Source organism: Salmonella sp. SA14318 (genome assembly GCF_029866905.1).
In the GTDB taxonomy this organism is placed as follows: Bacteria; Pseudomonadota; Gammaproteobacteria; order Enterobacterales; family Enterobacteriaceae; genus Salmonella; species Salmonella enterica.
The window spans coordinates 2184684-2242354 of the sequence record NZ_CP123282.1 but is presented as its reverse complement, the minus strand read 5'-3'; the positions used below and the strand labels follow the sequence as shown (position 1 = coordinate 2242354).

The 57671-nt window shown below is 47.9% G+C and carries 55 protein-coding genes and 1 pseudogene (2 of these 56 cut by a window edge); 25 read left to right on the top strand and 31 right to left on the bottom strand.

Features of this window, described 5'->3' with window-relative positions; all coding sequences use genetic code 11:
- Positions 1–1653, top strand: partial view of a pyruvate:ferredoxin (flavodoxin) oxidoreductase gene (gene nifJ / locus QEN32_RS10735; RefSeq protein ID WP_265322095.1) — the end only. Its footprint begins 1872 nt before the window's first position; only the last 1653 of its 3525 coding nucleotides appear in the window; its start codon lies off the left edge, out of view; it ends in the stop codon at positions 1651–1653.
- A gap of 481 nt (positions 1654–2134) precedes the next feature.
- Positions 2135–2569 (top strand): universal stress protein UspF, encoded by a 435-nt coding sequence (gene uspF / locus QEN32_RS10730; RefSeq protein WP_001082296.1) that lies wholly within the window; start codon positions 2135–2137, stop codon positions 2567–2569.
- 52 nt (positions 2570–2621) lie between these two features.
- Here the strand turns inward: uspF and QEN32_RS10725 are convergent, their stop codons facing one another.
- Together QEN32_RS10725 and QEN32_RS10720 are read right to left on the bottom strand one after the other, a co-directional pair.
- Positions 2622–2960, bottom strand: coding sequence for an SMR family transporter (locus QEN32_RS10725; RefSeq protein ID WP_000159242.1), 339 nt, complete (start codon positions 2958–2960; stop codon positions 2622–2624).
- A 274-nt stretch (positions 2961–3234) separates the two neighbouring features.
- Positions 3235–6657 carry a DUF4765 family protein gene (locus QEN32_RS10720; RefSeq protein WP_265322094.1) on the bottom strand — a complete coding sequence of 1141 codons (3423 nt, stop codon included), beginning with the start codon at positions 6655–6657 and terminating at the stop codon, positions 3235–3237.
- A gap of 429 nt (positions 6658–7086) precedes the next feature.
- Here QEN32_RS10720 and QEN32_RS10715 point away from each other — a divergent pair.
- Both QEN32_RS10715 and ttcA read left to right on the top strand, forming a co-directional pair.
- A pseudogene (locus QEN32_RS10715) lies at positions 7087–7239 on the top strand (tyrosine-type recombinase/integrase); the annotation flags it as partial.
- A gap of 94 nt (positions 7240–7333) precedes the next feature.
- A complete protein-coding gene (ttcA, locus tag QEN32_RS10710) occupies positions 7334–8269 on the top strand; it encodes a tRNA 2-thiocytidine(32) synthetase TtcA (RefSeq protein ID WP_001156208.1) in 936 nt (311 codons plus the stop codon).
- 46 nt (positions 8270–8315) lie between these two features.
- Here ttcA and dbpA read toward each other — a convergent pair whose 3' ends face one another.
- The 4 genes from dbpA to smrA form a co-directional block, all read right to left on the bottom strand.
- Positions 8316–9686: an ATP-dependent RNA helicase DbpA gene (gene dbpA / locus QEN32_RS10705; RefSeq protein ID WP_265322093.1), complete on the bottom strand. Its 1371-nt coding sequence runs from the start codon at positions 9684–9686 to the stop codon at positions 8316–8318.
- A 486-nt stretch (positions 9687–10172) separates the two neighbouring features.
- The gene (gene zntB / locus QEN32_RS10695; RefSeq protein ID WP_000387373.1) at positions 10173–11156 is read right to left on the bottom strand and encodes a zinc transporter ZntB; all 984 of its coding nucleotides are present in this window, start codon (positions 11154–11156) and stop codon (positions 10173–10175) included.
- Between the two features lie 145 nt (positions 11157–11301).
- Positions 11302–12456, bottom strand: a complete 1155-nt coding sequence (locus QEN32_RS10690) for a methyl-accepting chemotaxis protein (RefSeq protein WP_265322092.1) — start codon at positions 12454–12456, stop codon at positions 11302–11304.
- A 392-nt stretch (positions 12457–12848) separates the two neighbouring features.
- Positions 12849–13412: a DNA endonuclease SmrA gene (gene smrA, locus QEN32_RS10685; protein ID WP_001046799.1), complete on the bottom strand. Its 564-nt coding sequence runs from the start codon at positions 13410–13412 to the stop codon at positions 12849–12851.
- A 257-nt stretch (positions 13413–13669) separates the two neighbouring features.
- Here smrA and ogt point away from each other — a divergent pair, with 257 nt between their 5' ends.
- From ogt to uspE, 3 genes are all read left to right on the top strand, one after another.
- Positions 13670–14185 carry a methylated-DNA--[protein]-cysteine S-methyltransferase gene (gene ogt / locus QEN32_RS10680; RefSeq protein WP_064043948.1) on the top strand — a complete coding sequence of 172 codons (516 nt, stop codon included), beginning with the start codon at positions 13670–13672 and terminating at the stop codon, positions 14183–14185.
- Between the two features lie 195 nt (positions 14186–14380).
- The gene (fnr, locus tag QEN32_RS10675) at positions 14381–15133 is read left to right on the top strand and encodes a fumarate/nitrate reduction transcriptional regulator Fnr (RefSeq protein WP_000611914.1); all 753 of its coding nucleotides are present in this window, start codon (positions 14381–14383) and stop codon (positions 15131–15133) included.
- Positions 15134–15283: 150 nt separating this feature from the next.
- On the top strand, positions 15284–16231 hold the full coding sequence (gene uspE / locus QEN32_RS10670; protein ID WP_001262138.1) for a universal stress protein UspE: 948 nt from the start codon (positions 15284–15286) through the stop codon (positions 16229–16231).
- Positions 16232–16285: 54 nt separating this feature from the next.
- Here uspE and QEN32_RS10665 read toward each other — a convergent pair whose 3' ends face one another.
- Positions 16286–16540: a DUF2534 family protein gene (locus QEN32_RS10665; protein WP_000605645.1), complete on the bottom strand. Its 255-nt coding sequence runs from the start codon at positions 16538–16540 to the stop codon at positions 16286–16288.
- Positions 16541–16778: 238 nt separating this feature from the next.
- On the opposite strand from QEN32_RS10665, the gene QEN32_RS10660 reads away from it, so the two are divergent.
- On the top strand, positions 16779–17810 hold the full coding sequence (locus QEN32_RS10660; protein ID WP_000493672.1) for a mechanosensitive ion channel family protein: 1032 nt from the start codon (positions 16779–16781) through the stop codon (positions 17808–17810).
- Positions 17811–17891: 81 nt separating this feature from the next.
- Here QEN32_RS10660 and QEN32_RS10655 read toward each other — a convergent pair whose 3' ends face one another.
- Complete coding sequence (locus QEN32_RS10655; protein ID WP_000163371.1) at positions 17892–18494, bottom strand: helix-turn-helix domain-containing protein; 603 nt, start codon at positions 18492–18494, stop codon at positions 17892–17894.
- A gap of 43 nt (positions 18495–18537) precedes the next feature.
- Here QEN32_RS10655 and QEN32_RS10650 point away from each other — a divergent pair, with 43 nt between their 5' ends.
- Both QEN32_RS10650 and QEN32_RS10645 read left to right on the top strand, forming a co-directional pair.
- Positions 18538–19224 (top strand): B3/4 domain-containing protein, encoded by a 687-nt coding sequence (locus QEN32_RS10650; RefSeq protein WP_023224872.1) that lies wholly within the window; start codon positions 18538–18540, stop codon positions 19222–19224.
- A 27-nt stretch (positions 19225–19251) separates the two neighbouring features.
- A complete protein-coding gene (locus tag QEN32_RS10645; protein ID WP_000051816.1) occupies positions 19252–19590 on the top strand; it encodes a hypothetical protein in 339 nt (112 codons plus the stop codon).
- Positions 19591–19696: 106 nt separating this feature from the next.
- On the opposite strand, the gene QEN32_RS10640 is transcribed toward QEN32_RS10645, so the two are convergent.
- The 4 genes from QEN32_RS10640 to zirU form a co-directional block, all read right to left on the bottom strand.
- A complete protein-coding gene (locus tag QEN32_RS10640) occupies positions 19697–20254 on the bottom strand; it encodes a peroxiredoxin (RefSeq protein WP_023206472.1) in 558 nt (185 codons plus the stop codon).
- A 98-nt stretch (positions 20255–20352) separates the two neighbouring features.
- Positions 20353–21183, bottom strand: a complete 831-nt coding sequence (zirS, locus tag QEN32_RS10635) for a two-partner-like secretion system exoprotein ZirS (protein ID WP_077911525.1) — start codon at positions 21181–21183, stop codon at positions 20353–20355.
- A 20-nt stretch (positions 21184–21203) separates the two neighbouring features.
- Positions 21204–23186 (bottom strand): two-partner secretion translocator ZirT, encoded by a 1983-nt coding sequence (zirT, locus tag QEN32_RS10630; protein ID WP_197398887.1) that lies wholly within the window; start codon positions 23184–23186, stop codon positions 21204–21206.
- A 74-nt stretch (positions 23187–23260) separates the two neighbouring features.
- On the bottom strand, positions 23261–24106 hold the full coding sequence (gene zirU, locus QEN32_RS10625; protein WP_131041366.1) for a two-partner-like secretion system exoprotein ZirU: 846 nt from the start codon (positions 24104–24106) through the stop codon (positions 23261–23263).
- Between the two features lie 293 nt (positions 24107–24399).
- Here zirU and QEN32_RS10620 point away from each other — a divergent pair, with 293 nt between their 5' ends.
- Complete coding sequence (locus QEN32_RS10620; protein WP_010989022.1) at positions 24400–25257, top strand: GyrI-like domain-containing protein; 858 nt, start codon at positions 24400–24402, stop codon at positions 25255–25257.
- Between the two features lie 389 nt (positions 25258–25646).
- Positions 25647–26756: a hypothetical protein gene (locus QEN32_RS10615; RefSeq protein ID WP_131041387.1), complete on the top strand. Its 1110-nt coding sequence runs from the start codon at positions 25647–25649 to the stop codon at positions 26754–26756.
- Positions 26757–26969: 213 nt separating this feature from the next.
- On the opposite strand, the gene QEN32_RS10610 is transcribed toward QEN32_RS10615, so the two are convergent.
- Both QEN32_RS10610 and QEN32_RS10605 read right to left on the bottom strand, forming a co-directional pair.
- Positions 26970–27206 carry a YgdI/YgdR family lipoprotein gene (locus QEN32_RS10610; RefSeq protein ID WP_001168016.1) on the bottom strand — a complete coding sequence of 79 codons (237 nt, stop codon included), beginning with the start codon at positions 27204–27206 and terminating at the stop codon, positions 26970–26972.
- Positions 27207–27334: 128 nt separating this feature from the next.
- Complete coding sequence (locus tag QEN32_RS10605) at positions 27335–27925, bottom strand: TetR/AcrR family transcriptional regulator (protein ID WP_000208474.1); 591 nt, start codon at positions 27923–27925, stop codon at positions 27335–27337.
- A gap of 77 nt (positions 27926–28002) precedes the next feature.
- On the opposite strand from QEN32_RS10605, the gene bdcA reads away from it, so the two are divergent.
- Positions 28003–28716, top strand: coding sequence for an SDR family oxidoreductase (bdcA, locus tag QEN32_RS10600; RefSeq protein WP_020839314.1), 714 nt, complete (start codon positions 28003–28005; stop codon positions 28714–28716).
- Positions 28717–28806: 90 nt separating this feature from the next.
- On the opposite strand, the gene QEN32_RS10595 is transcribed toward bdcA, so the two are convergent.
- Both QEN32_RS10595 and QEN32_RS10590 read right to left on the bottom strand, forming a co-directional pair.
- On the bottom strand, positions 28807–29676 hold the full coding sequence (locus QEN32_RS10595; RefSeq protein ID WP_000456775.1) for an aldo/keto reductase: 870 nt from the start codon (positions 29674–29676) through the stop codon (positions 28807–28809).
- 276 nt (positions 29677–29952) lie between these two features.
- The gene (locus QEN32_RS10590; RefSeq protein ID WP_023203169.1) at positions 29953–30858 is read right to left on the bottom strand and encodes a LysR family transcriptional regulator; all 906 of its coding nucleotides are present in this window, start codon (positions 30856–30858) and stop codon (positions 29953–29955) included.
- 117 nt (positions 30859–30975) lie between these two features.
- On the opposite strand from QEN32_RS10590, the gene QEN32_RS10585 reads away from it, so the two are divergent.
- Complete coding sequence (locus QEN32_RS10585; protein ID WP_265322090.1) at positions 30976–31905, top strand: aromatic alcohol reductase; 930 nt, start codon at positions 30976–30978, stop codon at positions 31903–31905.
- Between the two features lie 457 nt (positions 31906–32362).
- On the opposite strand, the gene QEN32_RS10580 is transcribed toward QEN32_RS10585, so the two are convergent.
- From QEN32_RS10580 to QEN32_RS10560, 5 genes are all read right to left on the bottom strand, one after another.
- Positions 32363–33565 carry an MFS transporter gene (locus QEN32_RS10580; RefSeq protein WP_023203171.1) on the bottom strand — a complete coding sequence of 401 codons (1203 nt, stop codon included), beginning with the start codon at positions 33563–33565 and terminating at the stop codon, positions 32363–32365.
- Between the two features lie 379 nt (positions 33566–33944).
- The gene (locus QEN32_RS10575; RefSeq protein ID WP_001727416.1) at positions 33945–34721 is read right to left on the bottom strand and encodes an SDR family oxidoreductase; all 777 of its coding nucleotides are present in this window, start codon (positions 34719–34721) and stop codon (positions 33945–33947) included.
- Positions 34722–34900: 179 nt separating this feature from the next.
- A complete protein-coding gene (locus QEN32_RS10570; RefSeq protein WP_052318441.1) occupies positions 34901–36205 on the bottom strand; it encodes an aromatic amino acid transport family protein in 1305 nt (434 codons plus the stop codon).
- 144 nt (positions 36206–36349) lie between these two features.
- Positions 36350–37537, bottom strand: a complete 1188-nt coding sequence (locus QEN32_RS10565) for a mandelate racemase/muconate lactonizing enzyme family protein (RefSeq protein ID WP_000704980.1) — start codon at positions 37535–37537, stop codon at positions 36350–36352.
- A gap of 245 nt (positions 37538–37782) precedes the next feature.
- Positions 37783–38562 (bottom strand): helix-turn-helix transcriptional regulator, encoded by a 780-nt coding sequence (locus QEN32_RS10560; protein WP_001649234.1) that lies wholly within the window; start codon positions 38560–38562, stop codon positions 37783–37785.
- Between the two features lie 324 nt (positions 38563–38886).
- Here QEN32_RS10560 and QEN32_RS10555 point away from each other — a divergent pair, with 324 nt between their 5' ends.
- From QEN32_RS10555 to QEN32_RS10525, 7 genes are all read left to right on the top strand, one after another.
- Positions 38887–39810 (top strand): LysR substrate-binding domain-containing protein, encoded by a 924-nt coding sequence (locus tag QEN32_RS10555; protein WP_001257182.1) that lies wholly within the window; start codon positions 38887–38889, stop codon positions 39808–39810.
- A gap of 359 nt (positions 39811–40169) precedes the next feature.
- Positions 40170–42599 carry a DMSO/selenate family reductase complex A subunit gene (locus QEN32_RS10550; RefSeq protein ID WP_265322089.1) on the top strand — a complete coding sequence of 810 codons (2430 nt, stop codon included), beginning with the start codon at positions 40170–40172 and terminating at the stop codon, positions 42597–42599.
- 10 nt (positions 42600–42609) lie between these two features.
- On the top strand, positions 42610–43227 hold the full coding sequence (locus QEN32_RS10545) for a DMSO/selenate family reductase complex B subunit (RefSeq protein WP_023182218.1): 618 nt from the start codon (positions 42610–42612) through the stop codon (positions 43225–43227).
- Between the two features lies 1 nt (position 43228).
- Positions 43229–44086 carry a dimethyl sulfoxide reductase anchor subunit family protein gene (locus QEN32_RS10540; protein ID WP_023182219.1) on the top strand — a complete coding sequence of 286 codons (858 nt, stop codon included), beginning with the start codon at positions 43229–43231 and terminating at the stop codon, positions 44084–44086.
- A gap of 41 nt (positions 44087–44127) precedes the next feature.
- A complete protein-coding gene (gene dmsD, locus QEN32_RS10535) occupies positions 44128–44742 on the top strand; it encodes a Tat proofreading chaperone DmsD (RefSeq protein WP_000129294.1) in 615 nt (204 codons plus the stop codon).
- Positions 44743–44980: 238 nt separating this feature from the next.
- A complete protein-coding gene (locus QEN32_RS10530; RefSeq protein ID WP_000323820.1) occupies positions 44981–45262 on the top strand; it encodes a hypothetical protein in 282 nt (93 codons plus the stop codon).
- 34 nt (positions 45263–45296) lie between these two features.
- A complete protein-coding gene (locus tag QEN32_RS10525) occupies positions 45297–45641 on the top strand; it encodes a carboxymuconolactone decarboxylase family protein (RefSeq protein ID WP_000950636.1) in 345 nt (114 codons plus the stop codon).
- A 219-nt stretch (positions 45642–45860) separates the two neighbouring features.
- On the opposite strand, the gene QEN32_RS10520 is transcribed toward QEN32_RS10525, so the two are convergent.
- Positions 45861–47474, bottom strand: coding sequence for a peptide ABC transporter substrate-binding protein (locus QEN32_RS10520; protein ID WP_265322088.1), 1614 nt, complete (start codon positions 47472–47474; stop codon positions 45861–45863).
- A 189-nt stretch (positions 47475–47663) separates the two neighbouring features.
- On the opposite strand from QEN32_RS10520, the gene mpaA reads away from it, so the two are divergent.
- Positions 47664–48392, top strand: coding sequence for a murein tripeptide amidase MpaA (gene mpaA, locus QEN32_RS10515; protein WP_000219107.1), 729 nt, complete (start codon positions 47664–47666; stop codon positions 48390–48392).
- Here mpaA and ycjG read toward each other — a convergent pair.
- Positions 48367–49332: an L-Ala-D/L-Glu epimerase gene (gene ycjG, locus QEN32_RS10510; protein ID WP_265322087.1), complete on the bottom strand. Its 966-nt coding sequence runs from the start codon at positions 49330–49332 to the stop codon at positions 48367–48369. The two genes, mpaA and ycjG, sit on opposite strands and share 26 nt — an antisense overlap.
- 115 nt (positions 49333–49447) lie before the next feature.
- On the opposite strand from ycjG, the gene tpx reads away from it, so the two are divergent.
- Positions 49448–49954, top strand: a complete 507-nt coding sequence (gene tpx / locus QEN32_RS10505; protein WP_000084401.1) for a thiol peroxidase — start codon at positions 49448–49450, stop codon at positions 49952–49954.
- Between the two features lie 89 nt (positions 49955–50043).
- Here tpx and tyrR read toward each other — a convergent pair whose 3' ends face one another.
- The 8 genes from tyrR to pspA form a co-directional block, all read right to left on the bottom strand.
- A complete protein-coding gene (gene tyrR, locus QEN32_RS10500) occupies positions 50044–51585 on the bottom strand; it encodes a transcriptional regulator TyrR (RefSeq protein WP_001235493.1) in 1542 nt (513 codons plus the stop codon).
- 147 nt (positions 51586–51732) lie between these two features.
- Positions 51733–52794: a TIGR01620 family protein gene (locus QEN32_RS10495; RefSeq protein ID WP_001294472.1), complete on the bottom strand. Its 1062-nt coding sequence runs from the start codon at positions 52792–52794 to the stop codon at positions 51733–51735.
- Positions 52791–54188, bottom strand: a complete 1398-nt coding sequence (locus tag QEN32_RS10490; protein WP_000825860.1) for a YcjX family protein — start codon at positions 54186–54188, stop codon at positions 52791–52793. Before QEN32_RS10490 ends, QEN32_RS10495 begins: the two co-directional genes overlap by 4 nt.
- A 148-nt stretch (positions 54189–54336) precedes the next feature.
- Positions 54337–54651: a thiosulfate sulfurtransferase PspE gene (pspE, locus tag QEN32_RS10485; protein ID WP_080190044.1), complete on the bottom strand. Its 315-nt coding sequence runs from the start codon at positions 54649–54651 to the stop codon at positions 54337–54339.
- A gap of 75 nt (positions 54652–54726) precedes the next feature.
- Entirely contained in the window at positions 54727–54945 is a 219-nt protein-coding gene (gene pspD / locus QEN32_RS10480; protein ID WP_001097607.1) for a phage shock protein PspD, read from the bottom strand.
- Positions 54946–54967: 22 nt separating this feature from the next.
- Complete coding sequence (gene pspC, locus QEN32_RS10475; RefSeq protein WP_000508938.1) at positions 54968–55327, bottom strand: envelope stress response membrane protein PspC; 360 nt, start codon at positions 55325–55327, stop codon at positions 54968–54970.
- A complete protein-coding gene (gene pspB / locus QEN32_RS10470; RefSeq protein WP_001274953.1) occupies positions 55327–55551 on the bottom strand; it encodes an envelope stress response membrane protein PspB in 225 nt (74 codons plus the stop codon). The genes pspC and pspB overlap by 1 nt, the downstream gene beginning before the upstream one ends.
- 59 nt (positions 55552–55610) lie before the next feature.
- Entirely contained in the window at positions 55611–56279 is a 669-nt protein-coding gene (gene pspA / locus QEN32_RS10465) for a phage shock protein PspA (RefSeq protein ID WP_000511010.1), read from the bottom strand.
- 170 nt (positions 56280–56449) lie between these two features.
- Here pspA and pspF point away from each other — a divergent pair, with 170 nt between their 5' ends.
- Both pspF and sapA read left to right on the top strand, forming a co-directional pair.
- Positions 56450–57430: a phage shock protein operon transcriptional activator gene (gene pspF / locus QEN32_RS10460; RefSeq protein WP_265322086.1), complete on the top strand. Its 981-nt coding sequence runs from the start codon at positions 56450–56452 to the stop codon at positions 57428–57430.
- A 111-nt stretch (positions 57431–57541) separates the two neighbouring features.
- Positions 57542–57671 carry the 5' end (the start) of a peptide ABC transporter substrate-binding protein SapA gene (gene sapA / locus QEN32_RS10455; RefSeq protein ID WP_001522791.1) on the top strand. The gene runs 1520 nt beyond the window's last position, so only the first 130 of its 1650 coding nucleotides appear in the window; the start codon lies at positions 57542–57544; the stop codon falls past the right edge of the window.

Genomic DNA, 57671 nt, shown 5'->3' with positions numbered 1-57671 from the left:
GCGCATCGCCCGCCGGTCGTCTCCGACGCCGCGCCGGATTTCGTGAAAACCGTTACCGCCGCCATGTTGGCGGGCCTCGGCGACGCACTGCCTGTTTCCGCCCTGCCGCCGGACGGAACATGGCCAATGGGCACCACCCGCTGGGAAAAACGCAATATCGCCGAAGAGATTCCTGTCTGGAAAGAGGAACTGTGTACACAATGTAATCACTGCGTCGCTGCCTGCCCTCACTCGGCAATTCGTGCGAAAGTCGTTTCCCCGCAGGCGATGGAGAACGCGCCAGCCAGTCTGCATTCGCTGGACGTGAAGTCCCGCGATATGCGCGGCCAGAAATATGTGCTGCAGGTCGCGCCGGAAGACTGTACTGGCTGTAATTTATGCGTAGAGGTCTGCCCGGCTAAAGATCGGCAAGATCCACAGATTAAGGCGATTAACATGATGTCACGCCTTGAGCATGTGGAAGAAGAGAAAGTGAATTATGACTTCTTCCTCGACTTACCGGAAATCGAACGCAGCAAACTGGAACGAATTGATATCCGCACATCGCAGCTCATTACGCCGCTGTTTGAATATTCCGGCGCCTGTTCCGGCTGCGGCGAAACGCCGTATATTAAACTGCTGACTCAGTTATATGGCGACAGAATGTTAATCGCTAACGCCACGGGGTGTTCCTCTATTTACGGCGGTAACTTACCCTCAACGCCTTATACCACCGATGCCAACGGACGCGGCCCGGCATGGGCGAATTCGTTATTTGAAGATAACGCGGAATTTGGTCTCGGTTTCCGTCTGAGCGTGGATCAGCACCGGGCGCGCGTCATGCGTTTACTGGCGCAATTCGCCGATCGCATCCCGGCGGAATTAAACGATGCGCTGCATGCCGAAGCAACGCCTGACGTTCGGCGTGAGCAGGTCGCCGCATTACGCCAACATCTGAAATCGGTTGCGGGCGCAGAGGAACTGTTAAAGGATGCTGATGCGCTGGTAGAAAAATCAATCTGGCTGATTGGCGGCGATGGTTGGGCATACGACATCGGCTTTGGCGGTTTAGACCATGTGTTAAGCCTGACGGAGAATGTCAATATTCTGGTTCTGGATACGCAGTGTTACTCCAATACTGGCGGCCAGGCGTCGAAGGCGACGCCGCTTGGCGCCGTCACTAAGTTTGGCGAACATGGCAAGCGTAAAGCCCGTAAAGATCTTGGTGTCAGCATGATGATGTATGGTCATGTTTATGTCGCGCAAATCTCGCTGGGCGCGCAGTTAAACCAGACGGTGAAAGCCATCCAGGAGGCCGAAGCCTGGCCAGGACCGTCGCTGATCATTGCCTATAGCCCCTGTGAAGAACATGGCTACGATCTGGCGCTAAGCCATGACCAGATGCGCCAGTTAACGGCGACCGGTTTCTGGCCGTTATACCGCTTTGATCCCCGCCGTGCGGATGAAGGCAAGCCGCCGCTGGCTCTGGACTCTCGGCCACCGTCTGATGCCCTGGCGGAAACGTTGCTTAATGAACAGCGTTTCCGTCGCCTGAATGCGCAACAGCCTGAAGTAGCTGAACAATTATGGCGAGATGCCGCATTGGATTTGCAAAAACGCTATGACTTTCTTGCCTTGCTGGCAGGAAAAGCGGAAAAACCCGGCGCAGATTAAAAAATATTCTAAGGATTAACCTGGAAACAAAAAAAGCCCGAACATCCGTTCGGGCTTGTCAATTTATACGCTGGAAAGCAAAGGTTAACGCAATGGCCCAGCGACAAAATGAATATGTGACAATAAAGGCATATAACAGGCGTAGAATATCGTAACCGAATGATATTGTATAATTTTTATTTTGTATAATACCCCCAAAAGCATTCGTATAAATTATATCTATTTCACTGCGAATTATTTCATTAATTATTGAATTAAACGGTAACATCTCTTTTTAGGTCTTTCCTGACAAGGCAGAAATAACGTTTTAACGTCAACTCGCTGATTATTTACGTGGAATACGTGTAATATTACGTCGCCCTCCCCTGTAGGTAGTCCCCGCAGAGTATCGTGGAGCAGCACCTAAAATGTGACGTATGTCATTGTACATAAAGTGCCTTTAGGGAGTAGAATTTCAGTGGATACTTAAACAGGAGGTTTTATGAACAGAACGATTCTTGTACCCATCGATATTTCAGATTCAGAATTAACTCAACGCGTGATTTCGCATGTTGAAGCTGAAGCAAAGATTGACGACGCTAAAGTGCACTTTTTGACTGTAATCCCGTCTTTGCCCTATTACGCTTCACTGGGACTGGCTTATTCAGCAGAGCTTCCCGCAATGGACGATTTGAAAGCCGAAGCCAAATCTCAACTGGAAGCGATTATCAAGAAATTCAACCTTCCCGCGGACCGCGTGCAGGCGCACGTTGCAGAAGGCTCTCCTAAAGATAAGATTCTGGAAATGGCAAAAAAATTACCGGCCGATATGGTGATTATCGCCTCGCATCGTCCGGATATTACTACCTATCTGTTGGGTTCCAACGCCGCAGCCGTTGTGCGTCATGCGGAATGCTCCGTACTGGTGGTGCGCTAAATACCCGAGCCCGCATAAGAGAGTGCGGGCTCAAATCAACCATCATCATCGCCTAGTGACTGACGCTTTTTGAAAACAGATTGATTACGATTACGCCGCAGATGATAAGCAACATGCCAATAATAGCCGGCACATCCAGTTTTTGGCCAAGAAACAACCATCCTATCAATCCAATAAGAACAATCCCTACCCCAGACCAAATGGCATAAATGATACCCGCAGGGATGGTTCGCATTGGGATGGTAAGGCACCAGAACGCGATACAATATCCGATGATGGTAACGAGGCTCGGTACCAGACGCGTAAAACTATCCGATAATTTTAATGAGATCGTGGCGATAACTTCTACCACGATGGCGATAAATAGAAAGATTACAGCTTCTTTAGTCATACATATCTTCGTTCCGATATTTTTCTGGTCGTGGTGACATCTTAATTAATACGGATGACAGAATAAAGACGCTTTTGACCCGTTGCGTATCTCGCCATAACATACTTCAGGTTGCATGTGCTGCGGCTGCGTTCCCTTATCCCAGTCACTTACTTGAGTAAGCTCCTGGGGATCCGCTCGCTTGCCGCCTTCCTGCAACTCGAATTATTTAAAGTATAAAAGCAATCTTTCATACACGAGAGATAACAACAATAAACTTGTTCAGGATTTATGATTACTTAGAAGCGTTTGCCTGCCCCATATTTTCTGCATTACCATATGTCCTGTCAATTATACCAACAGGGTCCACTGGTGTGTTTTTTGGCATAACCCAGCCGCTTTCGCTGACGCTACCTCGTGTAAGATATCTGACTTTTACCTTAACGATAATAAGATAATGCTCCCTGCTGAACCTGTCGGCAACACTAAGATCGGTGGTATATTCAGGTACGATTCTTCCACTTCGAACCTGCTCTTTGGCTATTTCAGCAGAGACAGGCAATACTTCTACATCGCCCCCCTCAATACCGCCTGCTGTTTTAAAACTAACAATATTTTCAGCCTGCGGACCTATTGTACCTCGGCATAATACAACTTCGGTCTCCCCTGCTGCTACATCCCCACTCCGGTATTTCTTATAAATACTTTGTACATTTTCTTCTGATGTAGGGTATAAATCTTCTGACAGGGAGGCCAGTATATCTTCCAGTAAGGGGGAATCATCCGTTATATCCAGCAGTTCTTCATCATAACCCGCGTCTCCTTCTCTTAACTCTGAATAAGGCTTATCAATATGGCGAATAAGCCCCCCACCTTTCAGCCCTGACGCTTGATAAAATCTTCCATCAGAAGATCGGTAAAATGTCATGGCTGAATTTTTTCCGCTATCCGAATAGGTTGCCTGATACGTTTCTGAATTTGGTTCTTTAGTTAAAACGAGCTCTCTGTCGCCATATTTTATCGTATTAGGCGCTTCCGATGACAGCGGTGGATATGAGGCCTGTTTTCTGTAAAAGCCTTCTCCTGACGGTTTGTAATAACCATACGTTTCTTTATCAAAACCGGTAGCGCGATAGAGCCCATCGTTTCCCGCTGGACCTAACTCAAGAACTTTCTGATTAGTTTTTTGATAAATAAAATCTGTATTTTCTATTGACTCTATAGTTTTATAATTACTCCCCTTTTGAATCGGCGCTCGTACTACACCTCTTTGTATTTTATTTTCAACAAATCGGAGGCCCGTATACTTTGCATTTGCCGCTCTTTCTGTGAACTTCGCTCCAGCAACAGGAACAGCCTCCATACCGATACGAATAATATCCTGTACGTAACCGCATACATCCGCAGAGTTTTCCACAACAGCCCGATTAAGAATACTGCTGGTACCAGCCAGAGCGTTAAAACCAGGGATAAGCCCCATTACAATATTCCAGACCGTTCCTAAGAGGTGAAGTCCTGCTCTTGCAGCCGGACTTAATGAGGAAGTTGTGCGATGATGTATAGTATCATCAAGATCAAAACTCAGCTCAATTAATCCTCCCAACCCCTCCTGAATAATCTTATTAAATGCATAAACGAATTCTTGCCCGCCATTCATGGAGGAAAGCTTCTCCTTGAACGATTCGAGAGCCTGAGCCTGTCTCTCATGTTGTTCTTCTAATGTCAGCCAACTGCTTTGCGCAATATCACTGATCTCGTGAATAAGCCCAACAACGGCCTCTTGCACCATTTTGTTGATATCCATTAGTCCTAAGATATCACACTCCTGCATATGTTCCTTCATATGAGTCTCTGCTCGATAATATTTCTCCGCCCAGTCTAGCTGCTTATTGATCGCGGCTTTCATTAACAATTTTAAAGGCTCGTTACTTTTGGGAAGTGTTGATCTAACACCTTTGGTAAATTTATTATTAACCACAATTTTTCTTGCTATTGTGTCTATTTTTTTATCATTAACTGGCCCCGTTATCTTTGCACACCAAAAAATAATATTACGCATAATAATAAAATTATTTTTTATGCCTTCAGGGCTAAGCAATACTCTATCACCACCATTGCTGGATAAATGGTGTATCACTAATTGGACCAGCTTAAAAAGATGATTCATCCTTTTTTTATTAAAAGCGCTCTTTCCTCTTTCTTGTCTATTGAAAGATACTATTTCTAATGCTGTAATAATAGCATCCTTACCATAGAAAACGTCAAAGCTTGAACCAGAAATAGCAGGAAACTTTTCATACAGGACTTTCGCATAATGGCTTTCCCTTGTCCATAAAGGCCTGTCTATCATGGGTGGTTCAGGCTCAGTACTGAAATGCATAGGATGAACCAGCATATCACGCGCCATTAGTTCATATATTTTATATTGATGTTGAATATTTTCTCTTACAAAAGATAGAAAAGAAACGAAACTTCCCTCACCGAGAACGATGAGACGATCACTTAAATGAACTAAAAGACCTTTGAGCATATATTCAGCAGCAATAACTCTTCCATCATGCGTCCACTGCCCAGTTTGAGAAAACGCAAGTAATTCATGATAGCCTCTTTTATAACTATTTGCCTCTTGTTCTTTTACCAGTAGTTTGAGTATTGAGATAAGGCGTCCTCCCGCCATAGATGTAAAGTGTTCAAATAGGCCATCTAACACCTTACCTGCCAGGTTAGGCTCCGTAGTTGGGGCAGGATGATCCTCCGGGAGAGCCCTTTCATATCTCTGTAATTCTTTAACGGGTAAAAAATTATTCTCACCTTCTGAATTACCATTTTTTATCCTATAATCACCAGATGTTACTGCTAATCTTGATGATAATAACAAACCAGTTACTGCAATGTTTTTAATACTCCTGTCCATTTTATGAATGGTTACTGGCTGAAGATGATTGCTGCTATGGGAAGATAAGAAAATTTGCCTTTGAATTTCCTTTCCCTCAGATATAATTTGCTCAGTACTTTTAGGTGGAACAGTTACGCTATCTACATTAAATAGCTCATGTTCACCACTCATCGTTACCTGAGAAAAACACGACGATGTATGTGCAATTGCAGCAGGATCAATCTCTTTATAAATAACATTGGCGTAAACGTTTGTAACTTCACCGTTTGCATTTAAATGATCGTGCAAAATATGTTTTAGAAATAGATCTAACAACAATTTTTCTGATGTGATTCCATTCACACAGTTGTGAAAGTCAGGGGGAATTGGATAGCCGTTCTTATCAAATGGAAGCGATAAATATCCTCGCCCCCCATCAATATTTTCGTAACTGTAATTTAGAGATATCTTGACCTCGCATTTATTGGTATCTATATCGTCATTGATACTGCGCTCTACTTTATAATTAACCAGCCTACGGAAAGTTGTGCTATTTGAATAATAAAAATCCAATGTTGACTTAATATCTTCATATATAATTTCATGTGTTGGCTCAAAGAAGAAGTCGTAAATATTTAATCTGTTCTTTTCTTCATCTTTGGCCATCTCATCCAACTTAATATATTCTTCTGGTAAATTAGACACTTGCTCATGAAAGATATCGTCCTGATAAAGTCCATCCAACATTGAAAGGTACGGTATGGTATCCCAACTTCTGATAGCTTGTATCTGTACCGTCTGCTGTGATTCTCTGGTTGATATATCACTTACTGTTATACGCATTACGCTCTCCAGCCAGAATTATGGTATGCTTCATAAGGTGTAGATATCAGGTAGCAATTCTCATCGCAAATAATTTGTCTGAACTGTACATATGATACAGGCTATTTTTAATTCAATACGACCACCAGAATAAACAAGAAAATTTTAAATAGTATACGGTAAAATGATCTTACCCAACAATAATTAAACACTCTGCACTATCTTATTAGATAATAAAATACTGATACGTTATTTTATATCACCAATAAAAGAGCAAAAAGGGTGTGCCGAATATCATTTTACACCAGTCCCGGTTCACTCCACGAAACCACTTGAAACGTACCATCATCAGGACGCAGCAGCGCCTGAATTTCAGTTGAGCCCGTCACTTCTTAACGGACCTGGCTGCATGATGTATACAGTTGACAATATCCGAAGGTACCATCTCTATTAAAACGTGCTGGCATTCGTCGCCGTAATCCGTACCATACGCGACATACTTTTGCCTGCTGGCTGTTGACGGCAGGAGCGAACCCGGCATTTATCGCCAGCCAAATGGGGCATGAAACTGCGCAGATGGTGTATGAAATTTACGGTATGTAGATTGATGACATGAACGACGAACAAGTAGCGATGTTGAATGCGCGGTTATCGTAGTTGCAAAGTTCGCCCCATTTAGTACCAGAGAACTGAAATAATGCAAGAAATTCAAAAGAATACAAAGAAAGAGCAATACAACCTCAACAAGTTGCAAAAGCGCCTGCGCCGTAACGTTGGCGAAGCGATTGCCGATTTTAATATGATTGAAGAAGGCGATCGCATTATGGTTTGCCTTTCTGGCGGCAAAGATAGCTATACGATGCTGGAAATTTTACGTAATTTGCAGCAAAGCGCCCCGATCAATTTTTCACTGGTCGCCGTCAACCTCGATCAAAAGCAGCCAGGTTTCCCGGAGCATATCCTGCCAGCCTACCTTGAGCAGCTGGGCGTAGAATATAAAATCGTCGAAGAAAACACCTACGGCATTGTGAAAGAGAAGATTCCGGAAGGAAAAACCACCTGCTCGCTGTGCTCGCGTTTGCGCCGGGGTATCCTGTATCGTACGGCGACTGAACTGGGCGCGACCAAAATAGCCCTGGGCCACCATCGCGACGATATTCTGCAAACCCTGTTTCTGAATATGTTCTATGGCGGAAAAATGAAAGGGATGCCGCCGAAGCTGATGAGCGATGACGGCAAACATATCGTGATCCGCCCGCTGGCTTACTGCCGCGAGAAAGATATTATCCGTTTTGCTGAGGCCAAAGCCTTTCCTATCATTCCTTGTAATCTGTGCGGTTCGCAACCCAACCTGCAACGCCAGGTGATTGCCGACATGCTACGCGACTGGGATAAACGCTATCCTGGACGGATCGAGACGATGTTTAGCGCCATGCAGAATGTCGTGCCGTCTCACCTTTGTGACACTAACCTGTTCGATTTCAAAGGAATCACTCACGGTTCCGAGGTCGTCGACGGCGGCGATTTAGCGTTCGATCGTGAAGAGATTCCCTTGCAGCCCGCTGGCTGGCAGCCGGAAGAAGATGACACCGCCTTAGAGGCGTTGCGGCTTGATGTTATCGAAGTGAAATAATCTGCAGGCGTCTCAGCACTCCGCTGAGACGCCATGCTATCGATCATTATAATAGCCGTACCCGGCATGACTTGCCTTTGATCTTCCCGTTTTGCAACTGCTTCCAGGCTTTTTGCGCTACTGCTTGACGTACGGCGACGTAAACGTGCATTGGATGCACGTTAATTTTGCCAATATCCGCCCCGTCTAATCCAATATCGCCGGTCAGCGCGCCCAAAATATCTCCCGGACGCATTTTCGCTTTTTTGCCGCCGTCAATGCATAGGGTAGCCATCTCTGCGGCCAGAGGGAGTAACGGCTGCCGGGCGGGCGCATTCAGCCAGTTCAGCTTGAGTTGCAGCATTTCTGAAAGAATATTCGCCCGCTGCGCCTCTTCCGGCGCGCAGAAACTGATCGCCAGGCCGCTGCTTCCCGCGCGCGCCGTACGGCCAATACGATGGACATGCACCTCCGGGTCCCAGGCCAGTTCATAGTTAACCACCAGTTCGAGCGATTTAATGTCTAATCCTCGCGCGGCAACGTCGGTGGCAACCAGAATGCGCGCGCTACCGTTTGCAAAACGCACCAACGTCTGGTCGCGGTCGCGTTGTTCCAGATCGCCGTGGAGCGCCAACGCGCTTTGTCCTACCGCATTAAGCGCATCACAAACGGCCTGACAATCTTTTTTGGTATTGCAAAATACCACGCAGGACGCTGGCTGATGCTGGCTAAGCAACGTTTGTAGCAGCGAAATTTTTTCATGCGCAGACGTTTCGAAGAACTGTTGTTCGATAGCCGGTAGCGCATCTACCGTATCGATTTCAATACGTATTGGCTGCTGCTGTACACGACCGCTAATCGCCGCAATGGCCTCAGGCCAGGTTGCTGAAAACAACAACGTCTGGCGCGTCGCAGGCGCAAAGCGGATCACCTCATCAATGGCGTCACTGAATCCCATGTCCAGCATTCGGTCTGCTTCATCCATTACCAGAATGTGCAGCGCATCCAGCGATACGGTTTCTTTTTGTAAATGATCCAGCAGGCGCCCCGGCGTCGCGACAATGATATGCGGAGCGTGCTGAAGCGAGTCGCGCTGTGCGCCAAAGGGCTGCCCGCCACACAAGGTCAGAATTTTGGTATTTGGCAGAAAACGGGCCAGGCGACGTAACTCCCCGGCTACCTGATCCGCCAGCTCCCGCGTCGGGCACAGCACTAATGCCTGTGTCTGGAACAGAGTGACATCAATTCGATGCAAGAGCCCAAGACCAAACGCCGCCGTTTTACCGCTACCGGTCCTGGCCTGCACACGCACATCATTTCCCGCCAGAATGACGGGTAATGCTGCGGCCTGAACAGGCGTCATCTCAAGATAGCCCAGCTCAGTAAGGTTATTGAGCTGGGCGGCGGGCAAAACATTCAGGGTTGAAAAAGCGGTCACAATTTACTCTCGCGGTAACGACTCATAGTCAGCAGGCGCGTATCCTCGCAGATCCGGGCGTTTGATGCGACATTTTAATCGGTTCTTCGTCCGGCGGCGGGTCGGGCATCGGCTGAGGACGGGGAAGCGGCTCAGGAATGGGAACAGGGTCAGTGGGAATCGGGTCCGACAAGGACGAGTGTAGATATAATAAGGTCAAAAGACAGCTCATATTACCCTCCAGAATGTCATTCAGACTCTTAAAGGGTAGACGCAGATAGTCTACAGGCAAAAAAAAGCCGACTAATCTAAGTCGGCGTCGTACGAATCAATTGTGCTATGCAGTAATTCAAAAAAGGAAGTAAGACAATATGGAGCGCAACGCCCATCGCTTGACGTTGCATTCACCTGCGAGAGAGATATTGCCCCGAATAGGTAGATGGTTTATTGACTTCGCTCAAATTTCTCGGCGTTTTTTCACCCGAAATGGTCTGAAAAGCGCTTTTGTTACAACCATTTACTGCGATGCAACCATAAAGTAACACCACCGATCAGGACAACTAACAGAATACAAAACAGAGAAAAGCCGAACCGCCATCCGCCGCCGGGAATACCGCCCAGGTTAACGCCAAATAACCCTGTTAAAAAAGTGCTGGGCAGAAAAACCATCGCCATAAGCGACATGGTATAAGTTCTGCGCGCCAGAGACTCCTGCATCACCTGGGCAATTTCATCCGCCATGATGCCAGTACGCGCGATACAAGCGTCAATTTCATCCAACCCCCTTCCCAGCCTGTCGGCGATATCCTGCATTCTGCGCCGGTGATCGTCGCTCATCCACGGCAACCGTTCGCTCGCAAGCCGGGCATAGACGTCGCGCTGCGGCGCCATATAGCGACGCATAACAATTAGCTGTTTACGTAGCAATGCGAGGAAACCGCGCGGTGGGATTTGCTGGTCGAGAAGATTATCTTCCAGATCGATAATTTTATCGTGTAGCTCTTCAATAAATTCACTGGCGTGATCGGTTAACGCATCGCACACATCCACTAACCAGCCGCCGCAATCTACGGGCCCGGTGCCCTCCTGCAAATCACTGACCACATCGTCCAGCGCCAGAACCTTTCGCTGACGGGTAGACACAATGAATCGCTCGTCCATATATAAACGCATTGCCACTAATTGATCCGGGCGTTCGTCAGTACTGCCATTAATACAGCGCAGCGTAATGAGCGTCCCTTCCCCCATACGACTTACGCGCGGGCGCGAGCTTTCACCAGCCAGCGCATCACGCACGTTATTGGGGAGTAAAGGCGTTGAAGCTAACCAGCGGGCGCTGTCCGGGTGGGTATAATTAAGATGTAGCCAACAGGGATGCTGACTATCGATCACATCATTATCTTCGAGCGGTTTTACTCCACCACGACCATCCAGTAGCCATGCGAAAACGGCATCTGGCACGTTCACATCCGATCCCTTAATGGCTTCCACAGCGCCTCCACGTTACAACTCTCATGCCGTTAGTCTAGCTTTCGGGAAAGGTTAAGCAATCTCTCATTTTCTCATTGCTCAAAAAGAATGACGGGAACGTGCGAAAAAAGCGCCTTAGCAACAGGCGCTTACCAAACATGTATTATCAGGCCTGGCCGCGCCTGGTGATGGTCGAAAGAGGTGATACATGAGAGCGCGACAGCGCATGTTCACTGTAACCCGGCTGGCTTAAACGAAATTTGTCGGTTTTAGTCTGTAACTCGATCACCTGCGCCTTTAAAACATCCGAAGAAGCAGATAGCGCTTCAACCATTAAGACATTGCTATGGGTTGCGCTTTCCAGATCGCTCAACGCCAGTGTTATCTGGTTAATGCCTTTTTCCTGCTCCCGCGTGGTGGTGGAAATTTCACTCATCAGCACGTTTAATTGCCCGGAGCCGCCAACAATCTCCTGCATATTTTTTTCAGCCTCCTGCACTATGGCGGCCCCCTGCCGCACATTGTCATGCGTAACGTCGATCAGCGCCTTGATATTTTTTGCCGCCTCGGCGCTACGATGCGCCAGGTTACGCACTTCCCCTGCCACCACGGAGAAACCTTTTCCATGATCGCCCGCCCGCGCAGCCTCTACCGCCGCGTTAAGCGCCAGAATATTAGTCTGGAATGCGATACCGTCAATCAATGAAATAATCTCCGTCATCTGCGAGGCACAGTCGGTAATAGAACGCATATTTTCTGTAACCCGCACCATTAATTCACCGCCTTTACGGGCGCATTGGGTTGCACAATCCGCCTGTATGCTCGCCATTCGGGTATTATCCGCATTGTTTTTGGTACTCGCCGCCATTTCATCCATACTGGCGGCAGTTTGAATTAACGAGGCCGACTGCTGTTCCGTCTTTACGGATAGCGACAGACTGCGCGCCGCCAGTTGTTCGGAAAGGGTCATTGCCGTTTGCGAAGAGGATCTGATTTCACGTACCAGCGCGGAAATATTCTCCGACAGGCTATTAATCCCGGGGATGAGTCGCCCGGCGCAATTATTGCCAAATTCGGAGATATGAATAGACAAGTTTCCTGCTGCGACCTCTTCAATACTTTTCTTCACGGTATTAATTGGCACTACCAGATAGCAGGTCATATACCACCAAAGCAGTAATGTCGAGATCAGATAAATGATATTACACGTAATTAAAATAGGGAGATCGTGCAGAAAAGCTATTTGTAAAGTATCCACCAAAAGAAACGTACATACCATGAATAGAATAATGCATGTCCTGACGCTGATATTTCTCAACATTTTTGACGGCCTACAACCAGGATAGGAGACAGGTTTTATTTTTATAGCATTTCAGATACCTATTGCCATTCGTTTCTTTGACATTCTCCATATTCAATACCAGACCATCGCCATTTCCCTTAGTGCAACAGATAAAATCACCTATATTCGCTATGCCAAGATATTCATCCATCCATATTGACAAGTGATGTACTTATCACCATTTTCTGCTTAATAGTTAAGTCGAAAGCCAGTATATTTTAATAGACGCTTAAATAAGCGAATGACTGTTTCTCCGTGTTATTACCGCGGACAGCGTTATCGCCCGTTCTCTTGCAGAATCCTGAGCATCAGGCATAAAATCGGGTTCGCGCGAGCTTGCGCTGGCGGTCCTGTCCGCCAGCGACAACGATTTACCGACTACGCTTCGCATGGCGCTCCCAGTTATCCTGTTTAGCCTGCACCGTTTTACGTAACGCGACATAACATGCCCCGCCGCCGCCATGGTGCGGCAGCGCCGAACAATAAGCCTGTACATCTTCAAACTCTGTCAACCAGCGGGCCACATAGCTTCGGACGATATTGGCATGCGACTTCGCCTCTCGCCCTTTACCATGAATGATCAGGACATTACGCAACCCCTCTTTCTGCGCCTCCAGGATAAAACGAAACAGCATTTTTCGGCACGTTTCGACCGGCTGGCGTAACAAATTGAGGCTGGCCTGCTGAGGGTATTTCCCACTGCGTAACTTGTCGATGACACCCTGCTGCAATCCTTCCCGACGAAATTCCAGCGGTTCATTCAGCGGCAGAATATCCAGAAAGCCCGTCGTCAGGAAATTATCAAGCTGAAGCGTGTCGATACGCTGGGGCGTTTTAAGATTACGCGTTGGCTGCCAGTGTACATCAGTATGGCGTTTCAGCGGCTGGACATCCTCCATGGCGTCAAGAAACAGCGCTTTATCGTCAAGGTTCATGGTTCATCCTCCAGCGTTTTTGCGACTGCCGTTATCATAACCGTGCCCTGTTATACCGACAACGGTTTACAGTTATTTCCAATAACAGCGACAATGTCAGGCAATTAACCGCCTCGCCCGGCTCTCTTTTTCTCCGCCAACGATATTACTGGCGCTAAATGTGTTATCCCTGACTATCTTTTAAGGAGTATGGTTGCGGGTATTCCTGGCATGATATCTTGTCTCTTACGTTAGATTAAGACGATGTGAGAGAACGGATGCTGAGATTACTTGAAGAGAAGATAGCCACGCCATTAGGTCCGTTATGGGTGGTTTGCGATGAGCAGTTCCGACTGCGGGCCATTGAGTGGGAACAGTACCGCGGTCGTATGGAGCAACTGCTAAATATCCACTACCGTCACGAAGGCTATGAACGCGTTTCTGCGACTAACCCCGGTGGACTCAGCGATAAGCTTGCAGATTATTTTGCAGGCAATCTCGCCGTAATTGATACTCTGGAAACCGCCACGGGGGGCACACCTTTTCAACGGGAAGTATGGCAGGCGTTGCGTGCTATCCCCTGCGGGCAGGTGATGCACTATGGTCAACTGGCGGCGCAACTGGGACGACCGGGCGCCGCACGCGCAGTCGGTGCTGCGAATGGCGCTAACCCCATCAGTATTGTTGTTCCCTGCCATCGCGTCATCGGGCGTAACGGCACTCTGACCGGATACGCAGGCGGCGTGCAGCGAAAAGAGTGGCTATTACGCCATGAAGGCTATCTTTTATTATGAAAATACAGGCAAAAAGTGCCTTATCGGTCACACTTTTATGTAAAGCAACAACAAATAAATTACGTGTTTTCAAATAGATAAAAGTATTCATCAAACTTATACTTGAATTATTCCTTCTCCGGGATAGCTCAGACTTACGCGCTCACCAAAAAGATGTTAAAATTGACAAATATCAATTACGGCTTGAGCAGACCTATGATCCCGGAAAAGCGAATTATACGGCGCATTCAGTCTGGCGGTTGTGCTATCCATTGCCAGGATTGCAGTATCAGCCAGCTTTGCATCCCGTTCACACTTAACGAGCATGAGCTTGATCAGCTTGATAATATCATCGAGCGCAAAAAGCCCATTCAGAAAGGGCAAACTCTGTTTAAAGCAGGTGATGAATTGAAATCGCTCTATGCTATCCGCTCCGGAACGATTAAGAGCTACACCATTACCGAGCAAGGCGATGAGCAGATTACTGGATTCCATTTAGCAGGCGACCTGGTGGGTTTTGACGCCATTGGCAGCGGTCATCATCCGAGCTTTGCACAGGCGCTGGAAACCTCAATGGTATGTGAAATACCCTTTGAGACACTGGATGACCTGTCCGGCAAAATGCCTAACCTGCGTCAGCAAATGATGCGTCTGATGAGCGGTGAAATTAAAGGCGATCAGGATATGATCCTGTTATTGTCGAAGAAAAACGCCGAAGAACGTCTGGCTGCGTTTATTTACAACCTGTCCCGCCGCTTTGCGCAGCGTGGTTTTTCACCGCGTGAATTCCGCCTGACGATGACCCGTGGCGATATCGGCAACTATCTGGGCTTAACAGTCGAAACCATTAGCCGTCTGCTGGGGCGTTTCCAGAAAAGCGGTATGCTGGCGGTGAAAGGTAAGTATATTACTATTGAAAACAGCGATGCGCTGGCGGCCCTCGCCGGTCATACCCGCAACGTCGCTTAAACGTCAGCTAAACCATTGATGTTATCTTCTGCCATATCGTTAAATTTTTCTCATTTATTGATCTGGCAGAAGCGCTTCCTCTGTTTCATTCACCATATTTGAGTTACTCTTTAGTTACAAACTGCGATGACAGTTGTAAGGAGACCCTGTATGGCTATGTATCAAAATATGCTGGTGGTCATCGATCCCAATCAGGACGACCAACCCGCATTACGGCGAGCAGTTTATTTGCATCAACGGATTGGCGGCAAAATTAAAGCTTTCCTGCCTATTTACGATTTCTCGTATGAGATGACCACCCTGCTTTCTCCTGACGAACGCACCGCAATGCGTCAGGGCGTAATAAGTCAACGCACAGCCTGGATACGTGAGCAGGCGAAATATTATCTTGAAGCCGGTGTCCCCATTGAAATTAAAGTGGTCTGGCACAATCGTCCCTTTGAGGCCATCATCCAGGAGGTTATCGCCGGCAGTCACGATCTGGTGTTGAAAATGGCGCATCAGCACGATCGACTGGAAGCGGTCATTTTTACCCCTACCGACTGGCATTTGCTGCGTAAATGCCCAAGCCCCGTGTGGATGGTCAAAGATCAGCCGTGGCCAGAGGGCGGCAAAGCCCTGGTCGCCGTGAACCTGGCAAGCGAAGAGCCCTATCATAATGCTCTCAACGAAAAGCTGGTAAAAGAGACCTTACAATTGGCGGAGCAGGTTAATCATACCGAAGTGCACCTGGTCGGCGCCTACCCCGTTACGCCAATCAATATCGCCATTGAGCTGCCGGAATTTGATCCCAGCGTGTATAACGACGCCATCAGAGGCCAGCATTTACTGGCGATGAAAGCGCTGCGCCAGAAATTCAGCATCGATGAAAAAGTTACGCATGTAGAAAAAGGCTTGCCTGAAGAAGTTATCCCGGATCTTGCCGAACATCTCCAGGCGGGGATCGTTGTGCTTGGCACCGTTGGACGTACCGGACTCTCGGCCGCGTTTCTGGGGAACACGGCCGAACAGGTCATTGACCATCTGCGCTGCGACCTGTTAGTCATTAAGCCTGATGAGTATCAAACACCGGTTGAACTGGACGACGAGGACGATTAATCCCTCTTCCGTCCTGCCGGATGGCGCTGCCATCCGGCCAATACCCTATTCCTGTTACTCATCTCCGCCGAGGAAATAGATCCCCAAAGGAATCGCCAGCAGAATAGTGAACACCAGACTGTAAACGAAAATCATTGCCGACTGAATGGCATACATAGAGCTTGTCCACTCGGACAGTGGAATATGATACTGCTCAATCACACCGCCGATAGTCGCGCGCGTTACCACCGATGCCGCAACGATAAACACTGCCAGCAGGCATAACAGAAATTTTTTCCCCTTCGCCGATTTCAGCTTCATCATGATCATAGTATTGTCCTTTACAGATGACTTTGTTACCTGATGGCAACAATACCATGACAATCACGCGATGTCTGCTCTATAAAACGTGACAATGTATTTACATAAAAAGTAAACCGCTGAGATTAAAGCTGATAGCACTATTTCTTCTTTTTACTTATCGATGATCTACGCGTTTATCCTGGGTAAAATACCTGTTAATCAGGTCATTCTGAGCTGTTATCGTAGGAAGGAGCGGAAAACAATAATGTTCACTGAATTTTTTCTCAAAAACGCATTTAATCTGGCGATACTTTTCAGTTGCGGTATGGCGTTGCTGGTCGTGAGATTTTGGCTCAGCCGTAACGTACAGTGGAAGAAAGGATTCACGTTCCATGCGGCACAGTTTTTTATTTACGCGATTATTATTGGGACCATCGGGAGCATCCTGAATAATGCTATTGAAGATTATAATTTGCGTTTTATCTCTTCCGGGGTCATTGATTTTATCTGCACCTCGCTCATTGCGCTTATTCTGACGATAAAACTTTTCCTGATTATTAACCAATTTGAAAAAGCACAGGTCAATAAAGGTAGAGATGTGACCAGTACCCGTATTCTGGCACGGGTCATAAAAATAACCATTATTGTCGCGATTGTCTTACTGTATGGCGAACATTTTGGCATGAGTCTGTCCGGTCTGCTGACCTTTGGCGGTATCGGCGGTATCGCTGTTGGTATGGCGGGCAAAGATGTCCTGAGCAATTTTTTCTCCGGTATTATGCTCTATTTCGATCGCCCCTTCAGTATCGGAGACTGGATTCGTTCTCCTGACAGAAATATCGAAGGTACGGTCGCCGAAATCGGCTGGCGAATTACACGAATTAACACATTCGACCACCGCCCGTTGTACGTGCCTAATTCCGTCTTTTCATCCATTAGCGTTGAGAATCCGGGACGGATGACCAACCGTCGAATAAAAACGGTTATTGGATTACGTTACGAAGATGCCGACAAAATTGGCCTCATTGTTGACGCTATCAGAAACATGCTGCAGGCGCACAGCGATATCGATCAGAAACAGACGCTGTTGGTCTATTTTAATGAATTCGCCGACTCTTCGCTGAATATTATGGTGTATTGCTTTACCAAAACAACAGTATGGCAGGAATGGCTTGCCGTACAGCAGGATGTTTACCTGAAAATTATTGCGATTGTCCAGGAAAACGGCGCTGACTTCGCCTTCCCAAGCCAGACGCTCTATATCGATAATCCGGAGGCCGCGCCTGCGATAAAATAAAAGATAGCCGGTGCCCGAAAATGCTTATCGGGCACCGAGGCTTCCCTGTCCGGATGACGGGTTGTTAGCGCCTTACGGTGATCAACGGCTCTTTTCATTCACCGTCATGGTAAATTCAAGCACCTCATTAGTGTCGTTAACGTAGGCATGAGGCATGTCGGTTCTGGCTACAGCGGAGCAGCCCTCCCGAATAATAAAGCGTCTACCGTCGACTGTTAATGTCAGTGTTCCCTGATTAACAAACAGTAATTCACAGGTGTCAGCCGGATGCCCTGCCGATTCAAACTGTTCACCAGGATGCATTATCCATTGCCAGAGTTCCAGCATATCCGGCCCGCTGGTTCCCGCCATCAGTTTTGCGCTGCCGCCTTTCTCGCCGCGCCACAACACCGGAATAGCATCCCGGTCGATAAGATGGACCATCGGCTCGCTGGCGACGTTAACAACATCCGCCACGGACACTCCCATTGCCGCCGCGATCTTACATAACAGCGCAATGCTTGGATTGGCTTTACAGCCTTCAATTTCCACCAGCATTCCTTTACTGACGCCGGAACGCCGCGCAAGCTCATCCAGCGACATCTTTTTTTGGCTACGAAATTGTTTGATACGTTGGGAAACAGCTTCATTTATCGTGCTGACGTCGGCGCCCGCCGTGGTCGATAAGTTGACTTTTTTGGTCATTGGTCGATATCATAGAAGAAAATAGTCATTACAGGATTATGCGATGTCTTCTATGTTACCGTCAATCAGCCCGGAACTGGCCCGTATCGCTCCCGGCTTTCGTGCATTAAGTATTAATGTTATTGCCGCTCCGATTCGCGATGCGCAGGTCGGAGAAATCGCGTTAAAAGAGGCCTGTCAGGCCGTAATTAACGGCCAACCGACGTGGGCACAGGCGCATATAGACGCCTGGAATGCGGTGTTTAAAGCATTCGGCGCAAAACCAAAGCGCACCCCCTGCTCGGCTGAAGCGCTACGAAAACGCGTGTTGAAGGATGGAACAATGGCGGCGCTGGACCCGGTCGTTGATCTTTATAACGCCGTGAGCCTGCGCTATGCCGTACCGGTAGGCGGCGAAAATAGCGCGGCTTATTGTGGATCGCCGCGGCTGGTTTTCGCAGACGGTAGTGAAACATTTGATACCCTGAAAGAAGGACAACCCGCCACCGAGTCGCCAGAACCGGGCGAAGTTATCTGGCGCGATGACAGAGGCGTCACCTGTCGGCGCTGGAACTGGCGTCAGGGAGTACGTACCCGACTAAGCGCTTCAGATAAAGCGATGTGGTTTATCCTTGAAAGCTTGCCGGAAATGCCGGTTGATGAATTGTACGCGGCAGGAAACATGCTGACTGACGGCCTTGAAAAAATGATGCCGGGTTTACGTTTTGAATCCACGTTGATGGGTGTTTGATTGATATTGCGTAACAGGAGAAATACCATGTCGCTGTTTCTGACAAGTTTTATTTTCGAAAAAAAAGAGTACGACGAAGAATTTTATCAACTGGATGGCTGGATTGAGCGCTATACACAGACTATTGATGGCTATATTGGGATGGAAAGCTATACCGATGCCGCCAGCGGAAGAATGGTTAATAATTATTACTGGCAGACCCGCGAATCAATGGAGCTATTGATAAATAATTTACAGCACCAGCAGGCCAAATCACAAAGTCATAAGTGGCTTTCCGGTTACCAGACGATTATTGCAGAAATTCAGGGGTGCCATAACGTTAACCTGCCCCATCCGCTGGCATCATTTTCAGTTCCTTATGCGTGATGCAATAGTATATGTGTTAAATGTGGGGGCACTACAGGAGGATGCCTGCGCCCCTGCATTGCCGGTTATTCGGTTCTCTGTGCAGGGACGGTGCTGATATAAGTGATTAGTAAACAGGAAGATGAGTGATATCTCGTGGTACAATAACACGCGTAACCACATTATTTTCATCGCACTCTATCAACGCTCTGGCAAAAATACTGAGCTCATTAATTTTCAGCCCGGAATTATCCAAAAACTGGCGGCAAGCGTAGTCAGAAACAAAGGTTATGCCGGGATGAATATCATGTTCCCGAATAAAACGGGCCTGAGCAAATGGCGTATCCATACTCAGCACATATACCGCCCGGTTTGAGTGGCTACCCGCTGATTTAAGGCGGTCACTATAGTCTTTTACCTGCCATTCACAAACCGGCGTATCCAGTGACGGGACGACAATAATCCGCTTTTTTATCCCCGGGATACAGTAACCCGGTAATAAATTATGGCTCACCAGCCCCTTTGTACAGGGTAATGGTTCCCCTTTAGCCAGTATACCGGGTTTGAGGGTCAGTTGCGTTTTGCCAAAGGTGACAGCGTGTTCCTGACCCAATGAGATATAATCTTGTGTTGTTGCTGGCGTCATAAAAACCTCTCCTTTTAATGTTTGTATTATTTTAGCCATAATAATTATTTAGCAATCCGCTAAAAAACCAGGTAAACATCCATAATAAGATGATGGTGATAAAAAGAATTACATTACCCATAATGATTAATATAGTTTTATGGTCTTCCTCTGATGGAAATTGTTTTCGTAAAAGCCTCTGAATATATAAAAGATATGTCAATACGCTCATTACTATGCCCACGATAGGTTATAACTTGTGTATATTTACCTGGAGCATTTTCTTTCTTAAGAGGACCATAATCCCATAAGCACTCTAAAATTTCACACGCTACAGACTTTTTAATGTAAACTTCATTTATAGGATTCCCGTCGATATCCTTAACAATAGTTGTGATGGTGGCACTTTCACCCGGCGATAATACAGACTTATCTATACTCATAACTGTTAAATCTCGACTTGGCGTATTAGATATAGTTTCTGTTTCAATATACTGAAATTCAGATACCGATGGCACAGGCGTGTATCCTGACGCTGAAGCCATATCCGTTTCATTATAAATTTCTAGTTTAATCTTTGAACCCCGATGTTCCTTTTGGATATTAAATTTATGCTCACATGGCTTTTCACGTTTAAGTATATGCTGAGAGTTATCTTTATTGATCTGATAATACGTACATACTGTAGTAAAAGTTTCCGCAGACTGATAGTTATTATCCGGATCTCTGATGCCTACATTTCTGGCATACCTCTCAATAGTCATTCCCGGAAAAGGTGTATACTTTTCAATAGAAAAGTCAAGTCCATTAAACTTCAATTCGTAGCCATCGCGAGGTGTTCCAGGCCTGTGCCCAACGCTCGGCGCCGTAGGAGGAGAAAATATCCCGACGGTTGCCGCGGACGTTGTCGACGAATCTGCCAAGACGCTTATCGGCGCAGCCGCCAGAAGCAGGCTATAGATAATAAGATTATGTTTCGACATACGCACTGTTGATCCTTTTTAAAACATTAATTCGCATCAGAGGTTGCGGTAGAACTCTTGGCATTTTCTTTATCAGAAATAATTCTGACGCGGATATATTTATTCTGAAGCGATTCCCCGTTAAGGCTATAAGGGATAAGCCAGGTGGCCTTTGTCGCCCCCGGTACGGATTGCCAGGATTTCATTTCATCCGAGATTTCCCACTGATAATTAAACGCATCAGTACAGTCCGTGTTATTTACACAAAGCGTTCTGGCTCGCATTTCTGTTCCGACGACTGGCGCAGTAACGCTTCCGTTGGTTTCTTCAGTACCCGGCGTAAAAAGCACCTCCACAGAAGTGACCTTCTGCGCAATACTGTCTGACTGCGCTTGTAGTAGTACGGTACCCTTCACCGGATGTTTATCGTCTGGTCCGCTTGCTTCAATATGTAATTTGAGCGAGCGGGCATCATCGCCGATATGGGTCACCAGAACCCGTTCAACCCAATGGCCATCACGCTCTGTACCACCGAGCGCTTTAAATGCCAGACCCGGCATATCTGATTGATACTTAATATGACGTGGTTTGAGCGACGCCCACTCCTCTTCAGAACGCTCGCGCACGTAGTGCCACTCAATAACCTTCCCCTCTTCTCCGGCAGGAAGCGGCGTACTGATAACAAAGTTGCCGTCCTCAACCTGAACATCGTCATTGATAACATTTATCCAGGAACGGAAACTGGTCTCATCCTGTGTCACCCTTACCGGGATACGCTCGGAGGTCACGCGAGTACCCCGGCTGTCAGTCACCGTTAAATAAAGGCTATACTCCTGACCGTCGGTCGCCGTCAGCGGAAGTTGTGGAAGGATAAGGCCGCTGCCCAGACTCCCCTGAAGCTGGAGTCCGGCGAGAAGCTCCGCATCACCCGACCACTCAACTTTCTCAATCGAGTAACGGCTATCTACCGTCGCCATTAATGTCACCAGCGTCCCGGACAGGCCTGACACCGGCATTGCCGTAATGCGGATTTTACTGGCCTGCTCCCGATACGCCATGACGATATCGTAATTACGATCGACAAAGGCATGCCGGTTAGTCGTATTCGACGGCGCCCCAACGTTGCGGTAATCAAGCTGTTCATGTAACGGCGTACCGAAGGAATAGTTGACTCTCAGACCGCCCTCTGCCTGCGAGCCGCCGTTACCGGCGTCCCGATATCCTGCTCTGACCTCAAGCAAGGGGACAGGATTCCAGACCAGAGCCGCACCTGCGGCGCGGGGATTCCGGCTTAATGTACCGTTACCCAATAGATCAACTTTATCCCCGTAATACTGTTCATATGTCAGCTCGCCACTGAACCAGGGAAAATCGGGAAGCGTGCCTTTTGTTCGCAGATCAAAGCCATATGCCGGACGCTCATCATGTAACTCATGCGCTGCTGACGTTTTCCAGCCGGTGAGAGGGAAATAATAGTTGCCGGAAAAGGCCAGACTGTCTTTATAAACTTCCCCGCCAATGCCGCCACGTAAGTGGGAATAACGGATGTCGGCATCCAGAAACGTATTGACGCCGAGCAGCCATCCATTGACCTCCTGGCGGTAACCCATACCAACGTTAACATAGGTGCGGCCATCGAAACTGCTGCTGTCGTGGTCGCGAAAGCCAAGCTGGCCAAAGAGTAAAGACGATGTCGTTTCCTCGACGGGAATAAACATATCGAACTCTGATGAGCGATATTTCGCGCCATCTTCAAGATTGACGCCACCACGGAAAATAATCTCCGGAAAAGCGCTCTTCATCCCCTCGTTCACCAGATGATTAGCGGCTTGCCCTGGTAACGCCTTTATTTTTCCTTTGGCATAATCCTCCAGCGTCCCCTCCTGCAGATGCGGAGAAATAGACGATGCCGTCCCTGCAATCCATGACTGAATTTCATTATCGCTATCAGCGATGACCGGCAGTGGAATCTGACTGGTAACAATGGCCCAGGTTATATATTTAGTAATGGGTTTTTTAGAAAAAACCACTTTATTGTCTCCTGCTATATCCCCCTGCCTGGCAGAGGGAGTATTTAAATAAGATGTTTATTTGGCGATAACCATCAGCGACGGATAGCGCGTTTATTCTCCGGCGTGGCTTTCGTCGTTTTAGGCGTAACGTGGACACGGAACAGTTTATTCTGTTCAGTTCCCTTAATAATATATTTATGCTTTTCAGCGTTGGTATTATTCAGATCGGTGAACTTATCTGGTGTCCCGGCATCCGCCATCTGCCAGGTAAAGTTATAATTACTGACCTCACACTCAGCCGCCGCTGTGGCGGCACATTCCAGTACCGCTTCAAGGGTGCCGCCTACCACTGGAGTGTTGGCGTCATTGGTACCGTTGAGTTTATCAGTCGGTTTACCACTTTCATTCACCACATTGATAGTGACAGAACGTAGCTTATTAGAAATTGTACCGTCTGCGGCGGAGTCGCCGCTCACCCCAGAAGATGCAGCAGTTAATAAGACAGTGGCAGGCAAGAATGCACTATCCGGCGTCCCCGTTGCCGTCTTAATCCGGTAAACGATTTTAATTTTTTTACCGCCTGCATCAGCAGGAATGGTAAAAGCCGTCCCGGTTGCCGCCGGGGTTCCAGAAGGATCGGCGGCCTCATTATCCACCAGATACCATTTAATATCGTCGGCATTATTCATTTTATCCAGCGATAAGGGATCCCCATCCTCATCCCTAATAAAAACATCCGCTATCTGGAGGGTTGAACCGGTCGTCAGTTCCCCAGACACTTCTATCTTTTTTGTATCCTTGGTTACCACAGGACGGTGACCAACAGAAGCAGGCGTAGCAGAAGAAGCCATATCATTGGCTCTGGTATTCGCCACCGCCTCTACTGAGACCACGGATGCACAAATCGCTAACGTTAATAAAGATCTTTTGAAGTACAAAACAATTCCCTTTTATTAAATCATTAGAAATAATTACGAGATTTATAATCTCACGGGCTAAAAATTCAGGGTTATTCAATCATTTTAACCGCCTGTAAAATTATGCCCTTCGCCATGCTAATTACTTAGCTTTACTGGCAAAAGCCGATCTTCAAGTGTAAAGTTTATTCAGAAACGTCAAGCAATTTAAATCTTTCTTGTTTTGCCAGAAAAGCTAACAACCACCCACCAGTTTAATTACACAGTATGTCAAACACCTTAAATGTTTATATTTTCGGCTTCAATAAAGAGGAATGATGATGAAAAAAGCCATAATAATCTCAGTATTAGAGCAAATAGAAAAAAATCTTGAAGAGAGGATTGATATTGAAAAGCTGGTTGTTATAACAGGTTATTCGCGAAGGAGTTTGCAGGATTTTTTTAAAGAAAAGTGTGGCGTCTCTATCGGAAAATATATCAGACAACGCAAGTTGAGCAGAAGCGCCACTCTGCTAAAGCTGACCTCTCAGTCTGTCACAGATATCGCGTTCAGAATGGGGTTTGATTCAGTGCAGTCCTATAGTCGAGAGTTCAAAAAAACATTTGGCGTCAATCCCAATAACTATCGCAAGGCTGATTTCTGGGATCTCAGAAACCTACGGCCTCCCTACTGGCTTGACTGTGATGAACATTATCAGTTCGAAATTTGTCAGCTTACGTCAAAAGAAATTTTCGGATTTCAAACATCTCATCAGATCGCAACAAATGACCTTCCTAAAAAAGCGTCACCTATAAAATGGAAAATCATTCATGAGACGCTCAGAACGTGGGGCGAAAATGTGTATTGTCTCTCGTCTTTTAAGCCGGATAATACCAAAGACCAGGTCATCGCCGTAAGCAGTTTTTTTGGTATGGAACATAATTCCGTCGATGGAGGCAAAATACCCATGTCGAGGGTAATAAAATGTGGTAAATATGCAAAATTCCATTTCGTTGGTCATAAGGAACAATATCAACAATTTTCCAATACAATATATATGTGTATATTGCCAAAACTGAATCTTATCAGGAGAGAAGGAGAAGATATTGAATACTTCCATTTGGCATCTGTCCAAAAGCAACAGAATAATGAATCCATTGTCGATCTTTATTATTACATCCCTGTACTGTAATGACTTCGTACCATCCACGTATTTCATCTGAAAAGCCTTCTCTTTTCAGAGCGGTAATAAAACTCTCAGTATTGATTCTGATAAAATAAGTGACTATTAAATAAATTAACGTTTTGAAAGGATTGAGAAAATAACTTGCGTGCACGCGACGCCGTGGACAGATTTCTGACAGTACTGTACGGTGTAGTGATCAGGTAATATTGGCTACAGTTTACGGTAAAAGCAAAGTCCATACTTTAACTATTAATGGGAGTATGCTGGCCGGGCGGCTTGCAGGGCCTTCATGCTCCCACATCTATAATGTTGGTATGATTACATTCTCTCTATACTTTACTGTGCTAACCTTTTATCTCGTTGAGATAACGTTTAATTAAAATGCTCTCTTTTTGATGTACATTATAAGAGGAGACATTATTCATATTTTCGAAATCAGGGCAGACGATATGTATACAACCATCAGAAACACAGCGCTAGCAATGGTAGCTTGTTTTTCGTATATCGCACATGCCAGTACCCACCCTCCTCTTATTATCACCAGGGGAGCCGGAGGAGACGCCTCCGGAGCCACAGTCATTCATGATAATTGGCGGCATGGCACTCCTGACCTGGTCAATCTTACCGATATCCCCATAGATAAAATCAGACCAGAAAAATACAGTTGCGTATTGATTATTGGGCAAGGAGCTATAAAAGAGATGCTTCTTGCGAACAATGCCTCAGCAATACTTTCCGGAAAAACTGTTGGTCTGTATAGTCATCTGATCGATCAGAACACGCTCAGATTACTTCGGCAATTGCAGAACAAAGTGAGATTCAATCTCTTTTTTACCCGCTCACAGATAACTCTACTAAAACTAAGGAACATTTCAGAATATAATTTTTTGAGTTCTAAAGTAAATAATGTCTGGGGACAAGACTCACTAGCAATTGAAACAGTGGCACCTGACAGGGGTAATATACCGGAAAAAGCCCTTCCCCTCAAAACAACAGATTATGTGATATGGCTGGGTGGAAACTATACTACCTCCTCTGGTACGCAGCGTATCTTCACAAACGATCAGATTGTTGTAGCCCTGAAACCACTACATAATGTTATTTCACCAAATGCATCGATTGCTATTATGCTTTCACCACGTTTCTTTGATAATAGCATGAGTAAAGAAGTAAAAGTTAAACGATTGAAGGCAGTACTTAACACCTTTTCGCGAAACAGGGTCACATTTTATATGAGTAAGGAGATGCTTGCTAATCTGAAAGAATTTGATTTACCTGTTCAACTATCCCCTTCTTACGCAGAGCTGATGCGAATGTCCTGGGCCAGCGCTACCCGGCATTTTGCCTCTGTGGATCAATATAACCTGTTTGCTGATCTCATACCTAAAGTCACGCCGTTTCTTCTTGAACCGAATGATGCCGATCAAGCTCTCTATGCGACGGATTATCTTAATACCCGGCGTGTAAGTCTGACCCAAAATATTCTTAACCACGGTTGTGACTAAATAAAACGCGCAGAATCCGGGATAGTTAGCAATCCAAAACAGACCGTTAGCCATGAGTACTGTTTATCTTCACTATACAGGGAACAACCAAATAACTGACAACACAAATCAAGCCGATACCCGGAATTCGGCTATACAGGCGCTCTATTCAATTCAGGCCCAGAAACCGTCCGGTACCCATACTGGACACGGCCTCCCAACTGCTTTAGCGCATTACCAGTCCAGCTTCGATGCGCCTTCTGTCGTCTGCACTATTTCACTGGTTTTAATGACGCGATGATAACCATAAGCATCAGCGTATTTCGTCATTCCGGTTGCGGTGTCAACCTCCGGCTTACCCTGCGTTTCAATAATCTCTCCCGTCCGGGTCGTCATGGTATAGGTCGTTGTACATCCGGCTAGCATCAACACTGATAAGCTAAGTACCGTAATAAGACTACATTTTTGCATTTCTCGTTTCCCTGACACCTCTATTTTTGATGTACTTTACCGAATACCGCAACGGCAAGATGGATGATTAGGGCTATTGCTCTCTGTTTGCCCGTATCTGATTGGCTCAGGTTTTTTGATGCGCTGCGTTAATCCGGCAGTAATCGCTCCAGCACATCCCCAGCCAGAAGCACGCTCTCCTGAAGACGCTCCAGGCTATACCCCGCTCGCGCCTTGGCGGAAAGTCCCGCCATTAGCGTCCCCATAAAGTCCGTCGTCCGGTCAGCCTCTTGCGGATACCGCATGGCGACATAAGTGCGAATCAGGTTTTCAGCAGCGATGTAAAACTCGCAGGCGGCCTCTCGTGCCGGTTTATCGTTACAATGAGCGCCCTCCAGAACCAGACACCCAGTGGCATCAGGATCGGCAGCGTAACGTCTTGCCGCTTCCATCAGCACATCGATAAGGCACTTCGCGGTCGGGCGATCGTGACGCAGAAGCGCCCCGAGTGGAATCGCGTCGGTCATCCTGTAACGCTTTAATACGCGAGTATACAGCCCCAGCTTGCTGCCAAACGCCGCATAAAAACTGGGAGGATTGATCCCGAACGCTTTTGTCAGATCCGCTACGCTCACCGCGTCGTAGCCGCGCGAATGAAATAAATGTTGAGCGGTTTCAATGGCTTGCTCCGGATCGAACTGGCGAGGGCGACCCGGCGTTCGGCTATGTTTTGTAGTCATTACTACATAACTCCTTGACGGCATGATTTCATTACGCATATTGTAGTGGCTACTACAATATCATAAAGGACATCCTGATGACGCTATTTCGCAACAAATCTGTACTGGTTTTAGGGGGAAGTCGTGGTATCGGCGCGGCTATTGTACGACGCTTTAGCGCTGACGGCGCATCGGTCGTTTTCAGCTACGCCGGATCGCGCGAAGCCGCCGAAAAACTGGCAGCGGAAACCGGAAGCACCGCCATCCAGACGGATAGCGCCGATCGGGATGCCGTCATCAGCCTCGTGCGTGAGTACGGACCGCTGGATATTCTGGTCGTCAATGCGGGCGTGGCTCTCTTCGGCGATGCGCTGGAACAAGATAGCGATGCGATAGATCGTTTGTTCCGTATTAATATCCATGCGCCTTACCATGCGTCAGTCGAAGCAGCCCGCAACATGCCGGAAGGTGGACGCATTATTATTATCGGTTCCGTGAATGGCGATCGGATGCCCGTACCGGGAATGGCCGCGTACGCCGCCAGTAAATCAGCCCTGCAAGGGCTGGCGCGCGGCCTGGCCCGTGATTTTGGCCCCCGCGGGATTACGATAAATGTGGTGCAGCCAGGCCCCATTGATACCGACATCAATCCGGAAGATGGCCCCATGAAAGAGCTGATGCACAGTTTCATGGCAATCAAACGACACGGAAGACCTGAAGAAGTGGCTGGAATGGTGGCATGGCTTGCCGGCCCGGAAGCCTCTTTCGTCACCGGCGCGATGCACACCATCGATGGTGCCTTCGGCGCCTGACGGCCAGGCGAATATCACACGGTTGCCGTCTACGCTCCGGCAACCGTGTTAGAAGCTGTTCATGCGAGAAAACATCCGCAAGCGCCGGGATCAATCGTGGATTTTAACGCCAAGACAACCGCGAACAAATTCAGGATTAAAATGCTTCACCGCTTCGCCAACGTAGCCTAAATCAAGGGCGTTGATTTGAGCCATTTCATTATCCGTTAGTGAGAAATCCCAGATGGCAAAGTTCTCTTCAATGCGTTCCTGTCGAGTGGATTTAGGAATAACCGTGACGCCACGCTGCACGTTCCAACGCAGGACAACCTGCGCGATGGTTTTTTGATGGGCATCGGCAATCCTTTGAAGCATGACATTTTCATACGGTTTATGTCTCCCGCCGCCTAACGGCGCCCACGCTTCAGGCTGAACGTTATAATGCTTCATGGTTTCCAGCGCGGCGGGTTGTGCAAAGTATGGATGCAATTCGACCTGGTTTACCATTGGCGTAATTCTGACGGTTTCACAGAAGTTGGCTAACACATGCGCATAGAAGTTGGACACGCCAATGGCTTTTAGTTTACCGGCTTCATAAGCGTCTTCCAGCGCGCGCCACGCGCTAAAATAATCGCCCATTGCCTGATGCAATAAATAGAGATCAAAATAATCTAACCCGGATTTTTTCAGCGACGCTTCAATACCTGCTTTGGCCAGATCGTAGTTAGCCATATCTTGCACCCACAGTTTAGAAGTAATAAATAACTCCTCACGGGTACACAGACCTGTCGCGATGGCTTCACGAACAGCGTCACCAACGGCATCTTCATTGCCGTATACCGCAGCGGTATCGATAAGACGATAACCGCTGCGAATAGCGCTTAACACTGACTGCTGACATTCTTCTTTGTCGGTTACCTTAAAAACACCAAAACCCACCATGGGCATTTTAAGGTTGTTACTTAATATTGAATATTCCACGCTAAAGCACCCTTTCGTCGTAAAGACGCCATGATAAGAGCAAAAGACAGGTACAATGAGTATTGTTAAATCCGATTATATTTATACAAAAAGTTCATTAATAACAGTTGTACAGATTTTTTATTGCATCCAAACGTTCAGTGCTTGCTATATCCTCGCCGTGTAGCCCCCTGTTTGATAATGCCTTTTTCTTATGCGTCAAAACCAGTACCGTCATTTTGAACGTCTGTGGAAAAGTTTTCTGAACAGGCAATGCGATATCCGGAATAATATTTTTTAGCGAAGAGGCTCCGACTGGCTCAGCGCCGTTTTGCACCAGTCATAAAAAGCGCGTACCGCAGGCGGCAGAAACCTGTTTTGCGGATAGACCAGCGCAAGCGGCAAATCATAAGAAGGGTTGTCCATGCAGGTCACCAGCGCCCCGCTGTGCAGATACGGCGCAACCAGATAGCTGGCGACGCGAATTAACCCCAGCCCCTGTATTCCGGCCTGAATATAAGCGTCCGTATCATCGACAACCAGCGTCTCCTGCATCCGCATCGCGTAATCCTCCCCCTCACGCGTAAAAAACCAGTCGGTGGTACGCCCGGTGCGGTGGTTCAGGTAGCCGACCGCATGGTGTTTTTGCAGATCATCTAAATTTTCAGGGCTACCGTAACGCTCAATGTAAGTGGGCGATGCTGCTATCACCCAGTTAAAACTGGCGAGCGGACGGGCAACCAGCGTGGTGGAATCATCGATCCTGCCGGCCCGAATCACGCAGTCATACCCTTGAAGGATAATATCCTCCACGCTATCGCTGGAACAAAGTATCAGCTCCAGCTCCGGATACTGGCGCAAAAAGGCCGGGAGCGTAGGAATAATGCAATGCCGGGCGAGAGATTGCGGCATCCCCACTTTAAAACGCCCTTTGGGTTGTGCCGCCCGGCCGGGAAATGACGACTCCATGGCCGCGATATCTGCCAGCACTCTTTTGCACTCTTCGTAGTAACGCCGCCCCTCTGCGGTCACGCTAAGTTTGCGGGTTGTACGTTGCAAAAGCTGAATCTTAAGCCAGGATTCCAGTTCTTTAACCACTCGCGATACCGTTGAGCGCGGCACGCCCAGCACTTCGGCGGCTCTGATAAAACTATGGGTATCCACTACGCAAACATAGACCTGCATCGCTTCCAGCTTGTCCATTTCCCCCCCCCAATTATCCCATTTATCAGAACAGTCTAACCCGTCTTCGGCGTCTTATCGAACGCAGATCCCTGACGTAATCTCTATCTACAGGTGAACCAACACAGAGAGGGGCAAATGAAACAATCCAATAATCAGGTAGGTGAAAAAGTATTGGTGCTGGGCGCGGGACAACTGGGGGCGTCAGTGCTGGCGTCGTTGGTTCCGGCGGTCACACAGCGTAATGGTTCCGTTAGCGTTATTGTGTCAGGGCGATCCAGGGATAAACAGAGCAAACGACGTTCCAGCATTCATCAACAACTGGCGGATGCCGGTGCGCGGTTTATCCCGGTCGACATCGCAGACAGTTCGGTTGCAGCGTTAAAAGATCAATTCCACGGTTTTGATACGATCATCAATTGTATGGGGTTTGTCGCCGGTGCGGGTACCCAGATAAAAATCACCCGCGCGGTACTGGAGGCGGACGTTAAGCGCTATTTCCCCTGGCAGTTTGGCGTGAATTACGATGTGGTCGGCAAAGGCAGCGGCCAGCCGGTGTGGGACGAACAGTATGACGTCAGGACGCTTTTGCGCGAGCAAAACGTCACAGAGTGGGTGATTGTTTCAACTGGTATATTTACCTCTTTTCTCTTCGAACCAGCCTTTGGTGTGGTCAACTTAGCCAAAAAAACCATCAATGCCCTCGGCGGATGGGAAAGGCAGGTCACCGTCACGTCGCCTGCGGATATTGGTCGCCTGACCACTGAAATTTATCTGCATCAGCCGCGTATCACTAACGAAGTCGTCTTTGTCGCGGGGGAAACGACCTCTTATGCAAAACTGGCGGAAACGGTCGAACGCGTGACGCAGCAAACCTTTACCCGAGGCGTATTGACGCTACCTGACTTACAGGAGCAACTCCGTTTACATCCGCATGACCCAATGCTGCGCTATCGCGTCGCCTTCGCGCGTGGTGACGGTATGTGGTGGCCGATGAGTGACACCTGGAATGCACAACATCATCTGCCGACACAGGATATTGCCGCCTGGCTGAAAACACACCAATGAGAACGGCGGCATCAGGCGCTCGCTTAATCCCCATGCCTTCTGCCAGCATCAGGCGGCGGGCTTGGCTACCTTGAGTTAACAAGAAACCAGTACGCATCAGTGCCTGGTTATGTGCTCCTGCTGTAACACCATGTCTGATAATGCTTTTTTCTTATCTGCAAAAACTGATGCCGACATTTTTACCGTAGGGAAAATAGTTTTCCGTTTTGTGATCTAACGATGCTTTTAACAAAACGCTTTAATCCATAGAGATAGCGTCACGAATAGCTTCCGGTTCCGGCCCAAAACTGAATGCGCCCTCAAGAATAAAGGAAAGAATGATACTAAAGTGCTCTCTTGTTCTCATCACCCCAGAGATAAACACTAAAAAGCCACAGCTCGAATTGCGATTGCGGGTGTCGTTCCTCTTATTTTGCCATAACTTACACCGGTTACCTTCCTGACACTGAGGTAAATATTACTCATGCTTTACGACAACTGTCTTGTGACTCCTTTTTAAGATACACAGAAATGCAATGCCAACAGGGATAAGTGACCCCCATAATACGGCATTCCAGCCATAAAGATTCAGCAACGCACCGGATGAAAACGACCCGACAATCATTACGCCAAATACCACAAAATCATTCAGGGACTGCACCTGAGTCTTCTCTTCGGGGCGATGATAATCAATGATCTTCGCTGAAGCGCCGGTAAAGCCAAAATTCCAGCCAACTCCCAGTAATATCAAAGAGAGCCAGTAGTGGAAGATATCTGTTCCGCTGAGCCCGGCAAGAACAGAACCTGCCGTAATAAGCAATCCAGTTGCGGAAATCCGCAGCGCGCCGAAACGGTTAATTAACCTACCGGTGAAGAATCCAGGCCCATACATAGCAATAACGTGCCATTGAATACCCAGATTGGAGGCTTGTTGAGAAATTCCATGCATATGCATTGAAAGGGGAGCTGCGGTCATCAGGAAATTCATCACCATATACGCAACCGCGCCGCTAAACACGGTCTTCAGGAAACCCGGCTGCCGAACAATTTCCTTCAGAGAACGCCCTCCTGATTTGGCTGCCACGGCTGGCTCGGCAGGAATTACGCCCTTAAGAATGAAAGCTGAAATGGTTGCTACCAGAGCCTGAGCTATAAAGGTAATAACAAATGTGTGTGGTGGCAGAAGATTCATTGTTCCCGTCACCAGCATTGGTCCAATGACACCAGCTACCACACCGCCCCCCATTACCAGGGATAATGCACGCGCTCGCCTTTCGGATGTCACTCCATCCGTTGCAGCAAAGCGAAAACTAAGTGCCACTGCAGCGTAAGCCCCTCCCAGGAAAGCGGCAAGGCAAAATAGCAAAAATGAACTAATAAAAACCGCAAGGGCAGCAATCAAGCCAGTAATCACTCCGGCCCCCGTCCCGACCATAAATGCGGCTTTACGTCCCTTTTTTTTCGCCAGTGCGCCAAAAGGAAGAATGCAGGCGGCCATGCCCAAGACAAATATAGTGATGGGGAGTGTGGACAGAGCACCACTGGGAGCTATGGCATTACCAACAATGGCACCGGTAGCGTAGAAGACTACAGAGTTAGCCCCGGCAAGCGCCTGAGCTAAAGATAAGCGAATGATATTATTATTCTGCGCAGCTACTGGCAGCGTGTGTTCCAATGTCATTAGTTAAATTATCCTGATTCATGGCGAGTACAATTTGATAACGTTCCTTTCCTGCTTTTAGCTTGTAAAGTGCGTCTTTGCCCCAGCTCGGAATTAAATCGCCCTCAATGTTATGTTTTGTGTCACAAACCATCTATTTAGTGAGGCATTAATAACCCAGTAATGGCTCTCCTCAAACTAATGGATATTTCCACAGACACGAATAACGTACTTAATCTTGTTAGTGTTATTTTCTGCGTATGATTGGCAACATGTGAATAAATTTATCATGCTTCCTCCGCCCAACACTTCTGGTTCATCCGCATCAATGACATAATGTGAACAGGATTGAATCTGCTCCCTAATAACCACACACGGTTGTCCGCGTGCGGCCTTGTTATCAGGCGTTACGACCAGCCATCACACCACCGTCGATATCCCAAATCGCGCCACTAACCCAGCCTGTCTTGTCAGACAGCAGGAATGCTACCGTTTCAGCTATATCAACCGGTGTCCCCACACGACCAATCGGATGGAAGCTATCAAAGCTGTTCATTACATCCTTCACATCGTCTTTAGGGATAAAACCTTCGTAAATCGGTGTATGTACGACCGCAGGAGAAACTGCGTTCACACGAATCCCGTTACTGCCCAACTCAATCGCCAGATTTTTAGTCAATGCATGAAGACCCGCTTTTGCCATGGAGTAAGCTGAAGACGGTGTAGCGCCTATAGCTTGCCGTGCCCACATAGAGCCAATATTGACGATAGATCCCTTAATACCTGCCTTAACCATATTGCGCACAACATCACGGGTAATGAAGAAAGTGGCACGGTTAATGCTCATATACATGTCGTAATCGGAAGGTTCGTGCTCGGTAAACGGTTTTGGGAAGAACACGCCAGCCGCATTCACCAGCAAGCTAACGTCTTTATGCTCCGCATTGATGGTATCCAGCACATGTTTCATTCCTTCTTCTGTCATCAAATCGGCAACAATAATGGCAACCTGACCTTCTGTCGCCAGAGCCTGACGGGCTTGCTCTGCTTTGTCCTGGCGATTGCCAATCAGCACCACGCTACCACCATTTTTCAATACCCGTTTCGCTGTTTCGAAACCCATACCGCTGGTACCACCTACTACTAACAATTTTTTACCTGTAAATAATGCGCTCATCGTTAACCTCTTAAATAATTGATTACTGCTTTTATGTGAACTAATGATGGCTTCAACGACGAGGACTGACGAATCAGAAGATTTTGCTGGCCGCTAAAGAAAATCTATCTCGCAATTAGCAACATCTAAGAGCCAGATTCTCTCTTAGATGTTATACCGTTTAATGACTTGTAAAACCTTTATTTTTCAAGGATCTTAAATAATGGCGATACCACCAGCATAAAGCCCATTAGTGATACGAAAATTACCGCAGGGGATTTATATTTTTGTAAAGATGGCACTCGCCAGATCAGATAGCACGGAATAAGGCAAGAAACTAATCCAAAGGTTCCCACAGTCCATTGGAGTAATGCCATTGTAGACACATCGGCAACAACCCATCCCCAAAGAAGCACGATCGCAGTAAGTGTAACCAAATAAGGGAGAAAATTATTAAATTTCTTACCACGTACAATGAAGCGGTCTGCAATATTAATAATAATTCCTGACAATGCATCGTAAAAACCGAGATAAATACCAAAAAAAGAAGTTAAAATAGCAGAAATGCTTAGTAAAACCGAAAGTACTGGTATAAATCCGCCAGTGTTTTCAGGGATAATCTTTGCCATCAGCGCCAGCGCTGATGTATTTTGAGAAATCCCCATCTTTGCTTGTTCCGGGGTGGTTGAAAACATAAATGAAAACGCAAAAAACAGAACAGACACAACAAGGATAATATATGCTATCCGACTTGCCCTAAGAGCGCGAAATGTTGCGACTTTAGGGTCTGATTCAATTTTCCTGAATGCAATATTCATTGGATTAAGAACCTGAATAAATACAATCGAAAATAATGCAAAAGGGAGAGAAACCAAAACATCTCTCATTAAATCAATTAAACTGTCAGGGCTTGCCATGCTGACATTATTCATGTTCCAATAAGGGACCATCAATGCACCTAACACAATTATAATCATGAGTTTAAATACAATAAATGGCCCGGAAATTTTAAAGAGCAAACGTTCCCCACGGGAGGCAACCAGAACCATTGCTACCAACAATACCAGAGGAAACCATAACGTATCGGATAGTGAATGTTGAGTAACACCAAAACGCTGCAAATAACTGGAAGTATCATTAGTTATAGTAGCAGCATAACCCAGCATCCCCTTCAATATTGTAAAAAAATAGAGGAAGCTCAAAAAAGCCCCCCAGTTTCTCCCTAAATATTGCGTTATAGTCCCCGCATAATCTGTCTGTTTCGTTTCTGAAAGAGAGGTAATATACAATTTTGTTAATAGATAAACTATAGGATATGTAATAAGTAATGCAATCGCAGTTGCCCAAAAACCTTTAACACTCATTTGCAATGGCATAAATACAATTCCGGAGCCAATTGCCATGCCGATACACATTATTACCCAACCGACATCATAAGAAGTAAATGGGATTTTATTTTTTCCAACATTTTCCTTAACATTGTCTAATGCCATTTCTTGTTTCATTTATTGATAAACTCCATGACAGATGTTCAGTAGGCAAAGCTTTATATTAGATCTTATTACTTAGATCATATGGGAAGAAAAGATTCTGCTGTCAGATCTATTTCCCCCATACTATTTAGTTAGTAGAATTCATTTCACCAATAATTATTTTTCACAGATAGTTACTATATTCATCCGTTTTTCAGCATCTTTTCTAAGTGTCATACCAAAACCGGGTGTTACAGGAACAGCAATTTTTCCATTTACTGGCTGTAAATCTTCTTCAAACAACTCCCGGTTACAAGATTTAAGATTAAAAGAGTGGTGCTCATGGATCTCAAAATTTGGAATAGCTGCTTCAAATTGTAATGCCATCGCGATAGCAAGTGGCGAACCACAATTATGCGCCTGAACCCCGACGTCAAAGGCATGTGCCAAATGAGCAATCTTCATACCTTCTGTGATACCACCAACCAGGCCAATATCAGGTTGAATCATGTCGATGGCACCTTGTTGTAGATACGGCAGGAATCCCCATCGGGTATATAATCGCTCCCCTGTTGCAACAGGAATGGATGACTCCCTGGAGACTTTTATTTGCGCCTCTGGACTATTGTAGTGGGTAGGTTCTTCCATGAACAAAATATTTAAATCAGAAAAGTAATCGGCTAGCTGTAACGCTCCGGAGGTTGAAGTAAGTGAATTCCATTCGATAATGATGTCACACTCCTCACCAATTCCTTCACGGACCGCCTCCATACGAGAACGCGCCAGTTTGCGTTCGGCTGGAGTAAACACTCCCCGTTTACGAATACGTTCCCCATTAGCATCAACATAAACAGGACAAAGCTTCACGCAATCATAGCCTTCAGCTCGCGCAATTTGTGCTGTTTCTCGAAATTCAGCAGGATCGTTAAGCATCAATGATTCATCGGTCCAACCAAAATGAAGCTGGCTCGCATAGCAACGCAAAGGTGCTGGTGTTTTTGCTCCCAGCAGGCGATGAACCGATAAGCCTGCGGCTCTGCCTTTTATATCCCAAAGTGCTGCATCCAAAGCGCTCATAGCCCCAAATATCACGGGGCCTCCCCCTAAGGCCCAAAATGAACGCTGTCGCATGATTTCCCATAGCGTTTCAGTATCATTAGGGTCCTGTCCCAGAAGAAAACGTTCAGCAAGTATACGAATCATCGGAGCAATAGCCTCTGATGCCGTACCATAAGCAAGGCTCGCTTCCCCCATACCAGAGATTCCTTCATCGGTATGTATTCGCACGTAAATTGGTCGCCACAAATCAAGTCCATTTTGCCCGGACAGATCAATTTCAAGTGTTTCTATCTTCGTAATCTTCACTCTAAAAACTCCTTTAGATAAATTTTTTCATCTGGCCGAATTTATCGCCCTGACTTTTGTTATTACTAAGTTCTTTCATTTATATATTATTTGGTACCGAAAAATTCTATACGCCTGATAGCTAGTTTGTCATTTCTAAAAAAAGACAAATGATGTAGAGTAGCCGCCATTTATGTTACAGCGAAAAATATAAAAATTAACATACTTATTCAGTGAGTGAGGTAAGTCACATTTATAAAATAAAACTAATACCTTCTCTTCATATAATCCAGAGGAGCATGTCCCATAGTAAGATGAAATGCATAAACAAATGCAGAACTCGAGCTATATCCTAAGTCTATAGCTATTTCTGTTACTCCTTTACCACAGTCGAGTAACTCAATAGCTTTCATTAATCGCAGGCGTTTTTTCCAGGAACGTAAACTCATTCCTGTTTCGATAGTAAAACGTCTTGATAATGTACGCCCCGACATTCCCAGTTCATGGCACCATTCTTCCTGTGATCGTGTATCCGACGGGTTTTCGCATAATGATTCACATATTTTTACCAATGATCGATTTTGAGGCCAGGGTAAAATAAATTGAGCGCTACGAACATTTCCCAGATGGTATAAAATTAACTGTATTAGTTTCTCTATATAAACTTCATCATTTATTCTTCTGTCTGATATTTCTAAGATAAGCGCCTTAAGGAATGGGGAAACATCAAAAATGGTAGGTTCCGACATGTCAAATTGATTATGAGCATCGTTAGCTATCCATAAGCTATTAAAATAAGCCCCTTGTGATGAGCCGACCTGATGTTGAGTTCCCGCAGGCAACCAGACAGCCTGTAATTTCGGCGAAATCAAAAATGATTGTTCAATTGTTTTAACCATTAAATCACCTGCTGTTGCATAAACGACCTGATGCCATTTATGCTTATGCTCAGGAAAACAATGAGCTGCAGGTATAAATTCTTTCCGTATGGCTAACGGATTCGGAGCGGTGATATGGTGCGCTATATTCAGTGAAGTCCATTCCATAATATCGCCTAAAATATAAAATTATTACATTAAATATACTGTCACTGTTAATGAATGAACACCAATGAAAAAATATTTCAACATCAAATAGAATAAATTCCTTGACGGAGCAAAAAAAACACGCTAAAGAGATTTTTGTATCGGCATCACTGATGCCAGAAAAAATCATCATAAACAAAGAAATAAATCATCAGCTTATTATCTTATTCAAGATAAGCAAAACAACGTTTATCCGGTTCCGCATGAGTATTTACATTGAAAATTGAGGAAGAAAATCTATCTCGATCACGTATACTAGTTCCATTGTATGAGATGGAGAATAAAATGCGTTCGCTTAATCGCTTGAAATGGCTGCACGCTTTTGAAGCAACTGCGCGTCATGGTAGCTTCACAGGTGCAGCCAAAGAGCTAGGCGTCACCCCGGCAGCCGTAGGACAACTGGTTCGGGCACTTGAAGACTGGGTAGGCCACCCCCTTTTACACCGTACACGTTCTGGTAAAGAAAGGCTCACGCTCGTGACTGAGGCTCAGGATGCGCTAAAAGAGATCACTCAAGGGCTCGATAGCCTTGAGTCAGGACTTAATAAACTGCGCGGTCGTCAGGCTCGATCCGTCGTCATTCTCACGGCCTCACAAGTTCTGGTGATGAACTGGTTAATGGAAAAATTAAATCGTTTTTCCGAAACGCATCAAAATATCGAGCTACGCCTGAATGTGACGGAAAAACTCATGGATGTGGCTCACGGAGAGGCAGATATTGGTGTTCGTTGTGGCAAAGGAGACTGGTCGGGGGTAAATAAGACATGGTTAATGGATGAGGAGGCTGTTCTGGTATGCAGCCCACGCATTGTACCGCCTGAGAAAATTACGTGCGGCGAATGGCTGGCAGAACAAAAACTCATCCATGATGATACCCTGCACCCTGGTGCAAATTTTCCTTCATGGGAAGAAGTCTTAGCCGCAACGCAAGCTCCAGCTACGCGTTATACAGGATTGCATATTAACTCTACCTCAGCGGTTATTATGGCTACGCTTAGCGGCCAGGGTGTGGCAATTGTCCGCCGTGCGCTGGTTGAACAGTTAATTGCCACAGGACAACTGATACAACTTCATCCAAATATACGCTGGCCGCTAACATGGTCCTATTACATTGTTACACCACAAAAAGCAGTGATGCGTCCTGAAGTAAAAGTTTTTCATGACTGGTTAATTAATGATATTTTGATTAAAAATAGCCCAACCTCCTGAATTTCAGGAGGTCATCCTTTTAATTTTAGTGACTAAAGCCATCAAAGGCTATTTTTCATACAATTAAGATAGAAAATCTTTACTGCAACTAAAGTTTATCTCCCTTGCCCGTGCCATTATCCACTTCGATAATACCCACAATGAAGTAAAGGGTTCGTTTCCGAATAGAGAAAAATTTGAATTTTACCCGTCAGGTAAATAGCTCAAACTTTCTTCGCCCTTAACTCATATATATTATATAAAAGCCAGCCTAATGTTAATTAATATCATTCATTATTACACAAAAATGAATATTCATATTTTAACACTGGCTATTTTTGTATGCTTTTTAAACAATGTCATAATAACAGGTGAACGTAATGGATCGTTGCGAGGAAGAACGGTTAATCGAAGTTCCTGTCTCCCGGAGAAAGCTAATTCAGGCTGGGGCAACAACAGGACTAATGGCCGCAGTGGGAGGATTATCATTACCATTCAGTTTCACAAGTCAAGCCGCGAACAAAACCGCTATCGTCGAAGATAAGGCCGTCTGGAGTTCCTGCACAGTAAACTGTGGAAGTCGCTGCCTGCTTCGATTGCATGTAAAAGATGATTCTGTTTATTGGGTAGAATCTGATACCACAGGCAACGATGAGTACGGAAACCATCAGGTCCGGGCCTGCCTTCGTGGACGCTCCATTCGTCGTCGTATGAATCATCCTGATCGATTGAAATATCCCATGAAACGCGTTGGTAAGCGTGGTGAAGGTAAATTTGAGCGGATATCCTGGGATGAAGCACTGGATACTATCGCGGATAATCTGAAACGAATTATTGCAAACTATGGCAATGAAGCAGTACATGTTATTTACGCCACAGGTGTCGCTGGCGGAAATATTACTAAATCATCAATGCCCTTCCGCCTGATGAATTCCTGCGGTGGCTTTTTAGGTCGTTACGGTACCTATAGTACTGCACAAATCACAGCGGGCATGAATTATCTCTATGGTGGCAGAAGCGGAAACAGCCCGGATGATATCGCTAATACTAAATTGGTTGTAATGTTCGGAAACAATCCAGCCGAAACACGTATGAGCGGCGGTGGTGTTACCTATTATGTTGAACAAGCGCGCGAACGCTCCAATGCGCGGATGATCGTTATCGATCCTCGCTACAACGATACCGCAGCCGGACGAGAAGATGAATGGTTACCCATTCGTCCTGGAACGGACGCCGCCTTAGCTGCAGCACTTGCCTGGGTTCTCATCACCGAAGATATGGTCGATAAACCTTTCCTTGATAAATATTGTGTAGGCTATGACGAGGTTACGTTACCAGCAAGCGCACCAAAAAATGGTCATTATAAAGCTTATATACTCGGCGACGGTCCGGATGGTATAGCAAAAACACCTGAGTGGGCAGCTCAAATCACAGGTATTCCGACAGACAAAATTATTAAGCTGGCGCGTGAGATTGGCCAGGCGAAACCAGCCTATATTTGCCAGGGATGGGGGCCACAGCGTCAATCAAACGGAGAACAAACGTCAAGAGCCATTGCAATGCTCGCCATTTTGACCGGCAATGTCGGTATTTCTGGCGGCAACTCTGGCGATCGAGAAGGCACCTTTGATCTCGGTGTTGAAATGTTTTCCCCTCTAAAAAATCCTGTTAAAACTGAAATATCCTCCTTTACCTGGACCGAAGCTATTGAGCGCGGAACTGAAATGATCTCTACTCGTGATGGCGTACGAGGTAAAGACAAACTGGATGTGCCAATAAAATTCATGTGGTGCTACGCCAGCAACACGCTGATAAATCAGAACAGCAATATTAGTCGCACACATGATATTTTGCAGGATGAAAATAAGTGCGAAATGATTGTCTGCATTGACCATTTCATGACTGCCTCAGCAAAATATAGCGATATTTTACTCCCTGACCTGATGCCTACTGAGCAGGAAGATCTTATCCCGCATGAAGAGGCCGGGAATATGGCATATGTTATTCTGGGACAACCATCAACATCGCCAAAATTTGAACGCAAGCCTATTTACTGGACAATGAGTGAAATAGCAAAACGCCTTGGACCTGATGTTTACCAGACTTTTACCGAAGGCCGTACACAACATGAATGGGTTCAATATCTTTGCGCCAAAACGAAAGAACGTCATCCCGATATGCCGGATTATGAAGAGATGAAAACTGCAGGTATTTATAAACTTAAATGTCCGGATGAGCATGTTGTCGCATATAAGGATTTTCGCAAAGACCCTATCTCCAATCCCCTTAAAACACCATCGGGAAAAATAGAAATCTATTCTGAACGACTGGCCAATATCGCAAAAACATGGGAACTGAAGCCTGATGAAGTCATCGATCCTTTACCCATTTACACTCCAGGCTTTAATGGCTGGGAAGATCCAGCCCGTCGCGAGTATCCATTGCAAATGACCGGGTTCCACTTTAAAGGCCGCGTGCATTCCAGCTACGGCAATATTGATGTTCTGAAACAGGCCTGCCGACAGGAGATTTGGATAAACCCTATTGATGCCCGGGATCGCGGAATCAAAAACGGAGACACCGTTCGGGTATTTAATCAGTATGGCCAGACGTTGATTCCCGCAAAAGTCACACCTCGTATCATGCCTGGCGTTACTGCTATGGGCGAGGGAATGTGGCTGAATGCCGATATGTTTGGTGACAAAGTCGACCACGGTGGCTCAATTAACATTCTGACAACACATCGCACTTCACCGCTGGCAAAAGCTAATCCTTCGCACAGTAATCTCGTTCAGGTCGAAAAGGTATAAGGAGTAACCGATGACAACCCAGTATGGATTTTTTATTGATTCCAGCCGTTGCACCGGTTGTAAAACCTGCGAACTGGCCTGCAAAGACTACAAAGATTTGACCCCGGATGTCAGCTTCCGCCGCATTTATGAGTATGCGGGTGGTGACTGGCAGGAGAATAACGGCGTCTGGCATCAGAATGTCTTTGCCTATTATCTCTCCATTTCGTGCAACCATTGTGCCGACCCGGCATGTACCAAAGTCTGTCCGAGCGGAGCAATGCACAAAAGGGAAGATGGTTTTGTCGTGGTGAATGAGGAGGTCTGTATTGGCTGTCGCTATTGCCATATGGCCTGTCCATATGGCGCGCCACAGTACAACGCGGCCAAAGGTCATATGACCAAGTGCGACGGCTGTTACGACCGGGTGGCGGAAGGCAAAAAACCTATCTGCGTCGAATCCTGTCCGCTGCGAGCGCTGGACTTTGGTCCTATCGACGAGCTGCGCAAAAAACATGGCGATCTGGCGGCGGTAGCGCCATTGCCGGGTGCGCACTTCACCAAACCGAGCATAGTGATTAAACCCAATGCCAATGCACGTCCGTGTGGCGATACCACTGGCTATCTGGCCAATCCGAAGGAGGTGTAAAATGGGAAATGGATGGCATGAATGGCCGCTGGTACTGTTTACGGTACTGGGACAGTGTGTCGCGGGTGCGCTGGTTGTCAGCGGACTTGGTTGGCTGGCGGAAAAAAACGATCCGCCCGCCAGGCAGCGTATTGTACGCGGTATGTTTTTTCTTTGGGTGGTGATGGGGCTGGGCTTTCTGGCGTCAATCATGCATCTGGGTTCACCCATGCGGGCGTTCAACTCGCTCAACCGCGTCGGCGCGTCCGGATTAAGTAATGAAATTGCCGCAGGGTCGATCTTTTTCGCTGTCGGCGGTTTCTGGTGGCTGGTGGCCGTTCTGGGGAAAATGCCAGAAACGCTTGGTAAACTCTGGCTGCTGATCAGTATGGTGCTCGGTATCATCTTCATCCTGGCGATGACCCGCGTTTATCAGATTGAAACCGTCCCCACCTGGTATACTGGCTATACGACTCTCGCCTTTTTTCTGACTGCATTCCTCGGCGGCCCACTGTTTGCCGCACTCCTGTTCCAGGCATCCAGAGTCCCCTTTAACAGCACGATATTTTCCAGCATCAGCTTACTTGCTCTATTGGTCTGTATTGCTGTCATCGCGTTACAGGGTATGGCTCTGGCCAGCATTCATAGCTCAGTACAGCAGGCCAGCAGTCTGATACCGGATTATGCTGTATTGCAGGTCTGCCGTGTGGCACTTCTTGTCATCGGCCTGGGCTGCTGGATCTGCCCATTGGTACGTCGCAAAGAGCCACATATTGTTGGGTTACTACTGGGTCTTATCCTGGTGCTTGGCGGCGAAATTTTAGGCCGCGGCCTGTTTTATGGGCTACATATGACTGTCGGTATGGCAGTGGCAGGTTAACAAATTAGTGCGGGGGAACCCGCACTTTACGGAATGGTTTTATGACTGATTTCACACAATGTGACAATTTTTCCATGACGGCACGCGTACTGGGCGCCCTCTTTTACTTTGCGCCAGAGAGTGCTGAAGCCTCTCCGCTGGTTTCAGCATTCACATCTGATGAATGGCAAACACAATGGCCGCTGCCGTCGGAGGAGTTGCCTCAACTGGCAAGAATGTTTAAAGATGGCGGCGATGACTCTCTTACTGAGTCCTTTCAGCGTTTATTTATCGGGCCTTATGCCTTACCGTCACCGCCATGGGGCTCCGTCTGGCTGGATCGTGAGAACGTTTTATTTGGTGAATCCACACTGGCGCTGCGCCAGTGGATGCGGGAGAACAGTATTCAGTTCGAGATGCAGCAAAATGAGCCAGAAGATCACTTTGGTTCTTTATTACTGATGGCGGCCTGGCTTGCAGAGCAGCGTCGACACAGCGAATGTGAACAGTTACTGGCATGGCATCTGTTCCCATGGTCATCCCGTTTCCTCGGGGTGTTCATTGAGAATGCCGGACATCCTTTTTATCTGGCTTTGGGAAAACTGGCGAGTTTAACACTGGCAAAGTGGCAAACCATGTTATCAATCAATACTAAAAACCTACCTCTCCACCGCTAATATTGCCTATACAGGGGGCTTTATTCAAAACAAATATTCTAATGAGGCCTCCATATTCCAGACTCACCCAGATGAATTAAGTCCTCGTCAGGACAATACACAACATAGAAAATCTTCTCCGCCACACAAGAATATGTGATTTGTTAGATCAGACGGTCATGTTGATAATTCCCCTACTGTCATTCGTCAATGACTGTGAATACTTTGCTTATCTCGGTCCCTTTTGAAGGAGAATACTATGGCTTACTTACAAATCACCCTGAATATCAGCAACCACAACCGCCCTGCCGCAGCAAATGTTTATCAAAAATATAAAGCGCCATTTTTAAATACCATTGCCGGAGCGACCTCAAAAGAATTGCTTATTCGGGATGAAGACGTGCAAGTTTTACATGGCTTTGAAACTACTGCTCAAGCGCAGGCGTATCTTACCAGTGAATTATTTACAAAAGACGTTGTGGAAGAATTGAAGCCTTTTCTGAACCAGGCACCAGATATTCGCATTTATTATGTGATCTGAATACACAATCCTCTAATATAAAACAGGAACAGATATGCTTTCAAACTGGAATGAGTATCGTAGTGGCCTGCTGGCTGCCATTGGTAAATTTGCCACATTGCAGCCGGAGTTCATGAAAGGCTTTCAGCAAATGGACAAGGGGACTTTAGAAAATGGGCATCTGGATCCCAAAACACAGGAATTGATTGCGCTGGCCGTGGCGGTTACTACCCGTTGCGATGGTTGTCTGGCAGTGCACGTCGATGCGGCCGTGAAACATGGCGCAACCCGGGAAGAGATTTCTGAAGCATTGTCCGTGGCTATAAAAATGAACACTGGGGCAGCCCTCACCTACACAGCACGCGCACTGGATGTGTACGACAACCTGCCGAATAAATAACGGTATCTCTGCTCTAAGCTACCGCCATTTTAGGGGAAATGGATGGTACTATCCGTAATTTAGTGCAACCGTTTTTCCTTGAATACGCCAGTAATACTGTCAGGAAAGTACAGTTTCAACTTTAGCAGGAGATGGTCAGAAGAAGAAACTGGCGCTGCAAGCCGCGCCAGTTCTGAGTTTGGCAGTGGTTACCTTTCATCAAAAGGTAACCAGTACGCATCAGTGCTTCACGATATACATTGTACGGCTATAGGCCACATCTTCCGGGTTAGTAATGGGGTATCCCTTTACCCACGGTTTAATTAACCGGCCATTGGTATACTGATAAATAGGCGCTATAGGCGCTTGTTCCGTTAAAATTTTCTCCGCTGCATTGTAATCCGCGTTACGCGCTTCGGCGGTATTTTCCATCGTCGCTTGCGTCAGGATTTTGTCATAAGTCGGATTACTAAAGCGTGAAATATTCCCTGTATGCGTGGACGTTAATAAGGATAAGAAAGTCGACGGTTCGTTGTAATCACCCACCCAGGAGGCGCGAATAACATCAAAATTACCGGTATTCCGGCTGTCGATATACGTTTTCCACTCCTGGTTTTGCAATTTCACATCCACCCCCAGATTTTTCTTCCACATTGACGCCACCGCAATCGCGATTTTCTGATGGTTTTCTGAGGTATTGTAAAGCAGAGTTAATTTAAGCGGCTTCTGCGATCCGTAGCCTGCTGCACGCAGCAATGTTTTCGCCTGGGCGTTAAGTTCTTCCTGACTCATTTGTTCAAACGGTGAAGGATCGGGCTTAAATCCTGCCGTGACATCCGGTGTAAAATGCCAGGCCGGTTTTTCACCGGTACCTAAGACTTTTTCCGCCATCAAACGGCGATCAATGGTCATACTTAGCGCCAGACGAACGCGGGAATCCGCCGTCGGCCCTTTCTGCGTGTTAAACGCATAATAATAAGTCCCTAATTGCGGCGGCGTATAAACTTGCCCTGGAATATCCTTTAATAATTTCTGGTACATATTTTTAGGGAAAGATTCGGTGATATCAATATCACCGGCAAGATAACGTTTCGTCGCAGCCGATTCCTGGTTAATGGGTAAAAATGTCACTTTTTGCAGTACCGTTTTCGCGTTATCCCAGTAATGCGTATTAGGCACGACCACCAGTTTTTCATTTACCACGCGCTCTTTAAGCACATACGCGCCATTGCCAATCAGTTTTCCCGGCTTCATCCAGTCTTTGCCGCTTTCAACATTCGCTTTTTGGACCGGATAAAAGGCAAAACTGGCGGTCAGACTGGCAAACCAGGGCAACGGCTTGTCAAGCTGAACACGCAAAGTGTGCGCGTCCACGGCACTAACGCCAAGCTGATCCGGCGTGACTTTACCGTCGATAATGGCTTGCGCATTAGTGATGCCAGCCAGCGCGGCAAACCAGGCGAAGGGGGAAAGCGTTTTGGGATCAACGAGGCGTTGCCAGCTATAGACAAAATCCTGGGCGGTCACCGGCGTTCCATCGGCCCATTGCGCATCATCCCGCAACGTAAACGTCCAGATACGATTATCATTGCTCTTCCACTGGCTGGCGACGCCAGGGATAATTTCACCCTTTTCGTTCTGGTTAACCAGCCCTTCAAACAGATCGCGGATCACCTGAATTTCAGGCAGCCCAACGGCTTTCGCTGGATCTAACGAAGCGGGCTCATCTTTGATATGACGCACCAGTTCTTGTTTTTCTGCCAGTACCGTTCCGCCGGGAACATCCGCAGCATATGCCAGGGAAAAGCTGCTAACCAACAGCGCACAACAGGTTACTGAAACAGAATGCCTCATAGAAGTTCCTCAAAGATGAGTTAAATGACAACGTAATTATTTGTTTCAGCAGAAAGAAATGCAATTATCTTCCGCCAGAAAGTTGATATCGCGCCATACAAGAGGGTAAATAGAAACCATTTGATAATCGGCGGGTTTTACACAACACTACGATGATTACCCTACTGGTCTCAGCTTCGGGAAACGCGTATGACTGTCACCCGCCCCCGTGCCGAGCGCGGCGCATTTCCGCCAGGCACTGAACATTATGGACGTTCGCTACTAGGCGCGCCGCTAATCTGGTTTCCGGCGCCTGCCGCCAATCGCGAAAGCGGTCTGATACTGGCTGGCACCCACGGAGATGAAACCTCATCCGTGGTGACGCTCTCCTGTGCGTTACGCACCTTAAATCCGTCCCTTCGCCGTCATCATGTCGTACTTGCCGTTAATCCTGATGGCTGTCAACTGGGGTTAAGGGCAAATGCGAATGGCATTGATCTAAACCGTAACTTTCCCGCCGCCAACTGGAAAGCGGGTGAGACAGTTTATCGCTGGAATAGCCGCGCGCAAGAGCGTGATGTCGTGCTGCTAACCGGCGACCATCCCGGCTCAGAACCGGAAACCCAGGCGCTTTGCCAGTTAATTCATCGACTCCAACCCGCCTGGGTCGTCTCTTTTCACGATCCGCTAGCCTGCATTGAAGATCCACGTCGCAGCGAGCTAGGCGAGTGGCTGGCCGATGCGTTTGCGTTGCCGCTGGTGACCAGCGTAGGTTACGAAACGCCCGGTTCGTTTGGCAGCTGGTGCGCCGACCTCAACCTGCACTGCATTACCGCCGAGTTTCCCCCTGTTTCCGCCGATGAAGCCAGCGAAAAATACTTGCTGGCGATGTCGAATCTGCTCCGCTGGCATCCTAAAGATGGAGTTGACCCGTCGTAAAGCGTAGCGCGGGCTCAACATCAACCGCCAGCCATGTTGGGCCATCAAGATCGGCGAAGCTCACCTGCGGCATAAGCGGCAGCGCGGCGCTAATCGCTCTTGATGTACAGAGCATACAGCCCAGCATCAGGCCGAATCCTTGCTCCCTCGCCTCCGTTGCCAGCGCCAGCGCTTCGGTCAGACCGCCGGTTTTATCCAGCTTAATGTTGATCATATCGTAGCGCCCCGTCAGGGCTTTCAGACTACTGCGAGTATGGCAGCTCTCATCTGCACAGATGGGCAACGGATGAATAAAATTTTCCAGGGCGGCGTCATCCTGCGCGGGCAGCGGTTGCTCCAGCATCGCGACATTCAGATCCGCCAGTAACTGGCAACGCGCCGCCAGCCCCTCCGGACGCCACGATTCATTGGCGTCCACAATGAGCGTCGCCTCCGGCACCGCCGAGCGGATCGCCACCATACGTTCGCTAATCAGACGAGCATCGAGTTTAATTTTCAGCAACGTCGCCCCTTTTTCCCATAGTGCCGCCGCACTGGCAGCCATCTGTTCCGGCGTGCCTATCACTACCGTTTGCGCGGTAGTAAAAACCGGGGCCAGCGTCACGCCGAGCAGCCCGGCAAGGCTTTGCTGCCGCTGGCGGGCCTGCAAATCCCATAAGGCGCTATCCACCGCGTTGCGCGCCGCGCCTGCCGGCAACAGTTTCTGCAATGCTTCGCGAGTCAGCCCGTTTTCCAACTGAGGCACAATACTCATGATTTGCGCTATGACCGAGGCATCACTTTCACCATAACGTGGATATGGCGTACATTCCCCGATGCCTTTTACGCCCTCTTCTTCCAGTTCGACAACGACAACATGCGCTTCGCTTCGGCTACCACGCGCAATAACAAAAGGCGTATGTAACGGCCAGGTTTCCTCATATACCTTAACAGATCTCATCTCTTCCCCTCTGATAGCGCCGGACGCGGCTTGCTACAAATAGTATTTGCCGTGTTAATGAATAATGACTTAAACTGGATTTCGACGTTAACTATAAGTAAATAGGAACATAATTATGTCACAGACTGTACATTTCCAGGGTAACCCGGTCACCGTTGCCAACGTTATTCCGCAGGCTGGTAGCAAAGCACAGGCTTTTACTCTTGTCGCAAAAGATTTGTCTGACGTTTCCCTCAGCCAATATGCAGGCAAACGCAAAGTGCTGAATATTTTCCCAAGCATTGATACTGGCGTATGCGCCGCATCAGTTCGTAAGTTTAATCAACTGGCCACAGAAGTGGAGAATACCGTCGTATTGTGCGTTTCTGCTGACCTGCCTTTTGCACAGTCGCGTTTTTGCGGCGCGGAAGGCCTGAGCAACGTTATTACGCTTTCCACTCTGCGTAATAACGAGTTTCTGAAAAACTACGGCGTCGAAATCGTTGACGGCCCGCTGAAAGGTTTGGCGGCGCGCGCAGTCATCGTGCTTGACGAAAACGACAACGTTATTTTCAGCCAGTTGGTGGATGAAATCACCCACGAGCCGGATTACGACGCCGCGCTTAATGTCCTGAAGGCATAAGCCGGCGCCTGCTGGCGCTACGTTTGTCAGTGCTACAGGCGGTGCTCTTTTGTCACAAGAAGGCCTCTATCCGGAGGCCTTCTTTTTTTCTACTCTTCACCCTTCTTCTGGCTCAGACCATATTCACGCAGCTTATTGGCAATCGCGGTATGCGATACCCCCAACCGTTTCGCCAGTTTACGCGTACTCGGATAGCTACGATAAAGCTGGGTCAGGACAGAACGTTCAAAACGACTGGTAATGTCATCCAGCGAGCCTTCCATCGCATCCTCGCCGACTGCCACCGTCGCGGCATCGTAGTCAGGCAGCAGGATATCCTGCGGACGCAGCTCATACCCTTCCAGTTGCGTCAGCGCCCGGTAAATCGCATTTTTAAGCTGGCGAACGTTACCCGGCCAGCCGTAACGAGTGAGGACCGTACTCAGATCGGCAGACAGTTTCGGTCGCGGAACGCCCTGTTCGTCGGCAAAACGCGCCACGAACAGTTCGGTCAACGGCATAATATCCTGCGGACAATCGCGCAACGGTGGCAAATTAAGCGTCAGAACGTTAAGTCGATAATAGAGATCTTCGCGGAACAGTCCTTTTTGCACCAGCTCCACCAGATTTTTCTGCGTGGCGCAGATAACGCGGACATCAACATGAATTTCGTGATCTTCGCCGACGCGACGGAACGTACCATCGTTGAGAAAACGTAGCAGCTTCGCCTGCATACGCGGCGACATTTCTCCAATTTCATCCAGCAGCACCGAACCGCCATTCGCCTGTTCAAAAAAGCCTTTTTTACCTTCCGGCGCATGGCCAAATAGTTCGCTTTCTACCGCATCTTCCGGGATTGAAGCGCAGTTGAGCGCCAGATACGGCTTCGCTGAACGAGGGCTTGCCTGATGACAGGCATAGGCGAAAAGATCTTTGCCGGTTCCCGTATCGCCGGTAATCAGCAGCGGCGCGCTGAGCATCGCCAGTTTGCGCGCCTGCTCAACGACGTGCTTCATCTTTGCGCTCACGGCAATAATCTGACTAAACGCGCTCAGATCCTGCGTGGACAAATTCTGTAGCTGCTGCCCCATACGAATCGTGGAACGCAACATCACGACCGCCCCGGTCAACACGTATTCGTCATTTTCGTTTTGTAAATGTACCGGCGTAATCTCCATCAGGAAGTTTTGCCCGTTGATCACGACATGTTCGTTATGGGAGCTTTGCGGGTTACCGTCCAGCCAGCGCTGAAAATTGAAGCCGTTGATTAATTGTGCGGCGGTATGGTGCCGCATTCGCTCCTGGCTCTGGGCAAAAAGCTGACAACTCGCCGGGTTCGCCATCTCCACTTTACTCTTCATATCCAATGAGAGCACCGGCTCCGGCAACGCCTCAAGCAGCGCGCTCAGGGCCAGATGTTCACGTTCAGACGGCATCCAGGGAACGGTACGGACATCCGTTACGCCGGAAATACGGCGGATTTCGGCCATCAGGCTGCTGAAGTCGGTGAATTCCAGCTCAGCAAAATTAAGATAAATTCGCCCAATGGGATCAATCTCGATTCCGCGTAAATCAATGCTACGTAACACCAGTAAATCAAGTAATTCGCGGGTCAGACCAAGTCGGTCTTCACAAAAGACTTCCAGACGCATGGGAACCTTCACCTGAATAATGAACCATTAAATAGATGATAAGACACTATTCGGCTGGCAGGAAGGATTCTGTCAACAAATATTGACAGCATGACGGAAAAACGGGCGCTGCGGCGTAAAGCCAGGCCGTCAGCGCCATGTGAAAGGTCATTTCTCAGGCGACGACTTACTCTTTTGCAGCGTCTCTTTTAGCTGACCGATAAGCTGACGACGAAAATCACCGAGACGTGGTTTATCGTTATCGATCCACGGCAATGGTCGACATAGCTCCATCGCTTTTATTCCCAGTCGAGCGGTAAGGAGACCTGCGCCAATCCCCTGCGCCGCGCGCGTGGACAGACGTGCGGCCAGATCCTGAGACATCCAGTCCATACCGACTTCACGCACCAGCTCACTGGCTCCCGCGAACGCGATATTCAGCAACACCAGACGGAACAGACGAAGTCGGCTGTAATAACCAAGTTCAATGCCATACAGCGTTGCGATACGGTTAATCAGGCGTAAATTACGCCAGGCAATAAACGCCATATCCACCAACGCTAACGGGCTGACGGCGATCATCAGAGTCGATTCCGCGGCGAAACGGCTAATCTCACGTCGCGCCTGCGCGTCAAGTACCGGCTGTACCAGATGCGCATACAAACCGACGATTTCCCTGTCGTTTTGCGTTTCGTGAATAGCGGCATACCAACGTTGTAATGCCGGATGTGATTGATCAATCCCCGCCTGCTGCGCCAGTTTTTCGCAAAATGCGCGACCTTTCCCGACGCTATGGCTATGTAACAGTTCACGCGCTTCATCGCGTTCATGCGCCCGTTGACGCAAGCGCCATAATCGCCGCCACTCCGTGACCACCGATCCCACGCCAGCGCCAACGATCAGCGCGCCTGCGGCACAGCCGCCTAAAGCGACCCAGTCCTGAGTTTGCCAGGCATTCATTGTCCACTGTACGCCTTGCCCGACCACGCTCGCGCCAAACAGCGCCAGCCCTCCCATCACCATTTTACGCCACAGACTGCGTTTGGGGCGCAGCGCGGCATCGACCGCCGCTTCTGCCACGCCTTCGTCTTCCGGGCGCTCATCGATAGCCGCAGGCGCAAATGTACGCGACTCCGCTTCGCTGAAAGTTTGCTGCGCTTTGAAGGCCGACGTAGGTTCCTCCTTTAGCGGTTCTGCAAAATCAATACGCGGTTTTAACGGTTCGCTCATCGCAGCTTATCTCCTATTAAAAACTCCAGCGCAGCGTCCAGACGAATATGCGGTAACGGTTTATCAACATCCATCACCTGCGGACGAAAAGCTTCGAACTGAAAACCCTGACTATCCCAAAACGCTTGCCCCGGCAAACGCGAAGGCACTTCGCCGGGGTACACGGTTAACGGCGCGCCGTCACTCAAACGGTTTCCACGTAAAGCCGGGATTTTTTCGCCGTTGACCTCAATCACGCCGCTGGTGGTCGCCTGTACCGACGCCAGCCCCAGGCAATCCATACTAATGCCTTCAAACGCGGCATTTTGCCAGGCATCCTGAATAAGCTGCTGGAGCAAGGCCACCATATTGGCATGTTGGTCGAGGGTGACATGGTCGGCTTTCGTCGCGGCGAACAGCAATTTATCAATCACCGGCGAAAACAAGCGGCGAAACAGAGTCCGCTGGCCATAGTGAAAACTTTGCATCAGCTGCGTTAAAGCGAGACGCATATCATTAAACGCCTGCGGCCCGCTATTAAGCGGTTGCAGACAGTCGACCAGCACAATCTGGCGATCAAAGCGTAGAAAATGATTTTTGTAGAACCCCTTGACCACTTTTTCGCAATAGTAGTTAAAGCGTTCGCGCAGCATTCCAGCGTTGGTCTGTTTATCCGCCTGCGCCAGTTTTGACTCGCCGAAGGCGTCCACATCCGGCCACGGGAAAAACTGCAACGCTGGCGCGCCCGCCATATCGCCCGGCAAAACAAACCGTCCAGGCTGAATAAAGTGCAATCCCTGCGATTTACACTGATGCAAATAATCCGTCCAGGCGGCGGCAATCTCCGCCAGCCGGTTTTCATCGGCGGGCGCCAGCGGATCGAGCCCGTCGCAAAGTTGCCGCCATTTTGCGGCCCACTCAGCGCGTTGCCCTTGTAACAAGCCGTTCATCTGACGGGACCAGCTTAAATAATCCTGAGCCAGCATGGGCAGATCGAGTAACCATTCCCCTGGATAGTCCACAATCTCCAGATACAATGTCGAGGTATCTTTAAAATGGCGCAGCAGCGAGTCGTTTGAGCGATAGCGCAACGCCAGCCGAATCTCACTGACGCCGCGCGTCGGTGTGGGCCAGGCGGGAGGATTGCCATAAAGCTGAAGTATCCCCTCGTCGTAGGTAAAACGGGGAATACCAAAATCACGTTGAGGCACACGCTTTACGCCAAGCAGGCGTTCTTCACGTACCGCGCTGAGCAACGGTAAGCGCGCGCCCGCGTGGACATTAAGCAACTGGTTAACCATCGCCGTGATAAACGCCGTTTTGCCGCTGCGGCTCAACCCGGTTACGGCAAGACGCAAATGCCTGTCTACCCCACGATTGACCAGCGCGTTGAGTTCAGTTTTAAGTCGCTTCATTGACATCCTGTTGAGCCTGAAGAGAAGAAAAAATAATAACGAGCCTGCGTTATAGATATGTGCAAAAACGTTATTATCAACTACCCGGAGAGATCAACAACGGCGCATTAAGCGCCGCGGTTAGTATGAGTATTGAGCAATAGATTATCTATTTTTTTACTTTCGGCATATCAAGACGACTGATGCCGCCCATATTCATCGCGTGCGTATACCCCATATCAAGCAACATTTGTTTTGCCATGCCCGACTGTCGTCCGGAGTTGCAATATAACTTTACCGTATCGTTCCTTTCTGGAACTACCGTTTCGATATGAGATTTAATCTCCTTCAATGGGATATTAATCGCGCCCTGAATATGCTCACGCTGATATTGTTCCGGAATGCGGACATCTATCCAGTATTCTGCGGCATAAAGCGGCATGGCTACGAATAACGCTAACGCAAATATTCCTTTTTTCAACATACTTCCGTCCTGACACGCAATGTATTTCGCACACACTATACGCCAGAGCTTAACGAAATATTATGACCAGACTCGCTATTTGTAACGCTGCGAAATTTTATTCGCCGCCTTACGAAGTACTGGCTCCAGCGCAAACGCCAGCAACATTTTTAGCGGACGACGGGCGACGGATTTTACCGCCCATCCCGCCACGCCGGCAGGCCCGTAGCGTAACGCGGTCAACAGAACCAGCTTACCTGCTATTTTGAAGCCGGGCTTCACCTTCTGCCCGGCGCGTTGCCAGCGAGTATTCATCTTCACCTTCCCGATATATCACTTACAGTTGACGGAAACGACTACGCAGTGTGAACGTATCTGACGTGACGTAGCGTTCCATTTCTCGCAAACGCTTTTCGCCTGCGGCAAGCTCTCTGTCTACGGTATCCAGCAGTTCGCCGCTGGTCGGCTGCGGTTTGCCTGCGGCCAGATTATCCGGCATAGGGTCCAGTACAAAAGACAGAACGATATAGGCCACTACGGTAAAAAACGCCAGCCCAAAGAAAATCGACAGCACGACCAGAATACGCACCAGTTTTACCGGTACATCAAGGTAGTCGGCGATCCCGGCGCAAACGCCACGTACCATGCCCTTTTGCGGCATACGCCATAGTTTTTTATTCAGATTGATTCCACCCATTAGCGCTCTCTCCAGTTCGGATGCTCTGCATCAAGAATGTCTTCCAGCGCCTGAATGCGCTCGCGCATACGTTGCGCATCGTCTGTGAGTTGCAGTAAGCGTTGCTGCTCGCTTTGCGACAGTTCTCCTCGACCGGCGCGGTTGCTGTAATGCAGCCACAGCCAAATCGGTAACACAAACAACACAAAAATGGTTAACGGGATGGCCAGAAATAGCGCGCTCATGCGTTCTCCTTACACCTAAAGCTGATGAGCGACGGCGCGTACCGGCGCCGCCATTGTCATTATTGATTATCTTGCTTCATTTTGGCTTTCAACTGCGCCAGCTGCTCGCTGATTTCATCATCGGCTTTCAGGTTGGCAAACTGTTGGTCCAGCGATTGCTGCTTACCAAAACGATGGCTTTCCGCTTCCGCTTCCATTTGATCGATACGACGTTCAAAGGATTCAAACCGTGCCATGGCTTCATCCAGTTTGCCGCTGTCAAGCTGACGACGGACATCGCGGGAAGAACTCGCCGCCTGATGACGCAGCATCAGCGCCTGCTGGCGAGCGCGTGTTTCGCTGAGTTTGTTTTCCAGCTCGCCAATCTCTTTCTTCATGCGCGCCAGCGTGTCATCCACCAGCGTGACTTCCTGTTCAAGCGTAGCAATTAAATCGGTCAGCTTTTGTTTTTCAATCAATGCGGCGCGCGCCAGATCGTCTTTATCTTTGCGCAGAGCCAGTTCCGCTTTTTCCTGCCACTCGGTCTGCTGAACCGTGGCCTGTTCAATGCGACGGGATAACTGTTTCTTTTCCGCTAAAGCACGCGCGGAGTTCGAGCGAACCTCCACCAGCGTATCTTCCATCTCCTGAATCATCAGGCGCACCAGCTTCTGCGGATCTTCCGCTTTTTCCAACAACGCATTGATATTGGCGTTCACGATGTCGGCAAAACGAGAAAAAATACCCATAATTCAATCCTCACATAATGTTCTGATAACGGGCGATGCCCTGCTACATGATTAATACAATTTACGTGCCAACTTTTCATGTCACTGATAGCAAAGGAATTATTTCGTTTTACCTCGCCAGCAAAAAAGGATAAAGTGGTGAAAAACACTAACAAGTGGCGATTTTCATCATGGCTGAATTTAAAGATAACCTGCTCGGCGAGGCAAACCGTTTTCTTGAAGTACTGGAACAAGTCTCCCGGCTCGCGCCGCTGGATAAGCCAGTGCTGATTATTGGCGAACGCGGGACGGGTAAAGAACTTATCGCCAATCGCCTGCACTATCTCTCTTCACGCTGGCAGGGGCCGCTTATCTCGCTTAACTGCGCAGCGCTTAACGAAAATCTGCTGGACTCCGAACTGTTTGGTCATGAAGCGGGTGCTTTTACCGGGGCGCAAAAACGCCATCCCGGTCGCTTTGAACGCGCCGATGGCGGCACGCTGTTTTTGGATGAACTGGCGACAGCGCCGGTGCTGGTACAGGAAAAGCTGCTGCGGGTGATTGAATATGGCGAGCTAGAGCGCGTCGGCGGCAGCCAGCCGTTACAGGTTAATGTGCGATTAGTATGCGCCACTAATGCCGATTTACCCGCCATGGTGAAGGAAGGGACATTTCGTGCCGATCTGCTCGACAGGCTGGCTTTTGATGTTGTACAACTGCCGCCGCTGCGCGAACGCCAGAGCGATATCATGCTGATGGCCGAGCATTTTGCTATTCAGATGTGTCGTGAACTACGTCTGCCCTTATTTCCCGGTTTTACCGATCGGGCAAAAGAAACGTTGTTGCATTACGCCTGGCCGGGTAATGTCCGCGAGCTGAAAAACGTAGTCGAACGTTCAGTGTATCGCCACGGCAGCAGTGAACATCCTTTGGATGAAATTGTTATCGATCCTTTTCAACGCCATCCCGCTGAACCGCCCGCGCCCGCCCTGCCAGCGGCATCCGTCACGCCTGACCTGCCGCTCAAATTACGTGAGTTTCAACTGCAACAGGAAAAAGCGCTGCTGCAACGTAGCTTACAGCAGGCGAAATTTAACCAGAAACGAGCCGCCGATTTGCTGGCGCTCACCTACCACCAGTTTCGCGCCTTGCTTAAAAAGCATCAGCTTTAGCTATTTCTCCGGCTAATTGACGACATTTACGCCAGTTATCCACCGACATTTTTACGTGGCGGGCCGAAGTGCGATACACTTTGCAAATTGAACTTCAAAAACTTAACTATTATGCGCCTGGTTTTATCGTCTCTGATCGTGATAGCGGGTCTACTGAGTAGTCAGGCTACGGCTGCGACTACGCCCGAACAAACTGCGAGTGCAGATATTCGCGATAGCGGCTTTGTGTATTGTGTCAGCG

Excerpts from the sequence above, each read along its gene's own strand:
- uspF (WP_001082296.1), top strand. The coding sequence starts at position 2,135 with ATGAACAGAACGATTCTTGTACCCATCGATATTTCAGATTCAGAATTA.
- QEN32_RS10725 (WP_000159242.1), bottom strand. The coding sequence starts at position 2,960 with ATGACTAAAGAAGCTGTAATCTTTCTATTTATCGCCATCGTGGTAGAA.
- QEN32_RS10720 (WP_265322094.1), bottom strand. The coding sequence starts at position 6,657 with ATGCGTATAACAGTAAGTGATATATCAACCAGAGAATCACAGCAGACG.
- ttcA (WP_001156208.1), top strand. The coding sequence starts at position 7,334 with ATGCAAGAAATTCAAAAGAATACAAAGAAAGAGCAATACAACCTCAAC.
- QEN32_RS10690 (WP_265322092.1), bottom strand. The coding sequence starts at position 12,456 with ATGTTGAGAAATATCAGCGTCAGGACATGCATTATTCTATTCATGGTA.
- smrA (WP_001046799.1), bottom strand. The coding sequence starts at position 13,412 with ATGAACCTTGACGATAAAGCGCTGTTTCTTGACGCCATGGAGGATGTC.
- ogt (WP_064043948.1), top strand. The coding sequence starts at position 13,670 with ATGCTGAGATTACTTGAAGAGAAGATAGCCACGCCATTAGGTCCGTTA.
- fnr (WP_000611914.1), top strand. The coding sequence starts at position 14,381 with ATGATCCCGGAAAAGCGAATTATACGGCGCATTCAGTCTGGCGGTTGT.
- uspE (WP_001262138.1), top strand. The coding sequence starts at position 15,284 with ATGGCTATGTATCAAAATATGCTGGTGGTCATCGATCCCAATCAGGAC.
- QEN32_RS10665 (WP_000605645.1), bottom strand. The coding sequence starts at position 16,540 with ATGATCATGATGAAGCTGAAATCGGCGAAGGGGAAAAAATTTCTGTTA.
- QEN32_RS10660 (WP_000493672.1), top strand. The coding sequence starts at position 16,779 with ATGTTCACTGAATTTTTTCTCAAAAACGCATTTAATCTGGCGATACTT.
- QEN32_RS10655 (WP_000163371.1), bottom strand. The coding sequence starts at position 18,494 with ATGACCAAAAAAGTCAACTTATCGACCACGGCGGGCGCCGACGTCAGC.
- QEN32_RS10650 (WP_023224872.1), top strand. The coding sequence starts at position 18,538 with ATGTCTTCTATGTTACCGTCAATCAGCCCGGAACTGGCCCGTATCGCT.
- QEN32_RS10645 (WP_000051816.1), top strand. The coding sequence starts at position 19,252 with ATGTCGCTGTTTCTGACAAGTTTTATTTTCGAAAAAAAAGAGTACGAC.
- QEN32_RS10640 (WP_023206472.1), bottom strand. The coding sequence starts at position 20,254 with ATGGCTAAAATAATACAAACATTAAAAGGAGAGGTTTTTATGACGCCA.
- QEN32_RS10620 (WP_010989022.1), top strand. The coding sequence starts at position 24,400 with ATGATGATGAAAAAAGCCATAATAATCTCAGTATTAGAGCAAATAGAA.
- QEN32_RS10615 (WP_131041387.1), top strand. The coding sequence starts at position 25,647 with ATGTACATTATAAGAGGAGACATTATTCATATTTTCGAAATCAGGGCA.
- QEN32_RS10610 (WP_001168016.1), bottom strand. The coding sequence starts at position 27,206 with ATGCAAAAATGTAGTCTTATTACGGTACTTAGCTTATCAGTGTTGATG.
- QEN32_RS10605 (WP_000208474.1), bottom strand. The coding sequence starts at position 27,925 with ATGACTACAAAACATAGCCGAACGCCGGGTCGCCCTCGCCAGTTCGAT.
- bdcA (WP_020839314.1), top strand. The coding sequence starts at position 28,003 with ATGACGCTATTTCGCAACAAATCTGTACTGGTTTTAGGGGGAAGTCGT.
- QEN32_RS10590 (WP_023203169.1), bottom strand. The coding sequence starts at position 30,858 with ATGGACAAGCTGGAAGCGATGCAGGTCTATGTTTGCGTAGTGGATACC.
- QEN32_RS10585 (WP_265322090.1), top strand. The coding sequence starts at position 30,976 with ATGAAACAATCCAATAATCAGGTAGGTGAAAAAGTATTGGTGCTGGGC.
- QEN32_RS10580 (WP_023203171.1), bottom strand. The coding sequence starts at position 33,565 with ATGACATTGGAACACACGCTGCCAGTAGCTGCGCAGAATAATAATATC.
- QEN32_RS10575 (WP_001727416.1), bottom strand. The coding sequence starts at position 34,721 with ATGAGCGCATTATTTACAGGTAAAAAATTGTTAGTAGTAGGTGGTACC.
- QEN32_RS10570 (WP_052318441.1), bottom strand. The coding sequence starts at position 36,205 with ATGAAACAAGAAATGGCATTAGACAATGTTAAGGAAAATGTTGGAAAA.
- QEN32_RS10560 (WP_001649234.1), bottom strand. The coding sequence starts at position 38,562 with ATGGAATGGACTTCACTGAATATAGCGCACCATATCACCGCTCCGAAT.
- QEN32_RS10555 (WP_001257182.1), top strand. The coding sequence starts at position 38,887 with ATGCGTTCGCTTAATCGCTTGAAATGGCTGCACGCTTTTGAAGCAACT.
- QEN32_RS10550 (WP_265322089.1), top strand. The coding sequence starts at position 40,170 with ATGGATCGTTGCGAGGAAGAACGGTTAATCGAAGTTCCTGTCTCCCGG.
- QEN32_RS10545 (WP_023182218.1), top strand. The coding sequence starts at position 42,610 with ATGACAACCCAGTATGGATTTTTTATTGATTCCAGCCGTTGCACCGGT.
- QEN32_RS10540 (WP_023182219.1), top strand. The coding sequence starts at position 43,229 with ATGGGAAATGGATGGCATGAATGGCCGCTGGTACTGTTTACGGTACTG.
- dmsD (WP_000129294.1), top strand. The coding sequence starts at position 44,128 with ATGACTGATTTCACACAATGTGACAATTTTTCCATGACGGCACGCGTA.
- QEN32_RS10530 (WP_000323820.1), top strand. The coding sequence starts at position 44,981 with ATGGCTTACTTACAAATCACCCTGAATATCAGCAACCACAACCGCCCT.
- QEN32_RS10525 (WP_000950636.1), top strand. The coding sequence starts at position 45,297 with ATGCTTTCAAACTGGAATGAGTATCGTAGTGGCCTGCTGGCTGCCATT.
- QEN32_RS10520 (WP_265322088.1), bottom strand. The coding sequence starts at position 47,474 with ATGAGGCATTCTGTTTCAGTAACCTGTTGTGCGCTGTTGGTTAGCAGC.
- mpaA (WP_000219107.1), top strand. The coding sequence starts at position 47,664 with ATGACTGTCACCCGCCCCCGTGCCGAGCGCGGCGCATTTCCGCCAGGC.
- ycjG (WP_265322087.1), bottom strand. The coding sequence starts at position 49,332 with ATGAGATCTGTTAAGGTATATGAGGAAACCTGGCCGTTACATACGCCT.
- tpx (WP_000084401.1), top strand. The coding sequence starts at position 49,448 with ATGTCACAGACTGTACATTTCCAGGGTAACCCGGTCACCGTTGCCAAC.
- tyrR (WP_001235493.1), bottom strand. The coding sequence starts at position 51,585 with ATGCGTCTGGAAGTCTTTTGTGAAGACCGACTTGGTCTGACCCGCGAA.
- QEN32_RS10495 (WP_001294472.1), bottom strand. The coding sequence starts at position 52,794 with ATGAGCGAACCGTTAAAACCGCGTATTGATTTTGCAGAACCGCTAAAG.
- QEN32_RS10490 (WP_000825860.1), bottom strand. The coding sequence starts at position 54,188 with ATGAAGCGACTTAAAACTGAACTCAACGCGCTGGTCAATCGTGGGGTA.
- pspE (WP_080190044.1), bottom strand. The coding sequence starts at position 54,651 with ATGTTGAAAAAAGGAATATTTGCGTTAGCGTTATTCGTAGCCATGCCG.
- pspD (WP_001097607.1), bottom strand. The coding sequence starts at position 54,945 with ATGAATACTCGCTGGCAACGCGCCGGGCAGAAGGTGAAGCCCGGCTTC.
- pspC (WP_000508938.1), bottom strand. The coding sequence starts at position 55,327 with ATGGGTGGAATCAATCTGAATAAAAAACTATGGCGTATGCCGCAAAAG.
- pspB (WP_001274953.1), bottom strand. The coding sequence starts at position 55,551 with ATGAGCGCGCTATTTCTGGCCATCCCGTTAACCATTTTTGTGTTGTTT.
- pspA (WP_000511010.1), bottom strand. The coding sequence starts at position 56,279 with ATGGGTATTTTTTCTCGTTTTGCCGACATCGTGAACGCCAATATCAAT.
- pspF (WP_265322086.1), top strand. The coding sequence starts at position 56,450 with ATGGCTGAATTTAAAGATAACCTGCTCGGCGAGGCAAACCGTTTTCTT.